The sequence below is a fragment of the Actinocrispum wychmicini genome (genome assembly GCF_004345645.1).
In the GTDB taxonomy this organism is placed as follows: Bacteria; Actinomycetota; Actinomycetes; order Mycobacteriales; family Pseudonocardiaceae; genus Kibdelosporangium; species Kibdelosporangium wychmicini.
In genome coordinates, this window is sequence record NZ_SLWS01000001.1 from 1 (window position 1) to 57671 (window position 57671).

A 57671-nucleotide genomic window follows, 5' to 3' on the forward strand; every position below is an offset into this window, starting at 1 on the left:
TCACGCAAGCACCGTCGCGGCGGCCACACCGCATAGCGACTCCCCCAGCCAGGAAATGCTGAGCCGCCAAGCGATCCACCCCTCTCGCGCGTCGACCTCCCAAAGCCGGCCCCGCCGGCAAGGAGGCTGATCGGCCCCGATGCTGGCGACGGTCGAGCGAGGGACGAACGTGGTGTGAGAAAGCGAGATTGCCTCACACCGCACGGCTCGCAACGGTCACCACACCGCGCCGCGCCCGGAGGACATCCGGACATGCCGCCAACCGGTCGTTCCCATGAACGCACTCACATGCCGATTACGGGACGGCAGATGGCCATGACGGCGACCTGGCTCGCCTTCGGTGCGTTGCCTGCCATCGCCTGCCGCCAACACGTTTATCGATGCCCTATGTGGTGCCCGGCCGATATGGTGTCGCCATGAAGTCGAGCATGGGCAAGGGTGATGGTTGCGAACTGCCCGCCACCGCTGTCTGTTGGCTTACCGACGAGCCGCAACCGGGCGTGGTCCTGGTCGAGTTGGCGGATGCCTACGGCCTACCTCACCAACTGGTCGGCAAGAGCGTCTACTTCGGCGGGGACCTGCAGCCGACCTCGACCTATCCACGCCCGACCAGCGTCCAGTGCACGATCGAAGACGTCAACGACGACATCGCCACCGTCAGCACACAGTGGTTGATCGGCGGCCCCGACAACACACCCTTCGTCTTCAACGTCCGGTTGGACATCCTCAGTCCAGTTACGACCGCCTGACCCACTGTCCACTGTGGTCACTGGTTCGACAGGGGCAGAAGCCACGTTGGGGCAAGGCAGAGGCCGTGGGCTGGTCCGCGTTCTGCTCTGGGCCGTGCCACTGATGCGCAAGGCGTGACCCCGTCGACGAATCAGAAGATGGAGTAGCCGCCGTCGATGACGATGGTTTGGCCGGTTAGGTATCGGGCGCCGGAGCTGGCCAGCAACACCGCGATCGCCTCGAAGTCCGCCGGGGTTCCCCACCGGCGCAGTGGAACACGGGGGAGGATCTTCTCGCGCGCTGGCGCACTGGCCAGGATCGCGCCGGTCATCGCGGTGTCGATCCAGCCGTAATCGGATCAGCACTTCCCGGTCTGCAACGGCGGTGTCGGACAGGTGGCGGTCGTAGCGGCTGTGCCCCGGGTGCGACGCGGTCGCGCAGTCCGGACAAGATGGAGCGTCCGTGGTCTGCACCTCGAACCACACCACACAGCCCGCTGTCCGCACCGCTTCGATCCGCACGCAGGTCAGATGCGGCCAGAGAACCCGCTCCAAATCAAGATCAACACACTCGGTTCATGATCAACCACGGCGTGGTCGTCCGATCACCCGGTCCATCACGGAAAGCGTCCTGAACCACGTTTCGACTGGAGTTGACACTGCGCTGCCTACGCCAGGTACTGACTCATATCTGGGCCTGTACTCGGACGGTTATTGACTGCGCAACTGGTATCGCGGAATAGACAGTTCGAATCTTCACTCGGCGGGTTTCTCCATCGTCTGGACGAGCTTGCGCAGTTTCAAGGCTGCGCGATGGTCACCGGACTGCTCGTAGATAGCAATTGCTTGGCGCCAGGCGGCAACGGCTTGCGTGGTTTCGCCTACGCGGTGGAGTGACGTCGCAAGGGTGTTGAGGGTATGACAGAACTCCAGGGGAAATCGAATTCGTTGATACGGTCCACAACTGTGGAGGGCCTGCTCACAGAGCACGATTGCCTGTCGATGATCGCCCATGCCTTGCCGTGCTTTAGCAAGGCAGTGTAGTGCTGCTGTTTCAGCGCTGGGATCGTTGGCCTGTCGGCGGAGTGCCAGGCTGCGTTCGGCGTGGTGCACGGCTTGCTCGTACCGGCCGAGGCTGGTGTATGTGAGGCTGAGGTGGTGTTCGATGACCCCTTCCAGACGCCCGCGTTGCGCGCCGACGCTGAGAGGTTTTGCAGCGCAAAGATAGTTGATGGCCTCGGGTAGTCGATTTTGACGGCGACGTAACGAACCGAGCCCAAGGAGTGCGATTGCCTGCCGTCCTGGGGCGCCGATCTCTCGCGCCACCTTTAGCCCATCTTGGAAAACGGCGCTGGCTTCACTCCATTGACCAGCCAACTCATGGACCTCAGCCAGCATTGTGAGGACGTACGTCTCTGAGAGTCGGTCGCCGCAGCGGCGAGCGGCGTTGACACTTAGAATGTTGATCTCGATCGCATCTGCCCACTGTCCTCGCCGACACAGCACCGAGCTAGTTGTGGCAGCCAAGAGGATGGTCAACTTGTCGAGCCCTCGTCGCGATGCTTGGCGTGTGGCGGCCGCTAGGTTGGCGCGTTCGGCATCCCACCAGGCTATCGCTTCGAGGAGATCTGAAAACTCCAGTTCGGGTCGTGCGCGTGGGACACAGTTGGACACGGGGTTCCAGTCCGCACGTACTGGATTGGAAACTCGACTGGCCGACTCGGCGTGGTAGGCGTACCACGCCAACAGTGAATGTTCGGCTTGATCGCGGTCAGCGGCGGTGATGTCGCGGTCAGCCCGTTCGGCGGCATAGGCGCGTAGCAGATCGTGGAATCGGTAGCGATCACGACCAACGAGATCGATCACGTGCGAGTCCGCGAGGTCGTCGAGCAGATGTCGTGCTGTTGCCAGGTCAAGGTCACCGGCGGCTGCGGCGGCGTGCAGGCTGATGTCCGGGCCGGTATGCACGCCGAGCGTGCGAAACACCCTGGCTTGTTCTGGGGTGAGTCGCTGGTAGGACCAGTCGAACACGGTCCGTACCGCGGTTCTCTCGTCGACCGGGTTGCTGAGCAGGTCCAGCCGTTGCTGATCGTCGGCAAGGTCGGAGACCAAGTCGGTGATGGTGGTGTGTGGGTGGCCGACCGCCCAAGTGGCAGCGATTCGTAGCGCGAGCGGAAGCCGGGCACACATCTGTGCGAGTGTGGCGACCGCGTCCGGCTCGGCCTGAGCCCGTTCAAAGCCGACGATTTGGGTAACGAGATCGGCCGCTTCGGACAAGGTGAGCAAGTCGAGGGTGACGCGGGTAGCCGCGTCGCTGATGACTAGCCCGGTCAGGCTGGCTCGGCTGGTGATCAGCACCAGACATCCGGCGGTGCCTGGCAGGAGCGGCCGTACTTGCTCGGCGCTGTTGGCATTGTCCAACACGATCAGCATCTGCCGCCCGGCCAACAGCGACCGGTACAGCCCGGCCTGTGCCTCCAAGTCCATTGGAACATTGGCTGCGGAGACACCGAGCGCGTATAGGAAGCCAGCAAGCGCCTCGCCAGGGTTGGCAGGGGCGCCAGGGCCGTAGCCGCGGAGGTTGACGTGCAGGGTTCCGTCTGGGAATCGGTGCTGTACTCGGTGGGCCCAGTGCACGGCCAGGCTGGATTTGCCGATGCCGCCGCTGCCGTCGATTGCCGTGATTACCACTGCCTGTGCTCCTGAGCCCTCCGGTTGGTCAGGACCAGGCTTGGGTGAGATGAGGGCGTCCAAGACGGCCAGATGCTCGGCGCGGCCGGTGAAGTCCCGGACCGCTAGTGGCAACTGTCGCGGTATCGGAGGGCCTTTCACAGGTGGAGATGCGTCCAGTATCAACTGGTGGACGGAGCCGGCTTGGACGACGTTGCCGATAGTCGTGCCGCTGACTTCGGCGTGGATGGTCGGTTGGTCCGCCATGACGGCGAGTGTGTCGGGATCGACTTGTTCTGGACAGCGGCATTGGCCGCTCTCACTCCTGTGGAGTACCAGGGTTGCGCCGTCTGAGTTGTCTTGGGCTGCTCAGCGCCTGTTGCAGCGGGCGTTGCGGCGAGGTAAGCGGGCCGGGGTGTTGCTGCACGGCCAGGGCCGGTTGGGGAAGTCCAGCCTGGCCGCGCGGATCGCCGACCGGTATCCGGAGTACGCGGTGGCGGTGGTGTTCGGTGACTACGGGGCGATGGACGTCCTGGACGCGGTGGCGACCGCGGTGGACACCGACCCGCTCGCCCGGGAGACAGCCTCGAATGGGCTGTCGCGGGTGCGGGACCGGCCGGAGGCGATTCGGGAAGTGCTGCTGGATCTGGTGACCGGTCCATGCGCCCAGGTCGCCGACGGGCGGCGACCACTGCTGTTGATCATCGACGACCTTGAGCAGATCCTGGTGGCCGACCCGGCCGGGCCGCACCGGGTGACCCCTGAGCTGGCGCCGGTGCTGGCAGGGGTGCTGCGGGCGTTCGACCCTAACTACACCGACAGTCGCCTGCTGATCACCAGCCAGTTCACCTTCACCTTGGACGGCCTGGAGGAGCGGCTGGAGCGAGTGCAGTTACGGCCGTTCTCCCCGGTGGCGCAACGCAAACTGCAACGCCGTCAACAGGCACTGACCTCGCCGGACCGGCGAGCCGAGCGAGCCGGTCTGGCCGATCGGGCGGTCGTGGTGAGCCGGGGCAACCCCGGGTTGCAGGACCTGATCGGGTACCGGTTGGTGTACGGCGAGCAGGTGCCGGTGGAGCGGGCCGAGGCCGCGGTCGCCGACATGGAAGCCTATCTACACCAAGGGAACCTGCCGTCCGACAGTGAGGTGCGCGCGTTCCTGGAGACGCTGGCGCTGGACACCTTGCTGGCCGAGGCCGGGCCGGCGCATGTCGCTCTGCTGCGGGCCGCGACCCTGTTCGACCTGCCAGTCCCGGAATCGGTGATCCAAATGCTGGCTGATCAGGTCGGCGGCACACTGCCACGGCTTCGCGGCCTCGGCCTGCTCGAGCCGTACCCCGATCCGTACGACCGCACCCGCCGTGCCCTGGCCGTGAACCTGTTGGCCGCCGGGCGGATCCCACCGCTGACGGCCGATGAACAGGCCGCGCTGGCCACCGCCTGCGTCGCCGCGCTGTTCACGGCGTGGGGCGGGACCACCCCCGGCCCACGACGAGCGTTGGAGGTGGAGCTGCAGCTCGCCCAACTCGGGCTCCTCGCCGATGACCCCACCACCGTCACCGCCATCGCTACTGGCGCTGTCGCCCAATTGCGTATCGGCCCGGCCGGCAATGCGTGCGCTCTCGGGCGCGAGGCGATCGAGCTTCTGGACCGCCATCACCGACCTGTACCCCCTGAGCCTGTTGCGTGCGACCACTGACGCCGCGTTGACCGACGGAGATGGGGCGCTCGGCGAGGCGATGCTGGAAAGAGCGATGCGACGGGTCACCGCCGGCGACAACGACGACGAGGCCGGCCCACTGGAGCACGCACGGGTTCTCGCCGACCGAGCCAACCGTTTGATCACCGTAGGCGAACCGGGAGAAGCCGAACGGCTGCTGCACCACGCGCACCAACTGTTCACCACCGCGGAATCGACCTTCGAAGCAGCGGTCGCGATGAGCAGGGTCGCGGACATCGCCTACCAGCGTGGGACTACGACGAAGCGACAGACTTGCAGCTGAGACGGTTAGAAGTGCACACACAGCTCGGTGACCGTGATGGCATCGCCGCCAACTGGTCCCTCGCCCTGATCGACCTGCGCCGAGAGAACTACAAGACCGCCATCCCCAGGGTGATCGAGTCGTTCCAGATCCTGCGTCACCTACAACGCGCCGACGGCCTCGCCATCGTCGGCGAAACACTGGCCACACTACTCATAGCAGCCGGCATCACCAATCAAGCCCGCCACGTCCTCCGCGACGGCATTCAGGCAGCCATCAAGATCGGCAACGCCGACCTCATCCAACGCTACCAACGCATGCTTGACCAGATCGGCGACGAAGGAGGCCAACAATGATCATCCACGTCGACAGCAGCATCGCCCAGAACCTCACAACCGCCACACGCGAACTCGCGGAACTCACTCACAGCTGGGGACACGACCTACACGAGATCACCACCGACACGGTAAACGCCGCAGACGCACCTCGCGACAACGAGAAAGGGATCGACCCGGTCGCCCTATCCGCCCTGATGCTATCGATTCCCTCCGCAGCACTAGCCGTGACCGACCTCGTCGACCGCATCCAGAAACGACGCCGGGCAACCGATCTCATCCACCGCGCCCAACAACTCGCCGACCAGCACATCAACCTCACGCTGGAAACCCAAGACGGTCCCATCGAACTCGCCTCCCTCGACCCCGACCAACTTCTTAACTTGTCCGCTACCGAGCAGGACCCACCCACCTGACAACGACGGGACCAAAAGAGCCATAACCGAGCGGACAGTACTTCTCGCCGTGCACGATGTGCACCCGGTCACGGAACCAACCACGCCTGCGGCGACGTTACATGTAATCTCTTCAGCCCACGGCCACGCACTCTCTAAGTAGCCGCTTATCGGCCGTTCGTGAACCCCGGCAATTGCCCCCTCGCCAGCGCGATAACTTGTTCCAGTTCTGCAGTGGTGTCGGTGGTTCCACGACAGGCAACGTGGTGGTCCTACAACGGGGTTCGGGCCCACTTTCCGTGAAATCGCACCCAGAATCGGCCGAAGCACGCCCACGTCACACGACCGGTGGACCCTCACCTGCAACGTCAGGTACACGACGCGTCAGCGACAATTGCCAGCTTCACGGAAAGTGGTCCGGATCCAAAGCTCGCGAGTCGTTGACAGAACCGACACACCGGCATGAATAGACAGCGCCTCGATTGATTGCGGCCTCGCCAGGCTACGATGATCAAAGCATGGGATTTCGATTCGACCCACATACGGTGCCATGCTTCGCCGATCGTCAAACATCCGCTTCTGCCGCCTATCGGTCGTTCGGGGAACGCAGACCTCGCTAATCGACAGTGCGATAACCTGTTCCACTTCTGCGCCGCTGTCGGTGATCCCACCACTGGCAACGTAGTGGTCCCGCAATTGGGCAAGCGACAGGTGGAGCGCCCAGCGCGAAGCGGAGGACAAGCGAGCTGGAGGGGTGCGTCGAGTAGCGGCAAGACTTGATCGCGAGGAACCCATGGTGCGGCCGAAGGTCAACGACATTGATCATGGCAGGTGATCAACATGTGCGTTCAAATCCGCATACAAGTGTGGTCAAACTCGCGGACATAATCATCCGGCCGTTGTTGATCGCGTCGTACAAGCCGCCATGCCCACGTCGATGCTCCGGGGGCCAGGGATAAGTCGACCCGGGACCGGACTGAGCCGTCGGCGCAGAGTACCGCGTCGGCCGGCTCGAACGACCCGTCCGCTCGGGTGGTCAAGCAAACTGTCGAACTCTTGCCGAAACCGGTCCATGTCCTCGAACGCCCGCTCCTGGTCGATATCGTGCACACTGATCACGCAGCCCTTGGTCGGTCTTCCTTCCGTCGCAAGAGGAAATGTTCAAAACCAAGGGTTGCGTTCATGATCAACTAAGATAGGCGCCGCCAACCGGATTCTTGAATAACAAAGTTTAGATCTTGCCGGCGAGGAACGCGGCTGCGTCAGACGACCGGTAGGTCATGTGCGGACAGTTGTCCTTGGCGATGACGCATGCGGCCAGCAAGTTGGTGCCCACCTGGAGGGCATACTGGGTCGGGTACCAGAAACCGCAGATCGGGTCGCCGAGGTGGCAGAACGACTTCGTCCTGCCACCGACGCCGTCGCGGTAGGGCGGTCGAGGACCGGCGATGCCGAGGGCGATGGCGAACCCGGCGCCGTTGATGAACGGCGTGAAGCGTGGGTCGCCGAAGTGCACAACTCCCTTGATCGTTCCGCGTTCGCTGGATGACATGCGTTCGATCGCGTCGCCCACGGCGAGGGAGCCCTGGCTGTAGCCGATCAGCGCGATCTTCGTGTGTGCGGCACCGCACTGAGCGATACGTGCCCTGGTCTGGCTGAGTACCAGGTCTCGTCCGCTTACCACACTGTCGTAGTAGTTTGTTCGGATTGTGCAGGAGTTCGCTGACAGGCGCGGCCTTGTAGGTGGCGAGTGCGGATTGCGGCACCTGATCGACTGCCTTGTGCCTGTTGTTGCGAAGATCGTCGAACACCGCTCCCACAAGTGTGCCCATGCCGCCGGCTTCCGATGCGGGCTGGCCGGAGCCACGCAGTCCGATCACCAAGGTCCGGTCGCAGGCGGCGGCGCCACCGATCTGCAGTTCGACGGGCCCTACGCCGTTGGACACGCGGCCGTAGCCCACGCCCACCACCGCCTGCGTCGTTCCTTGCGTGGCAGTGTCGGCCACTTTGAACGTCAGGGTGTCGGTTTGGGTCGGCCCGGCATAGCCGGTGGGACATTCGAGCACGCCAGCCGGTGTGTCGGGATAGGCCGGCGAGGTGCTCTGCTTGCACTGCCCAGGCAGCGATTGCTGGACAAACGTCAGCTGTTCCATTCGGTACGAGACATAGAACCTGTTCTGGTCGGGTGTGTAATGCGAGTCGTTGTCCGTCGGCTCGGTCTCTGTCGCACTGATGATCAGGGTGACTGTTTGGCCGGGAAGTGCCGACGGCGGTGAGAATCGCGCCATCACCGAGCCTGTCGACTCCCCGGCGACCGCGATCCCCGGATGGATTCCTGTCATTCCTGCGATGAGCAGGCCACCGGAAATCAGGATAGCCAGAAACCCGCGAGAGTACCGACTTTTGAGTTTCGTCATGCAGTCGTGGTCGACCGTCACGCACCCGGTGTTACGCTCATCCGAATGTGGTAAGTAGGTGTGTCGACGTTACGTCGCGATCGCGTGAAGCGCCGTGAAAAGTTCGCGGTCTGGTCGGTGTTTGGAATAAGCCGAACCAGCTTTGTGATGTGTCGATTCCCAGCAGAACGCTTCGCGGTCGTCCTGAGGATGACCATACCCTTCTGATCGAGTCCGCACAGGCGCGCGACGTCGTCACCACGCGAAAGTCACGTACGCGTCGTGACGTCAGCCTGTTCGCGAGGCTGTGATATCTGGCCCACTGTGCGTGACATAGCCACCTGCCAAGCCGAGTCCTGAGAAGCTAACGAGCCAACAGGCTGCAGGCTTGATGCGGTCCAGGCGGTCCGGCTTCACGGATGGCGCAGTAGTCACTTTCGTGCTACACGGCTCCGCCGGGAGAAGGTGGAGGTCGTGGCATGGCTGGGCGTTGAGCTGCTCAGCGTGGTGTCAGTGTGACGTGGTTACGGTTGTGGTGTCGTGATGGGGAGGCAGGGTGGTGGCGCGTTCGAGGTCTACGTATCGCAGGTATTCGTCTCCGGACAGCTGACCAGCCTCGAACCGCCACGCTAGGGCGGCAATGGCGTCCACATGCATCGTGGTCCTCCTCTGTCTCGAAGAGAGTTCACGCAGCGTACAACGCCGCTCACGCTCACGGCGGAACGCTATGGTCTGAACCACCAATGTTAGTGGCTGGTGTAGTCAATGGTCAGGATGGCGACGACAGGATGCTCATCACTCTGCGCGCCGATAGTGAACCTGTCGTGGAACTGGTAATTGACTCGCGCTTTCGAGCTCAGCTCGTAGTGGACGGTCCGGGACCATCCCTCGCCGTGGGGTCGGCCGGCGCGACCTTTGAGGATGCAGGACGAGTTGATCTCGGGAACCTGTCCGGGGTGGGCCGACAGGTGATCCCACAGTTGCTGTGCTGAGTCGAGCCCGACCCGGTCGACGATCTGCGTCCAATGCGCGTGGTACTTGCGATGGATCAACACCCGGTATCGCGGCGCGTGTGTTGGTTTGCCGCCGGGTCGTCGTGCTGGTTGCAGGGGTTGATAGGCGCTGTCAGCTGGCATCCGCACTGCCTGCGGTAACGGTGTCGGCGGGCCGAGACGCGCCGACCAGGTCACCGGCCTCGAGCTTGCCGCGCAGCAGCACCTCGCGCCGTAGTGGGTCTTCCAACTGGCGAGCGGTCACTCGCCAGGCGTGAATACATGTGTGCAGGGCCGCCGCGGACTTGTCGGCGTGGGCCGCGATCAACACGTCCTGCAGCTCAGCCATGAACTCGGCCAGGTCGTCATCATCGAAGACGCGCAGCCAGGCCAGGTCGCCCAGTTCCGCGACGGTCGGTCTGGTCTCGCGTCGGAGCAGGGCCTCAAGGCGCAGATGTGCCGCGCTCCAGTCGGCGAGTTCCTGTAGGGCGTCCAACTCGCCCTCGGGCAGCATCACCAAGCTAGTGCCGTCCTTGTCACGCACCCGGGCAACGCCTGCGCGTGCGGCTTTGACCACGTCTGTTCGTCTGGTGGCCAGGTCGCTTGTCTGAAAGATCTCGTCACTCATCTCGCATCACCTACTTAGCATCGTACTCAGCATCGTACGCCACAGACAACCACGATCGTATGTATAATCGTGGTGCAGTTGGCTAGGAGGCAACCGGTGGATCACCCGTTCGATGCTCGGAAGATCATGCTGAACGATGACCTTCACCCGATCTCACAGCGGCGCACGGTCAGCCTGGTCACCGCGTTGCGCGCTGCGGTGCAGGAGCGGACCCCGGGAGCTGTCGACGATCGCAAAACCCGGGATCTGCGGGCGATGGTCGACGAGCTGATCAGTCGGGGAATCGACGGTGACAGCCTGCTTCGGTATGGACTCGGGCCGGAGCTCGTGGCGGCGGTGGTGGCCCATGTCGTGCTGTGCTGGATCTTTCCAGACGGTATCGGCGCCGCGGTGGTGCTGATCGAGTCATCGGACCCGGTGATCGCAGCCGATACGGCCAGCGGAAACGCGTGGGCGGAACTGCTGGAGCCGGTGATCAGCAGTGTGACACCCGTTCCCCGTCGGGACCGCCGCGATGCGGAGACTGTGGTGCGGGCAGTGAGCGAGATCGTGATGCGGGTCGTTCCGTGGATCGCGACGGCGTCGACCGATGACTTGCTCATGCTGCGCGCTCCGTCTGTCGATCAGCTCGAGGTGGTCGCGGCTGGCCCCATGCTGGATGCGGACACAATGGCCGAATACCGATGGGTCGTGGACCGGTTCGCCACGACCCACGTGCGAGACTGGAGCACCTCCTCACTGCACCGCGAATACCGTTGGCGACAGGAAACCTATCCTGCGCCCTGTGTAGAAGCGCTGATGAGCGACCGTGCGGTCGATGGTCGTGCTTTGGCTGATGAGATCGCTCGCCGGGCGGTGGACGCCGAACCTTCCGCGCGTATCGCGGGCCCGGCCGGGTTGGACCTCGCGCTGCGGGCCAGACTGAACTCCAGTGCCATCCAGTTCCTGCAGGCCGGACGCCGTCACGCGGCAGCCGCGCTGTTCGAGTTCGCGCTCGGAGAGTCGCCACGTGACGCCGAACTGATCAACAACCTAGGGTTCTGTCTCATCCCCGTGGAACCACGGCAAGCGCTGACGAAACTCGAAGAGGCCGAGCGGCTCGGATACACCGTATCGGAAATCAACCTGCACAATCGCGCCCTGTGTTACTTCCTGCTCGGTGAGCACAGGAGGGCTCTGGACATGATCTGCGACTTCTGGAGTCACGCGCGTGGCGAGCGCGGATTTCTGTGGCGACCGGACAACCACGAAGTCCACCTGCGGAATGTCCTCGACTCTCGTGAGGAACTGGCCTACCTCGCACACTGCGCCGCCACGGCGCTCCACGACGCCGAAGCGATCGAGCACTGGTCTCACACCATGGGCACCATCAGCGGTGGCGAACACAGTGGCTGACGTCAGTGTTGGCACGGGGCATCGTTCCTCCCTTCACCGCCGAACCAGCCAGGGGCGGGGGAAGCGTGCAGCCGTGAACCGAGCCACCGTATGTCGTTGTCCAGAACAGGGCCTTAGCTGGCCTACCGCAGTGACACCTCGAGAGCCTGACTGTGTCCGCGAGTCTGACCGTCCCTGCACAGTGTTCCCGACATTGTTAAACACCAGATCATCACCTTCGCCTGAGGTGAATCGAGGCGGTGTCGGTACCCAACGGGTGTGCAGGTCACGGCGAGCTGCTCTCCGGTCGCGGCGGCACGCGTTGGACGTGATGCTCAGCGGTTGTGGCCTACCCGGTGTAGTCGGATTGCCGCGGCTGTGGTGCTGTCTGCGGTGGTGCCGGGGTACGCCGGTATCACCGGTCTGTAGCGGCTGCGTGACCGTGAGCCTGGAGTGTCGAGCACCACGCTTGCAACATCACCCGTTCAGGTGACCCGGCGATGAGACGCCACTCACATCGGGCTAGACGCTTGCACGTGTTCTCGCAGGTCAGGGTGATTCGCGCGGTGTGAATGTGACCTGCGTCACAGGCGAATGCAATTGGGCGTCATAGAGAGTTGCTGCCGTCCACGGACCAGGCCGGGACGTACTTCATGAAGCGCCGGTTGGCGGTCGGGTCAAACGGGGTGATCAGCTCGTCGTCGACGGCGTCGCTGATCAGTCGACTGATCTGCGATCCACTGCTCTGGTCCAGGCCGAACCGCTCACGGAGGGACGCGTTGGTGAGCTGTTCCCCTGCCACGTACCGCAAGCATGCGTGTAGGTACGCCGCACGCAGCCTCTCGGCCTTGTCCATGTCCTGGAACGTCTTGGGTCCAAAGAGAATAACCCGAGTGCTGCTGCTCGGCAGCTCCACTTTCGGGGCGGGCAACTGATTGAGCTCAACCTCGACAGCGATCTTGTCCCAACCGCTACCCCGCTCTTCGCATACGCCGGCCCTCCGCATCAATGATGCCAGTCTTTCGTTGCGCGATTTAGGTGGAGCGTCGACGAACCTTGCCGGATCGACAAGGGGAAGCCCTGGGTTTGTCAATTCAACTCGATTGTCGAAAACCTCGACCATAGGTGCATTGCCGCTCTGGGAAAAACCCTGATGGACAAGCGCATTAGCCAGTAGCTCGCGAACCGTAATTGGCGGATATACCTCCACGTCCACCCGCAGTGCCTCACCCATGACCTCCCGCATGGGCAGTATGCCGTTGAGGTAACGGACGGCTCCTGCGAATCCACTTGCGTACCCTTTGACACCGAGTTGCTCGCGGCCGCTGATCCGATTATTTCCAGCATATCGAATTATTCGCAACGCCTTCCGTTTTAATGACGGGAAGTCGGACAGGTTGCGAGCGAAGAGAACAGCCCCTAGGTTTGAAATGTTCCAGTCATCCGAGTCGGCGGTACGATGGATTATCGAGTCGGACGAAAGGCCTTCGAGGATCCCCGGCAGTCCGTCTGGCAGGCGCCTTTTCAGAAGAGTGAAGTAGCTGGGATAGTCGATCAGGTCAACCACTTCCTGGCCATCCAATGCCGACATTGCGACGCTGTCTTCGAATGAAACCTCATTGAATACCGCCCACAGGCGGCGCGCATGGTCGGGATGGTCACGCAATTTCTTCTTGTAGGAGCCAATGCGGATGTACTCGAAATCCTTGAACCTTACAGGGCTTGCGTGAGTGGCAGCAACCTCGAGTATGACCAGGCGCTTGCCATCGATCTCGCATTCTTTAAACTCGAAGTGTACCTGAGGGTGGATCTGCCGAGTGAGCCAAGCAATGAGATCTTCGTTTCCGACCTTGGCTGACATCGGCTGGACTGTCGTTCCGACAATCGCATGATCCGAGTCTCTGACGGCCCCATATTAGATACCCCTTTGTCTGGGAGCTCAGGGCCGCGCCATTCGAAAGTGCTGAAATATACTCGCCGATCTCTTCTGGCTTGGCGTTATTCTCCTTGAATTCGACCCACTCTGTTTCGGCTGGAAGAGCAGCCAGCTTGTTGACCAGATACCGGAGACGTTCAGCGCCCCGCCGGCCCATCTTCTGCTCCATGTGATCTCCACCGCCCCATCCGAGCGGGCGGCACGTCCCCCTCTCTCTGCATCGCAGAGTGTAGGCCCCGCATGACCCTGCGACGATCAACTAGCAGTCCGAAGGGCTGCCTGTGGGGCCTTGAGCGGCGGGAATGGCACTCTGAGCCGCCCGCACGGCCCCTGAAGGCGTGTTACGCCTGAGCGTTGACGTCGGGCGCCAAACGACCGGACGAGGGGTGTCGACGAGGCGGGGAATCCGGCCAGCGGGAAATGGTGCGAGATGAACGTTGAGTGTGGCCGCCGCAGTCACCACGACGGGAGGGATGGGCCGTGAACGACATGATGTCCACAACGAACGGCGAAGCCAGACAGGCAGGCGAGCACCAGGAAACCCCCCGCTCCGTGCGTCACCGACGGCGGACGCCGGATACTGGGCACGCAGCGGTCACCAGTCGGGCTTCATCGTGCGCTGTCATAGATCCCACAACTGGACGGTCGCATCGTCGCTGCCGTTGGCTACGAGCACGCGCCCGCTGGGCATCGACGCCGCCGCTACCGGCCACACCGGGCTGGTGTGGCCGCGACCGGGTGAGGGGGTCTTCGGACCGACGCCAAGCACCTGATCACCGCTACCCGCGAGCGCCCCGGGCCCGAGGTGGCCCGCCTCGGCCGCACCCTGACCGCCTTGTACCGAGGACTCGCCGCGCTCGATCACTCCGGAGGAGTCCAACGGTCCTACCGAGAACCTCAACCAGGCATGGGACTACGAAGACCGCATGATCTACGACGCGTGCCGGGCTTTGGCGGGCGAGGATCGCCTGGCCCGCGTCTACTGCGTCACCCTCGACCGCGGTTTCCTCGAGGCACGTCGACAGAACAAACTGACCGACCACAGCACCGTCCTAGCCCCGTCCGTGTTCTGGCTCTTGTCCGGCCAGTTCGTGCTGTTATTCGGCGCGACGCACCAAACCGAGCTAACGGCCATCTCACGTCGAGGCGGACGCTGCGGGGCGGGTATGAGTGGTGGACCAGGGTGGCGAAACAGTCACTCCTGATACAGGAGGCGCCGATGCGCCACCCGGTTCCCGTTCGGCAAGCGGCGCGTCGGTTGGCCGCGAGAGTCGGGATATTGCGGTGATGAGGGCGCGTCGCGGCTGGGGTGCCGGGCTATCTTTTCTTTCCTTTGCTGGCGTGTGCCGTTTCGAATGCGTCGATCACGGTGGTGGGGATACGGCCGCGGTCGGACAGGTCATAGCCGTTCTGGCGGGCCCAGTCGCGGATGGCTTTGGTTTGCTCGCGGCTGGCCGCGGGAGTGGATGCTGTGGGTGTGGTGCCCCGTTTGGCGCGTCCACCGGTGCGGCGAGCGGCGTCGACGTAGTCAGCGAGCTGGTTGTGGAGTTTGGCGGAGTTGGTGGGGGTGAGGTCGATCTCGTACTGTACGCCGTCGAGTCCAAAGGTGACGGTGGTGATGCCTTGTGTGGTGGTGCCATCTAGGTCATCGACAAGCTGGACAGTGACTTTCTGGGCCATGGTTGCCGCTACCTCATTCTGCCGGACGTATTCGTACGTTGATTCTCTGCGTTGGGCGGCAGCATAGGTCGCAGTACGGATGGCACCGGGCAGCGCCGACCCGTCGGCGTGGCGCCTGCGTGAGTGCCGGCTGGTAGGGGTATTCGCCGTATGCCTGGCGGGGTCGGGTGTGGCGGATCGTGGCGGTGCACCGTGTCAGGTCGAAATGGGCCGGTTGTCAGGCCGGCAACGAGACAACGAAACAAGAAGGGGCCTCGCCGGCTTCTGGGTCATCGAGGCCCCGATCGTGACGTGGCACTCAAGCTGGCCGCCGGGGGTCGATGGCCTGCAGTCGGGCGGTCGCGGTGCGTCTGTTCCTGTGGGTGCGAGCGACCTCCAGGAGGCGACCACCCGGCCCACCACGAGGAGTGGACGCGGGGTGATCGCCGCCGTGCCCTGGCGATTCGGCGACCGCGACATCGCCGAGGCGTTCGCTACCGCCGTCGAGCGACGGCCAGTCGACGGCGTACTCCAAGCCCTGATGGCGCCAATTGGTGATCAACTAGCGCCATCAAAGGCAACCTGGGAACCTGATCGTTCATGGCCTCGACCAGCTTGTCGCCATCGTGAGGAATCGGCTCAAACGGATCCAGTACCGGCCGGGGTTGATCGATGCGTTCTTCGTCCACACGGGACTGAACTTTGACCCGCGACCGCCGTAAGCCCGGCCTTCAAGATCTGCAGGAGTGCGATCCCTCCTGTTATCGCGGTGGTTCGGTGAGTTTGGTCAGGTCGAGAAACACTCGCCAGGCGGCTCCAGAGAAATGCAGCATACGACACACGTTTCTCGAGTTCCGCACGTAGCAGCTATTCTTGGCGAGGGTCAGTTCCACACAACTGGAACCCGAAGAGCTGCAACGGAGTGCGCGGCGCCACTGAGCGTCAGACGGGATCATCGTCAGTTTTCACCGACCTTCCCAGAGCGGAGATGCTCCCGCGGGGTAGTCGCAGCTGGTGGCTCGGGTTCTTCGAGTCCCGTAGCCGCTCGGCGAGCGGGGTAACGAGGACCTCGACGCAGTCCGAGCCGCCTGAGCTGGCGCAGGCCCGGCTCTTTCGCCAGCCGGGTTCTGAGTGATTGACCATGAAGCCTCCTGTCTGCCAGGTGCGTCCGCCCAGACTCGCATGGCCGAAACTGTCTGTCAGCATCTGTTTGGGGGCAATGCGGCATCGTCCAGTTCGCGCAGCCAGGCACGAACCGCGGCAGCCGGCTCCGGAAGTGTCAGGTCGACGTAGATGGCCACTGCGGCTTCCCCCAGTCGGCGGCCGTTCGCCACGTCACCGGCCTGCGCGTATGCATTCGCGGCATTGAACGAAGTGATGGCTTCGGCGTGACGGTGCCGAAGGTCCCGAAAAATTACAAGAGCATCCTCGTACATTCGTGTGGCGTCGTCGTAGCGACGCAGACCGGCCAAGGCGTAGCCCAGGCTGTCCATCGTGTGAGCGCGCGTTTCGCGGAGGGTCGAGTCCCATCGGATCGCGAGCGCACACTCGGCGTGTTCGACAGCTTGCCCGAAGTCCTCGAGGCAGGAATAGGCCCAGCTCATGTTGTTCAGCACCGCGGCCTGCTCGGCAGCGTCGTCCTGCTCGCGAAGTAACACAAGGGCTTGCTGGTACCAGTCGAGCGCGGAGGTGAAATCTTCCAACCGTTCATGTGCCTGACCGATGTGATTCATCGCATTTGTTTTGCCTCGATAGTACTTCGAGTCGGTGTAGTGTTTCAGCGCTTGGTAATAGTGCGTGAGCGCCTCGTCGTGCCGCCCGAGATAGAGGAGCGCCCGGCCCAGGTCCAGGTGCACGTGCCCGACGGCGACGGTGTCGCCGTCCATGGTCGCCGCATTCAGCGCGTGTGGAAGCATGGTGACGCTGTCCTGCCAGCGGGCACGGCGGCGCATGAAGGTCACGAGTGTCCACGCGAGCCGCCATGTACGGCCGTGGTCACTGGCCCACGTTGGATCCATGATGACCGCCATCAGATTGGCGTACTCGGCATGGAACCACGCCATCGCGTCGTGCTCAGTCGTCACTGCGGGCCAGGTCCCGGGAGACGGTTCGGACAGTGGCGCCACGGATCTGCGAGCAGGTGCGAGAACCCGATCGGCCCTGAAGGACATGCCCAGGTAGTAGTCATGTGCCCGCCGAATGGCATTGCCCGGCCCGTCTGAGTCGTCGAACCCACTTGTGGCCGCGGCGTACGTTTTGAGCAGGTCGTGCATCGTGTAGCGGCCTGGTGTGGCCTCGTCAATGAGATGCGCGCGGGTCAACTGTTCCAGAATGCGCCGTGTGTCGTTCGACGGCAGGTCGCTCAGGGCCGCCGCGGCGGGAGTGGAGATATCGGGACCTGGGTGCAGCCCGATCAGCCCGAAGAGACGGCTTGCCGCCGGCGGCAAGCGGCGGACAGACCAGGAGAACACGGCTCGCACGTCCAAGGCCGTGCCGTCGACAGCGGCCAAGCCGCTCAGGCGCTGCTCGGCGTTGCGGAGCTCTTCGGCGAGCATTCCGAGCGAGAAGCTGGGTCGCGCAGCCGCGCGGGCTCCCGCGATACTCAACGCGAGCGGGAGCCCGCCGCAGCAGTCGACAATGGTGGCCGCGTGATCTGCCTCGGCCGCCATGCGCACGGCTCCCACGTGGCGGGAGAACAGTTGGTCCGCCTCGTCGGCCGTCAGTTTGGTGAGCCGGATCGGTCGGGCCCCGTAGACGATGGACAGCTCGTCGAGCCGGTTGCGGCTGGTCACCAGCGTGCGGCAGGTTGGGCTGCCCGGCAGCAGTTCCCGAATCTGGTCGACACTCACCGCGTTGTCGAGGATGACGAGCATGCGCCGCTCTGCCGTCAAACTCCGGTACAGGGCGGCCTGCGCGTCCTCGGTCGTCGGCAGTCGATCATCCAGCACACCGAAGGACTCGAGCAGTGTTCGAAGCGCGACACCGATCCCCATGGGCTGGCCGGCGGGATCGAACCCACGCAGGTTGAGGTAAAGCTGCCCGTCGGGAAAACCCTCGTGAACGAGGTGCCCCCAATGCAGTGCCAGGGCAGTCTTGCCGATTCCAGCTGAACCCCCGATGACCACGATTCTGGCGCAGGCGTCGCCGTCGACAGCCGACATCAGCGCCTGGGAGAGGCCATCGAGCTCAGGTCCTCGCCCGACAAACCACGGGGTCGCCGCCGGCAACTGCCGCGGCGTGATCGTGCTCGATCGGCCGGGGTGGACATGTACCCCGCCAGTGACAGAACCAGCCTGCACGAGAGCCCTGACCTCGCCGGACATCTCGTTGCGCACATCTGCGACGGGCTCCCCGCCACCGGGCTCGGTCAATACTTGATCACCACCAGCCGGTAGATGACATCCGATCCTTGATTCTGGCTGAGTCTGGCCGAAGTCATCAAGGCCGCACCAAGTCGCCGAGTACCGCGTGAACATTCAGTGTGATCACGCCATCGAGAGGCGGCAGTCGGCAGACCGCACGGCCGTAATAGTCCCGCTGCCAGTTGATCGAGCCGAGTCACCGAGCAGTCACCCAAACGCCCACACCGTGTTTCGGCGCAGTGCCGCGCAAGGAGTGTCGTCCGTTTGAGTGAGCGATGTCCGTGAAGATGAAAGATCACCGAGTCGGCCATACGGGTGCAGACCAGTGCGGTGGCGACGACGTGGGTGAGGGCACGAGGGCTGGCGGTGTGCCGGAGGGCTTCCAGCAGACGGCAGTCCACGTGACGGTCGTCCGGTGTGCCCCTATTGCCCGCGACTCCGTTCTGGCGCGTCACTCGCCCACGCCGAGGCGAGTCTGGCCAAGCAGTGCAGGCGGGAGACCGGCTCCTCGCTATCATTTTTAAAGCGATCTCGGTGACTCCGGCGCCGCGCCAATCGAATCCCGGTGGCCACTTAGTGAGGTGATCTCACCAACTTTCAGGTGAGTCGGCCGTGTTCGAAATGGGTAAGTATGAGTGCGGCTTTGACGATGTCACCGATCTTGCGTGGGCTCGCGGTGATGTGTCGCAGCGTTCGCCAGCGTCCGGTGAGCAGGGCGAAGCCACGTTCGCCCAGACACCGCAGACCACGCAGCAGAGCGTTGTAGGCACGGTTGTCCACATCGAGTACCAGGCCGTCGGCGGGTTGCTTGATCGGCGTGTGTACGCCGATGCCGGCCCCGGTGTACCCGCCGTCGGCCAGCGTCGGCAGATCGAGTTGCGAGGCCGCCCCGTACAGTGCGCCCAGCACGTGCTCCCGGGCGGCGGTCAAGTCGTGGACCGAGCCGGGCTCGACAGCGCTGACCCACAGCGGAAACCCGGTGGGCGCGCAGAGCGCTTGGATATTGCCGCCGTGCTCGTGTGCCTTTCCCGAGTACCACGCGTCGATCTGCTGCCCTTTCACGCTGGTGATCTGCTCGCCACAGCGGTCGGCGGAGAACAGCTTCCCAGCCAGGATCAGGTGGGTTATGCCGTCGTCTTTGGCTCGTTGTAAGGCATCGTGCAGGTCCGGTGCCTGATCGGCGAGAACTGTGATGACCTCGTCGAGGTAGCGGTAGCCGGTTGCGCGGGAGATTCCGTGATCGCGGGCCAGCGCGGTGACATCGACGTCCTGGCGGAACCAGCGCAGGCCCAGTACCGCTTGGCTGAAGCAGGTCAACGCCCGGCTCGTCTTGCGGGTGCCGCGTCGGCGGCGTTCAGCGTGCAGCAGTCCGCCCAGGTACTGGGCCAGTTCGCGGGGCACGTCGAGTATGGCACGATAGCTGATCACGGGGAGCTTCCTGGTCCGGACTTGATCTTCGCAAATCCAGTCCTACCAGGGGCTCCCTGGCCAACTTCCTGGGCCCGGCCCCGCGTCCCGACACCTGACCGCATGGCGTATGTGCGTGCGCTCCTTCGGCATTCACCACCGCGATCTTGGTGAGATCACTTCATTGGCTCAGCACAGGCCGGGGTTCGGACATCCCGAACTGCCGTCGGATACGATTGGCGTCGGTGAGACGTCCTTGCTGCTCATAGAGTTCCAGCGCCTGGCGTAACGCTGCCCGAGCCTGCCCTTCGTCACCGAGTTCCGCGTAGGTCTGGGCGATGTTGGCCAATGTGTTGGCTTCCTGGTATGCATGCCCGAGGTCACGGAACACCCTCAGTGCTCGTTTGTGGTAGTCCACGGCCTCAGAATTCCGGCCAGTGCGGTGCGCGATATAGCCCAAGCTGTCCAGCGTGTTTGCTTCGCCGTCTTGATAACGACACTGGCGAGCCAACGCGAGAGCCGCCTTACACGACTCACGAGCCCTTGTGTAGTCACCAGCCTGTGCCTGATATAAACCAACCGAGTTTAGCGCGCGTGCCGTCCACATTGGAATATCCAACGTCTCGTACAGTCGCAGGGCGCGGGTAGCGTGGTGCAACGCATGCCGATAGTTCCCTTGTGCCGCCAACGCCCAGGCCAGACCCTGGTGCGTGCCCGCCTGGCCGTCCAGGTCATGGGCCGCTACAGCCATACGGAGGGCGCGCCTCAAATACTGTAAAGCTTCAACTGGCTGCCTGGCACGGGAATAGGCATGACCAAGCGCTCGATGTGTCCACACTTGTGCGACTGGATCAGACAGCGCGTCGGCCGCCGCCGCTCCCGTGGTCCACGCGGCGATGTCGTCCTGGAAATTCCAACGCCGCCAGTGGAAGGTGGTCAGCGTTCGCGCGATAAGCCACGCTTCCGTGTACCAGCCTTGCTCATGGCAGACGCGTTGGATCGCCAGTATGTTCGCCTGTTCAGCGGTAAACCATACGAACGCCTCAGCCTTGCCCTGCAACGGCAGGAAATGGCAGCCGACGGGCGGGTCTCCGATCGAGATCGCGTCACGGCTGGGAAAGAGCATTCGGTCACCGTGGTAGGCGGTGTGTAGGTAGAAGCCGGCCAGGCGCCGCAGCGGCTCGGCAGCACCAGACGAGATACGACCATGGGCTTGATCAACGGCGAACAGACGCACCAAGTCATGCATCAAGTAGCGTCCTGGGGCATGCTGCTGGATTAGGGACGCATTCTCCAGTTCCCGCAGGACAGTCCTGGTTCGCGTCATCGGTAGCGCGGCAAGACTTGAGGCGGCCGCCGTACTGATGTCCGGTCCTGGTGCGAGCCCAAGCAGGCAGAATACGGAGACCGTGTCAGCCTGGAGTGCGTTGAAGGACCAGGACAGCACCGCACGCACGTTGTCGGCCAACTCTCCGCCGTCCAACGCGTCCAGGCGACCCGCGCGATCGTGTAGTTCGCCGGCCAACACCGCGATCGGGAAGTCGGGGTGTGCTGCCGCACGGGCAGCGACCACACCAAGGGCCAACGGCAGGCCGGCGCAGCTGTCGAGTAGCTCCTTCGCCGGTTGGGGTTCGGCGGCCAGACGGTCGGCACCCAGATGGCTGGCCAACAGTTCGTGCGCATCAGCGGGTGAGAACATGCGCAGTTGCACGGCACGCGCGCCGTGCCGACCAACCAGACCGGTGAGGCGGCGACGGCTGGTGACCAGCACCATGCACGTCGGGGTACCAGGCAACAACGACACCACCTGGTCGGTGTCATAGGCGTTGTCCAGCACGATCAACACATGTTTGCCGGTGAGCAAGCTGCGATAGAGCCCGACCTGGGCATCGAGATCCGCCGGTATCGCCGCGGCGTCCACGCCGAACGCGTCGAGGAGCCCATGCAGCGCCACGGACACCGGCAATGGCTGGCCGGACGGGTCGAACCCACGCAGGTTGACGTACAGCTGCCCGTCCTTGAAGCGGTGGAGGTGCTGGTGTGCCCACTGCAGCGCCAACCAGGTTTTGCCGACCCCGCCGATCCCACTGATGGCCAGGATCCGAAGAGCACCGTCGGCCCCTTCGCGTTCGTCCAGTGCCGTGGTGAGGAATCTCAGCTCCTGCGTTCTGCCGACGAACAGCCCTGGCTGAGCCGGCAGTTGACGAGGTACGGGTTCGCGGCGCGTTGCCGATACGGTCAGCGCGTGGTCAGCAACGAGGATCTGCTGGTACAGCTGCTGCAGAGGCGGGCTCGGATCAGCCCCGAGTTCCTCCGCGAGCCGGTGCCGCAGGTGCTGGTAGTGCTGCAGGGCATGGGCTTGGCGCCCGCTGCGGTAGAGCGCGAGCAGGTACTGCCCGGCCAGGCGCTCATCCAGTGGATGCTGTTGGACCTGATCGGCCAGGTCGGCCAGGAGCAAGGTGTGCCGCCCCTGTCGTAGCTGGATGTCCGTGAGATCCAGCTGCGCCGCATGGCGTTGTGCTTTGAGGATGTCGCGTTGGGCGTTGAGCCACGGGGTGTCCAAGCCACTGAATGGTTCCCCGCGCCACAGGTCGAGCGCTTGCTCGAACAACACGGCAGCACCCTGGTCCCGTTCCGTGGCGGCCTGGTTCAACCGTGCACGGAAACGATGGAGGTCAACCGTCTGGGTGTCGAGCGTGAGTTGGTAGCCGGTCGGCTTACGATCGATCCTGGCCTCCATCGTCAACGCCAGCGCGCGACGCACCAAAGCGATGCTGTGCTGGACCGCGCGGCGCGGACGGTGTGGCAGGCGGCGCGTACCCCAGACGCGGTCGGCCAAGTCGTCGGCTGGCACGGCGCGATTGGCCTCGATCAACAGCACCGCGAGCATGCACCGCAGCTGTCGGTAGCCGATCACAATCTGCCGATCGCCCAGACAAGCCTCAACCGGCCCGAGTAGCCGGAACTCGATCCCCATCGCCAATCCCCTGGCAGCCGACGGCAGGAGTCTCACCTCCACTATCTGACCAGGCAACTCAACCGTTACTCAGCACCTGGGCAACATTGCCCGTGCATCCTGCAGGCAGCATCGATACCCCTCGCCGACAATCCCAAGGAAGCGGCGTGTGCCATGTCCGAATCTGACTTCACGAGGCAGCAGCTCTCGTCAGACCCCGAACAACCGCTGTTTCCAACCCCGCCGACGACTGTCGACGCCGGTTCGTTGCCAACTCAGCCGGTTCAGCCCACACCTCCAGCGCCACCCCCGGTGGTGACGCAGACCGTTCCCACGGAGCTCGCCCATACCGCTGGCGACGACACGTATCCGCTGGTTGCCTCGATACCTACCGCGTCACGCAAGCGGCGCAGCCGAGCCACAATCACTCTGCTGGTTCTGGTTCTGGTGCTGTTCGGCGGCGCGGGCGCCCTAGGCACGCTCTACTTCCGTGCCCAAAGCCGTCTGGACTTGACCACCCACGAAGTGTCGACGACGAAGAACACACTGACTGACGTCCAAGGCCAACTGACGCAGGCCAACGCGGACAACCGCACCCTGACGACACAGAAGACGAATCTGAACACCCAGATCGGCCTGATGACGCCGTGCGCGAGGTCGGCCAAGGCTTTGGCGGATATTCTCGACACCGACCTCAAAACCAACGTCAACCCTTTCCTGGACAACAAAATCGTTGGACCGATGAGCGAAGAGATCGGATACTGCCGTTGACCAAGAATGATCCAACCTGTAACTCGGCCTTATTCCGGCTCCTCAAGTTAACCGGTCGCATAGTCAACTGGCCACTTTCCGTAACCTTCGACTGTTGCCGCGTGGGGAAGTGGGCGGTTGGTCAGCCCCGATCATCGTACCGACCGGATCGGCCGCATGGCCGATTCCGGAATTGATCTCAAGCGAGAAAGGGGAACAACTACGATGTATCGCGAGTTCAACTGGATACACCGCGCAGTGATCGGCTTTGTGGCCGTTTCATCCGCGTTGGCTCTTTCGTCGGCACCGGCCACTGCCGCGCCGGTCACGCCACTCTCGGGACCGAACAGCGCGACGGCCGTAGTGCAGCGGACGATTCCCGGGTTCGCCCGGGCGGTCAGCATGAAGTCCGTCCGTATCCAGGCCGGTACCGGGCGGCATTCCCTGGTAATTCGGTCCGCCAGCCCCACGGGCGTGACAGGGACGACGTGTTTGGCTGAGGTCAGCGACCCGGCCGTGATCGGCCCCGGTGGGGATGGCCGGATCATCGGCACCAATGCCACCCTCTTCTGCAACGGGCCGATCGCCCGCGCCACGATCACGGTCGGCCTGTTCTTCTCTCTCGACAACACGAGCTACAATTTGTGTGGCATCAATCCCAACCAGTCCGCGTCAGGTACTCCGTTCATTGTCGGCGCGCAATGTGACGTCCCGCTGTTCACTCAGTTCTTCATCGGTGCGGCCATTTTCGATGTCCGGTTCCTCGACGGCGATCCGATCGAGGAAAGACTCGGGCTGCAAACATTCCCCGTTCAACGTTAACTAGTTGTCTCGCGCGGTGGCGAGTCGCGTTGGCGCGCGGCTCGTCACCCAAAGCTCTGGTTGACGAGCATCGAAATCGATTCGCGACGTGCGGGAACGGCAAATCCGGTGGGGGCGGGCAAGACTTGGATGGTGCGGGTGGTGACCAGGCCGCGTCCACGGTCGAACAGGAATCGAGGTAGAATGAGTCCCAGCTTTGTCCTCGCTCAGTGAAGTGATCTCACCAAGATCGCGGTGGTGAATGCCGAAGGAGCGCACGCACATACGCCATGCGGTCAGGTGTCGGGACGCGGGGCCGGGCCCAGGAAGTTGGCCAGGGAGCCCCTGGTAGGACTGGATTTGCGAAGATCAAGTCCGGACCAGGAAGCTCCCCGTGATCAGCTATCGTGCCATACTCGACGTGCCCCGCGAACTGGCCCAGTACCTGGGCGGACTGCTGCACGCTGAACGCCGCCGACGCGGCACCCGCAAGACGAGCCGGGCGTTGACCTGCTTCAGCCAAGCGGTACTGGGCCTGCGCTGGTTCCGCCAGGACGTCGATGTCACCGCGCTGGCGTTGGATCGAGCAGGACTGGCCACCAAGCCTGCCCGGCAACGACGTCCGCAGCCCGCGCACCCTTCGGCGACACTGCGTTCCCCAAGCCCCGCCAAGGATTCCGAGAAGCAGCGTGTTGCCCGGCGTACCGTCGGGCAACAGCCCGCAACAGGCGAGAGAGCTGAAGGGAAACTCCGCGCCAGTTCTCTATTTCCGCAGGGCGCGGACAGACTGACGTCTGCCGGGATCGACGTCGCCCACAGTGAGGGCAACCCTCACCTGAGGAAATGCACGCCAAGGACAAGGAATAGCGGCAAACCATTCCTATGGCCGTGCGTTGCCCTGACGTCGGGTCCGCCGTGCACGAGTTCGGCTGGCGAGTGTGCTGAGGCCTAGTGCGGTGGTCGCGTACGGGCCGAGCAGGACTGCCAGGCCACCGACCGCCGCGGTGGTGACGATCAACAGAATGACCAGTCGGATGAACTTCTCCCAGCCGGCGTGGAAGGCGATGGCCATGAGGTAGAGGATCATCCGCGCGGCCGCGGTGTCCGGTGTCGGACGTGTTGCTGACATGGATTCACGAAACCAGGCGGGCCGGAGTAGTCGGTCCGAGTCGGATCCGACGGTGATGTCGGACGGTCAGGTCGGACTGAAACGACGGGGTGCGGCCTGCCGACATGGTGGCGAGGAGGTTGGCGATGGACGACACACCGCGCCCGACCCCGGACACCGGGCCGGGCGACGAGTTGAAGTCGTGGATCGTTCAACTGGACCGTTTGGTCGGTATGCCGAGCGGTCGGGAAATGGCCCGGCTGGCCGGCTTGTCCGGAACCAGGTTGCCGGCCTCGACTCTGAGTGACCTGCGGCGGCGACGCGGCATACCTAGGGAGCCGGTCTGCGGATCGGTGTCGGCCGGGATCAGCAGGCCGACGTCGTCGTAGTGGCGCAGCGCGTGGATCGATAGTCTGGTGAGCCGGGCTGCTTCAGGTAATGCCACGCGTCCGAGCTCTGGCTCAGCCCGCCAGGTTTCGCTGGCGTGAACCGGCGGGGCATCGTGATCATCGTCCGGTGTGGACGTGGGCCGCCCAGTGGGCGGGGCGTCGGGGGTGGGTGTCGCGGTATCGGCGGACGGCGTGGTGGAGGGCGTGGGCAGCGCGGGTGGGGTCGGGCGGTGTGGTGCCGTCGTGGGTGAGGTGTTGGTATGTGTCGTGGGCGATTGTGGTGGCGGCGGTGTCGTCGATGGGCCAGAGGGTGCCGATGACGGCGCGGTATCCGGCGAGGTGGAAGGCGGTGGTGAGGTGGGTGGCCTCGTCGGCGTGTTGTGAGTTCGTGGCCGTGGTGCTGCACGCGGAGAGGTAGGCGAGTCGGGCGTTGGTGAGGTGCAGGGCGGTGATGTGGGCGAGGGTGAGCGGGCTGGTGTGATGGTCGTGCAGGACCAGCCTGCTGGTGGTGGGGTCGGTGTAGTCGGCGTGGCCGTGGCAGGCGAAGTGGGCGATGGCGTGGTGTGGCAGGGCGTCCAGGACGGCGTCGCGGGTGGTGGTGTGGCCTGCCGGGGGCAGGATGGTGGCGGCGGGGATGAGACCGCGGAGGTGCTCGGCCTCGGTGGCCACGCCGGTGAGGTGGGGGGTGTCGGGCACGTCGGGGGCGGCTACGACCAGGGTGCGGGAGTCGGGTTCGACCGTGTTGTTGGTGGCGTGCAGGAGAGCGCGGGCGGTGGGTGTGTAGGAGGAGACGACGCGGTCCATGACCGTGTCCCCGCGGCCGGCTATGCCGAGGTCGGTGGTGTGGTGGCCCGCCGCGTGCAGGGGCAGGGCGGTGACCGCGCCGACGGGGCACCACCAGAGGCGGGGCCAGGGCTGGCCGTCGGCTGGTGGGTCGGTGAGGCCCAGGTGGTCGAGGACAGGGCCGGTGATCGTGTCCCACATCCACGCCAGGACATCCAAGACCCGCTGCTGAGCCTGCTGTGCGGTTGCCTCGTCCACCGGAGGTTCGACCTCCCGATCCGGGCGCCTGCCGGGGACGGTGGCGCGGAGTAGGGCGACGTGCCGGTCGACGGCGTCCTGGGTGAGGTCGGGTAGGGGGATGGCGGTGACGGGGTGGCCTGGATCGTCGCGGAGGACGAGGGCGTAGCCGGTCTGGTCATAGGCGACGACGTAGACCACGGGCCCTCGGGCGGCGGCCGCGCGGAGGTGTTCGACGGGTGGTGGGAGGAGGAAGTAGCGCAGCTCGTGGATGGCGCGGATGCGCTTGAGGAGCTGGTGCCACCGGTCGATGACACGCTCCCGCGCCTGCATGTCGTGTTGGGTGGGATTTTCGACTTCGTGGTCGAGGGCGTCGAGCTGCTGCCGCAAGCGGGTGAACTCCTCGGCCAGGTCGGGCGCGTGCCTGCGGAGGGCGGACAGGTCGCTGCGGGTGTCGAGGGTGTCGGTGATCAGCAAACCCCGGCTCTGTTCGAGCAGTTCGACCGCACGCCGCGGGTTCCCGACGCCCAAGGCTGCGGTGGCGACGAGCGACGCCATTCCGCTCTGGCGGGTGACGCGGTGCTGCCGGTCGTTGCGGTGTAGCCGCCGCGGCGCGAGCAACCCCAGCATCGCGACCGCCTCTTCGGCCATGGACAAGGCATGCGCGGTGTTCCCGGTGAAGAGGTCCGCATGGGCTGCTCGCACGGCTGCCCGGATTCGGATATCCACCTGAGCTGTTCTGACAGCTTGCGCGCGCACGAAACACGTCCGGGACTCGTCGACCACGGCCCGTTGTCCGGTGTGCTGGTGTTTGAGCACCAGAGCGAGGCCGAGGTTGAACAGGTGTATGGCGCGGTGTGGGCTGTCGGCAGGGGTGGCCCGCACCGCGTGGTGGTGAGTGGCGACGGCCTCGTTCCCGGCGGACAGGTCTCCGGTCCGCTTGAACCTCGCCGTCAGGGCGTTGCCGAGGTTGGACAGGCAACAGCACAAGCCAGGATGGCCGGCGGGCAGAGTCCGCACAGCACGACGACCGGCATCAATGGCCTCCTCCAAGGAGGCCAAGTCACCGGTCGCCTCGTACAAACACAGCAGCGCGGGACTGAGCAGACTTGGTTGGCTGCCGGGGCGGAGGACGTCCACGGCCTCGTTGAGGTCCGCGATGTCGCCGGTGCGGTCGAACCTCATTCGGAGGGTGGCGGCGAGAGTGGACAGGAAAGGGTGAGAGTCGGCGGGGCCGTTGCGGATTGCTCGTTCAGCACGACGACTGGCATCAACAGCCTCCTCCAAAGAGGCCAGATCCCCGGTCTGCTCGAACCTCACCCGCAGGACGTCGCCGAGGTTGCACAGGCGCCAGCCGAGCTCAGGGTGATCGGCCGGGGTTGCCCGCAGCGCACGACGGCCTGCATCGACGGCGTCCTCCAAGGCGGTCAGGTCACCGGTCCGCTCGAACCTGTCCCGCAAGGCGGAGGCGAGGGCGGACAGGCGTCTGCTGAAGCCGGGATCGTGGGTGGGAGTGTTCTGCACCGCGAAACGGCCAGCATCAATGGCTGCCTCCAAGGCGGTCAGGTCACCGGTCCACTCGAACCTCCGCTGCAAAGCGTCAGCGAGGTTGGCCGGGCCCGCGCCACCATCGCGATAGTGGGCGGGGATGACCGTCACCGCGAGGTGGAGGACGTCAACGGCCTCGTCGAGAACGGCCAGATCTCCGGTCTGCTCGAACTTCAACCTCAGGGCGTTGCCGAGGTTGGACAGAAGTCCGCCGAGGTCGGGAGCGTTGGCGGGAGTGTCCCGCACCGCGCGGCGGAGAACGCCGATCGCCTCGTCCAAGTCGTCCTGCTCCACGTCCCGCCCCGACTCGTTGCGCACCACGATGCTCAGGGTGGACAGGGGTTCCTCGAGGTCCGGGTAGTTGGCGAGATACACCTGCACCGCGCGGCGACAGAGATCCACGGCCTCGTCCAACACGGCCGAGCCACCGGTCAACTCGACCCTCCTCTGCAAGATGACGCCGAGGTTGGCCAACCTCGCGACGAAGTCGGGGTGGTCGCTGGGGGTCGCCCGTAGCGCACGACGACTGGCATCAATGGCCTCGTCCAGGGCAGCCGGGTTCCCGGTTCGCTCGCACCTGCTCTGCACGGCGCAGCCGAGGGCGGACAACAAGGCCACGAAGTCTGGGTGACCAGTGTCGATCGTCCGCACGGCGTGGCGGAGAACACCGATGGCTTCGTCCAAGGCGGCTAAGTCCGCGGTCCGCTGGTAGATCTCAAGGAGCCCGACCGCATGGTTCTTGAGCTGGCTCTCGTCGATCAGCGTGGAATGTCGGACGGCCACCAGGGCCGTGACCTCGGGTCTCGTGGCGGCGACGGCCGTCAACAGATCCATGGCGCGGTCCCGGTCGAGGTGGCCCTGCCCGGCGGGAAGAGCTTGGTAGCGGCGCCAGTGCAATGAGCCCAACAGGAATCGGGCGTCCAGGTCGTGCTCCAGATCGGGTGTGGCCGTCCTGGCCACCTCCATCGCCAAGGCGGTGAACTCCTCGGCGAGTACGCGGCCGGGATCCCCATCCTTGCCGACGTCGACCAGGGCATGGCGGAGCGCCTCCTGTGCCCGCTCGCGGTCCCCCGCACGTCCCGCTGCCGCCACCCCGTCCCTCCGCGTGAATGCCGATCGTGTTCGCATGACACCCCCGCCACCCCGTCCTGACGGACGGCGGGGACAGGCGCGGGACGGACCACCACCACGTGACACGCGTAAACACACCTGACGCAGAAGATTCCTCCTGCCCCAACTCGTCGGTATCGAAAGGCCAGCGGCACTTACGCGGAGAGTCCCACTCCGCAACGAGAGACACCCGATAACCCAGCCATGGTTCCCGGAATCCGTCCCTCCCGAGCCGACCGCAGCGCAACCTGCTCGACCACGCCGAACGCTGTCCCACCGCGCCACGCTGAGGACATCTGCTCGGTGACAATTCTGGCGATCACACGATTTCGGTCGACAGTCCTTCCACGGACTTCGTCCCGAAGTTCCTGTACGAGGGCCACGTGTCGAAACCCTTGAACACAATTCTCCGAACGCACACTCTTCGGCAGTTGAGTGCGTTGGGCGAACTACCGATCAGCGGCATGGCTCTCGATCCGCGTGAGGTGAAGGATCCGCGTTCTGCCCGTTGGTAGCGAAGTCTAGATGTCCCGCGTTGCGGAACGGTCCTCCAGTGAGCTTCACCGGGCTGACGGCGCACGTCTCAGCGCGGGTCGAGCTCGACCCGGTGCTCCGTGAGCATGTCCAGGAGATACTCCCGGGTGATCGCCGGATGCAGGTTGTGCCGATCGTAGCCGGCGACGAGGTGCTCGCGGGCGACGGCCGAATCGTGCCACCCCAGTCGAAACGGAGCCTGCGCGCCGAACCCTCCGCGGAGGCAGTCGTGCACGGCGTCGAGGTTCCAGTCGAAGTCGACCGCGATCTTGGCCGTCCCGGACCCGGACACCACACGATCTTCGGCGCCCACCGTCCAGGTCTGACCGGGGGCGACGTCGAACTGTGGCATGTAGAACCGACGTCCGCCGGTGTCGAATGCCCAGCTGATTCCTGGCAGGTCCCCGATGGGGTCCCGCGTCACCCAGCCCCCGTCAAGCGAGCCCCAGCCACTCAAGGTGCTGGCGAGAATCGGGTTGGCACACATGTTGATCGGCGAGGAGGCATTGCCAGGGGAACTGGGAACCAGTACCCATCCGGCCACGAGCACGATGGAGGGTAATACTGTTTTTATTGACCGAAGCACGACCTTGTTCCGTTCAGTCGGGTCCTATCTGGGCATGCCGTTCCGCCTGAATCCCGCTAAGGGCAATTACTGCGTTATCTTCATCCGCAGTCAGCGGTTTGGCGCCACATCACCGCCAGTCTCCTCCACATTCGAAGTTGTCGCGCCGGAATGACACCACCGTGGGGATGCCCTGGTCGCCATTGACCGCACGGAGGAAATTTCTACAAAGTCGCCGCGCCGAGCATTCACCGCCACGAATGATTTCAAGCGGTCACTGCTTACTCGTCGTACTGGCGCTGTCCGCGCGCTTCTCGTCAGGTGTTTCGGTGTTCGCATGCTCGATTACCTTGTTGTTCGAGCCGCGGAGGCCGCGGGCAAGCTCGGCGAGCGCGCGGATGATGACGGCTCGCTCAGCAGGGGTACTTCCTCGTAAGGCCACCATGAGCGTGATCAGGAAGCCCAGGACCACAACAGCCGCGATCCAGATGAAGACAGTCATGTCCCGCGTCTTCCTTCCATGAGTCGGCGCACCTCGCGATAGCTGAGCGAGTGTCATCAGCAAAGCACGGATTCGCGCGGGCTACAAATCTCGACTTTCTGGCGACTGGTTCGATGGCACACTGAACGCCTCCCAAGCTATCTAGCCGCGAATACACTGCGCAGAAGCATGGTTCGGCTGATCTTGACTTTCCGGAAAGTCGGAACATCCTAGACTTTCTGGAAAGTGCTAGTCCGTCGACTCGATAATCGAATCGCCCGACCGCGAGCTCGACCTCCCAGCGGCCCACTTCCAACCGGCTGACGACACCTGTTCGGGTTCGCGGGCACCAGATGCTCCGCAGCGCGGCCTAGCAGGGAGATGGGCAGCCCTACGGTTCACACAACCAACTCATGGACCATCAACCGACTAGCCGCAGTGGAAGTCCATGCCGCAAGGTCGAGCAAAGACCCAGGTAGACGGCCCGTTGACGCCCTCTCCATCCAACTTGGACAGTACGCGGCGGCAAACCTATGACCAACGCATTCTCCGGACTCTACGGTCGAGTAGCAACCGCTCCCGCGCCAGCGACACCCACCGAACCCAGATTCCCCGCAGCCCACAAGGCGGACACTTCATCACCCGTGACCAGCACAAATAGGCTGAAGACGTCTAACTGGGAGCGCTCAACCTAGACGGAGTTTGCCGCTCCCGAAGCAGTCCACCGGACACCCGTGCGGAACGTCGCGGGCAACCGCCGGGCAACCATGCAGAAACACGAACAAGCACTCGCGTGTGAAAAGCCGGTAAAAACCCCAGTTCAACCGAGGTCTTCACCGTCCACTATGGAGCCGCCTAAGGGAATCGAACCCTTGACCTACGCATTACGAGTGCGTTGCTCTGGCCGACTGAGCTAAGGCGGCGTGACCTCGTCCAGTGTAGCGGGCTGGGGCGAACGGGTTTGCACCACCCGGATGGGTGAGGGGCCGGGCGTCACCCGGGACTGGGCTGATCGTTGGTACGGGTGACGCCAGTTGTAGGAGGACCTTCCCTATGCGCCGAGTCATGGCTTTGCCGTTGACGATCGCCGTGCTTGCGCTTTGCGCTGCCCCTGCCGCGGCTCAGCCTTCCACGACGCCGATTCCGCCGCCACGCGACCCGAACGCCCCGCCCGCGTCGGCGCCGAACGGGCCGCAGCCGCTGGGGCACGCCATCGGGGACGCCGGGACCGGGTTGTCGATCGTTCGGTTGTTGCCGGCGTCGGCGCCGACGAACACGATCCTGCCGGGGTACTCCGACCAGCTGCCCAAGCAGTCCGCGCTCGAGGTGGGGTTCGGGTTGGCGAGCGCGCAGGTCAACTCCGAGTCGTACCTCAGCTATGAGCACTCGGTGGCGCAGGCGTCGCCGGGTGGGGTCGCGGTTCAGGGGGCCAGCCCGCAGTCGCCCGGCACAGTGGCCCAGACGGCCCCGCCGGACAACGAGCAGCCCACGACGTTCGGTCTCAACCCGCCGTCCACCCCGCTCGACGCCTTGGTCAAGGTCGGCCTGTTGAACGGCAGCGCGCACGCACGTTGGAGCGACACGTTGGGGCCGTGCGTGACCCCGTTGTCGGACGCGAGCCAGTCCATCGCGAGTCTCAGCCTGCTCAACGCCATTCCCACGCTGCCCGGGATCACGGACCTGTCCGGCAAGCTCACCGACTCGAAGCTCAACCCCGACCAGCTGCAGGCGTTGACCGACCAGCTGAAGGCCCTGCCCGGCCCGTTGGCGCAGCTCGGCGGCCTGCTGCCGGGGCCGTCCGGCGGCGGCACCGGGTCGTTGATCAGCCTGCCGAACACGCTGTCCACGCGGTCGACCGTGCAACTGGTGGACATGCCCGGCACGAGCAACAAGGCCGTGCAGTCGACGTCGACGTTGCAGGTCGCGAGCCTGAACCTGCTCGCCGGCACGCCGTTCGCGCTGTCCCTGAACGTGGTGAGTCAGCCCACGTTGCAGGTCACGTCGACCGGTGACGCCAAGACGTCGACGGTGAAGTACACCGCACCTGTGCTGAGCGTGAAGCAGGGCGACAAGGTCCTGTTCACGTTGGACGCCGCGCACCCCACGTTCGACGTGCCGATCGGCATCCCGCTGCCGGGACTGAGCAGCCAGCTGCCGGACAACCTGAAGAACCTGCCGCTGATCGGCGACCTGATGAACGTCCTGCCGAAGGGCTCGCCGCTCGCGTCGAACGCGAACCAGTTGGGCCAGCTCAAGCTGGACATCGGCGTGCTGCGGCTGACCATCGCGGGCCTGCAGCAGAAGGCGCAGGACACGACGGAACCGTTCAAGGGCCACCAGCTCGCGGCCAGCGCCCGCATGCTCGACCTGCAGGTCCTGCCGACGCAGGCGTTGGGTCTGCCGGGCCTGCCGTCGTCACTCGCCGAGGTGTCCATGGGTGAGCAGGTCGCCCGAGCCGCGGCGCCCACCGGCGGCGTGGTGTGCGGAACGGCCGGGGCGCCCGCGCCTGGGCCTGGTCCGGCCCCGCAGGCCAGTGGGCCGAAGTTGGCGTACACCAGCGCGTACCAGGCCATTCCGATGTTCTGGACGGGCGCGGCGATGCTGCTGGTGGGTGTCGTGATCGTCGCCGGGCTGCCCGCGAACCGGCTGCGTCGGCTGGTTGCGGCAGGACCCGCCGACCAGGACGACGACGATCAGCCGTAGTACAGGGTGGTCACCATCGCTTCGATGGCGATCCGCGGTTTGACGTTCAGCTCCAGCGCCTCGCGGCAGGCAAGCACCGCCTCGAGGCGCCGGAGCGCGGACTCCGGCGACCAGTCCTCGGCGGCGGTCCGCGCGTCGGTCGCGCGGTCCGGGTGGTTCAGGACGGCGGTCGAGCCCGAGCCGGCGACGAGCACGTCCCGGTAGAAGCCGGCCAGGTCGACCAGGGCCAGGTCGAGGGTGTCCCGCTGGGTCCGGGTCGCGCGGGACTTCTGCCGGCGCTCCAACTCCTTCAACGCGCCAGCGGTGCCACGAGTCGCGGCGGCAGTGCCCTTTCCGGTGCCGCCCGCGCCCAACGCGGTCTTCAGCGCGTCACGTTCGATCTCGTCCCGGGAGTCGCTCTGGTCCGACGCTTCGGTCTCGGCGGCCTTCACCAGATCGTCCGCCAACGTGAAGATGTCCGACGGCCGGCGAAGGCCCAACGGGATGCGAAGCACAGCCTCACGGCGGGTGCGCGCCGCCTCGTCGGTCGCGAGCCGACGTGCCCGGCCGACGTGCCCGCCGCACACCGAAGCCGCCCACTGCGCGGTCTTCGGCTCAACAGAATCCCGGTGCACCAACACTTCCGCGATGGCTTCGGCCGGGGGGATCCGGAGCGACACGCCACGGCAGCGCGACCGGATGGTCACCGACACGTCGTCCGGATGGTCCGAAGGCGCGCACAGCAGGAACACCGTGCGGTTAGGCGGTTCCTCGACCGCCTTCAGCAACGCGTTCGCCGCGCCTTCGGTGAGCCGGTCCGCGTCCTCGATGATCACGACCTGCCAGCGGCCACTCGTCGGTCGCCGCGCCGCCGTCTGCACCAAGGCCCGCATCTCCGCGACGGAAATGGAAAGTCCTTCTGGCACAACGAGTCGTACGTCCGCGTGCGTCCCGGCCATCGTGGTACGACACCCTTGACACTCACCGCAACCCGTACCGGTCTCGCACTCCAGAGCCGCCGCGAACGCCCTCGCCGCGACGGACCGCCCTGAGCCGGGTGGCCCGGTGAACAGCCACGCGTGGGTCATGCCGCTGCCGCCGTCGCCCCGGACGATCGCGGCCGCCGCAGCCGCCGCTTTGGTCAGCACTTCGACGGCGTTGGCCTGCCCAACGACCTGCGACCAGACGGTCACTTCGCCTCCACCGGCGTCAACTCGACGTCGTCCTCGGCCAGCCCCAACCGCTTGGCGGCGATCGCGCCCTGGACCGCGATCCGGACCCGCAGCGATGTGGCGTCGTCGTCATCGTCGGACTCGACCACGACATACCGGGCCGGGTCCGAGGAAGCCATGTCCAGCAACAGATCCTGCACCCGCCAGTGGTGGTCGGACGACTCCGACCGGAACTTGGGCAGCGTGGCCGGATCGCGGTCGAGCAACACGGTCAGGTCGGGCCGCAGCTTCGCGGTCGCCCAGTCGGTGAGGCCTTCCATCTCCTCCGGGTCCAGCCCGGCGAGCGCCGACAGGTGCGCGAACGGACTGTCCACGAAACGTTCCATCACGACGATCGCGCCCCGGTCCAACGCCGGCCGGATCTCCCGTTCCACGATGTCCGCGCGGACCGCCGCGGCCACCAACGCATGCGCCCGAGCACCGGTCAGCTGCGCCCCGGCCAGCACCGCACGCAGCCGCCGGTCGTCCAGGGTCGGGTCGGTGGCCAGCACGATCTCCCGGCGACCGGAGTGCCGCAGCCAGTCGGTCAGCAGCCGGGACTGGGACGCGGTGTCCTGTGCCGTGTCGCCTTCCACGGCGATGAGCACCCCGGTCGACCGGCGCGGCTTGCCACGGATGGCCGCCTTCAGGTCGGCCAGGATCGTCTCGGTCCGGCGGTCGTCCATCTGCTTGTACGCGATCACGCCGACCAGCGCGGCGATCAGCCCGGCGCCGAACAGGACCGGCCGCGTGCCGTCGACCAACACGGGATGGCCGAAGACCGAGATCGTGCGTCGCTGGACGAGACCGACCAGCAGCGGCACCACCATGATCGACAACGCCAGAATGATCTTCATCAACGACTGGTAGATCGCGTTGATGCGGCCGCGGATGGCGTCCTCGACCTGGGTGCCGATGATCGTCACACCGGTGAGGAACGCGATGCCCGCGCACGTACCGACGAACGCGACCGCCACCAGCGAGATCCACAGGTGCGGAGACGCGGCGACCGGCAGCAGACCGAGCCCGGCCAACACGATCGCGATGCCGAACAGCCGGTTGTGCGGGATCCGCTGGGCCATCTTCGGCGCGGTGGCCATCCCGGTCGCCAGACCGATGAACACGGCCACGAGCAGCCAGCCGAACGCGGAGTCACCGCCGAGCAGGCTGGACGAGTACGGCTTGGAACTGCCGACCAGTGCGCCGGCCGCGGCGAACGCGCCGATCATGCCGATCAGCAAGCCGCGAACCAGCTTGGTGCTGCGCACGAACCGGAACCCGTCCCGCACCATCAGCAGCATGCCGGTCTTCTTCTCGGCCGGATCGGCTCCGTCCTTGGCCGGTGCGACGACGCGGAGGGACAGCTCAGGAATGCGGGTCGCGACGATGATCGCCGACGTCAGGTAGAACAGGCCGTTGATCAAGATGATGATCGTGGCCATGGTCATGCCCTGGTCGTCCAGCTTGACGCGCAGCTGCGTGGTGATGCCGGTGATCAGCGCGTACAGGGCGGCGCCGGAGATGACCGCGACGCCCCACGTCATCACCAGGCCGAGCTGGTTGGCGGTCTCCACCTGGTCCTTGCGGCGCAGCAGGTTCGGGATCGCGGCGTCCTTGGACGGGATCCACAGCAGCTGGCAGCAGCCGATGAAGAAGTTGCCGACGAGCAGCCACACCGGCGTGCCCACCAGGGCGATGGAGACCAGCAGGCCGCAGCGCAGCAGGTCGCACACGACCATCACCTTGCGCCGGTCGAACCTGTCCGCGAGCAGCCCGCCGATGGGCGCGAACAGCAGGCCCGGCAGCAGTTGGGTGAGCACGACACCGGAGAAGGCGTAGTTCTGGAACGCGTAGTCGTTGGTCAGTTTGGTGATCAGACCGGACAACGCCAGCAGCGACAGCCAGTCGCCCGTGCTGCAGATGAAGGTGACGATCCACAGTCGCCGGAATGGCCGGATCGCCAGAACGCTGCGGATCCGGTGTGCCAGCGACGCGTCAGACCGGGCCGGGGGTGGGTCCCCGGCTTGTCCGAATTGCCGTCCGTCCACGCTGATGTTCCCCACCTCATTCCCACCAACAGCGTAGCGACCACACCCGGAAGGCGGGTCAGCCGCCCGAGTGTCAGCCGAAAAGCTGACTGAGGGTGTCCGCAAGGCTGCGCACCACGTAGACCAGGATCACCGCCGTGACCAGCAGGATCAGCAGGACGACCCGAATGCCGGTCCGGGACGACGTCGACTGGTTCGCCACCTTGGGGGTGGGCAGGCGATCCCGGGTGGCCCGCAGTACCCGGGCCATGGCGACCGGGGACGGCCACGGGCGCAGCGGGGCGGTGATCGTCGGTGACGGCTTCACCATCGGGGACGGCCGTCGGGGACGCCGGCGCGGCGGCTCCTCGAGTACCGCACGGATCTCGGCGGGGTCGGGCAACGCGACCGGCTTCGGCGCGGCGACTCGCGGTTCCTGGCCCGACCAGCTGTCACCGGTGACGAGACCGGCGAGCGGATCGGGCAAAAAGGACAGTGGCGGCAACGCCTGGGTGCCGTCCAGATCTGTCACGGAATCGGCTCCCACTCCAGATCTCCCCTCACCACCAGTGGTCCGACCTCAGGGTAGCTCGTGGGCATCGACGCCTCGTCCCAGAGGGTGAGATAGACGTCCCTGGCGGCCAGGCTGCGCGCCACGTCCGACATGAGCGGGTCGAAAAAGGACGTGCGGTAGGTGGAGTCGGTCGCGATGGCCGCGGCGAAGTACATGCCGGAGAACCCGGCCAGGAACAGCGAGACCCGGATCAGCTCGTCGCTGATACCCGGCAGGCGCAGCGTGAACAGGGTGCCGCTGGGTTTCGGCGGGTGGCCCAGCCAGGTCTCCATCACGCTGGGGTCCACCGAGATCAGGCCGAACACCACGAAGAACCAGAACACCACCACGGAGAACACCACCGCCTGCAGTGCCTGGGCCAGGAACACCACCAGCGCCAGGTTGAGCTTCTCCGGCCTGGTCAGCGGGTAGTTGCGGACAGCGTGGTCGTCGTCGGGGACCAGCCCGTCCAGCGGTGTCTGCCACAGCAGCGCCACGTAGTCCCTGGTGCCGGACGCCCGGTGCTTCACGAGGACCGCGCGGCCCTCGTCCCGCAGGATGGACACCAGGAACATCGCGCCGAAGACGACGAAGAAGGCGATCACCAGCCACAGGCTCGTACGGTGGCCGCCGGACTCGAGCTTGTCGGAGATCTGCCACGTCTCGGTCGCGAAGAACCCGAACAGCAGGAACAGCATCAGCAGCGGCAACGCCCGGGTGGCGACCGCGCTGATCTGCCGGATCGCGACCCGCAGCGCCCAGCCGAGGATCGAACCCGCGCCCACCACCACGACGAACAGCAGGCCGACCACGATCCCGGCGTCGATGGCGATCCACTCAACGAGGTTGCTGATCTGCCCCGCGGCCTTCTGCACCACCGGCACCACGACGACACTGATCACGACCACGGCGACCGCGACGGCCATCCGGGTTCGTTCGGTCCAGGACCGCATGATCCGCGCGATCAGCCAGGACACCACGATCGGCACCACGAGCGCGGCCAGCGAAAGCGCCAGCAGGCCGAGCACGTACGGCGTGTTCTCGGTGTTCACGTTCAACTTGGCGACGCGGTCGGTCACCCACGTCAGCAGTACGTTCGACAGCAGCAGGAACACCTGCGCGGGCATCGCACGCGGCAACACGGCCGCGCCACGCACCCGGCGCTTGACCACCATCGGCAGGCCACGGCGGCGGAACCAGGTCTCCACCGCACGTCTTTGCGCATCACTAGGCACCGCTCTGTCCCCCGATCATCCCAGTCGGGCGACACACTAACCCAAGCGGCTCGCGCGGTTACGCTACTTGGCCTTGGCCCTCGACGCCGTCGCGCGCGGCTTGGCCGGCGCCTTGGTCGTCGCTGCCTTGGTCGTCGCGGTTTTGGTCGTCGCCGTTTTCGACGCGGCCGTCTTCGCGGGCGCCTTGCGGCGGACCGGGGCCTTCTTCGGCGCCGGGCCCTTCTCCCGCTTCTCCGCCAGCAACTCGGCCGCGCGCTCGTCCGTCAACGTCTCCACGCTGTCAGACTTGCGCAACGACGCGTTGTACTCACCGTCGGTGACGTACGGGCCGAACCGGCCGTCCTTGACGATCATCGGCTTGCCGGACACCGGGTCGTTGCCCATTTCCTTGAGCGGCGGGGCCGACCCCGCGGCGGCACGACCGCGCTTCTTCGGCTCCGAGTAGATCTTCAGGGCCTCGTCCAAGGTCACGTTGAAGAGCTGGTCCTCGGTGGTCAACGACCGCGAGTCCGTGCCCTTCTTCAGGTACGGGCCGTACCGGCCGTTCTGCGCGGTGATCTCGTCGCCGGACTGCGGGTCCTTGCCCACGACCCGCGGCAGGGACAGCAGCTTGAGGGCGTCCTCCAGGGTGATGTCCGCCAGGGTCATCGACTTGAACAGCGACCCGGTCCGCGGCTTGACCTTCTTGGTGCCGTTCTCCTCCGGCAGCACCTCGGTCACGTACGGGCCGAACCGGCCGTCCTTGGCCACGATCTCGTGCCCGGACACCGGGTCGGTGCCCAGCGACCGGCCCTCCTGCGGGGTGGCGAACAGCTCCTCGGCGATCTCCTGGCTCAGCTCGTCCGGCGGCAGGTCCTCAGGCAGGTTCGCCCGCTGGGACTCACCGTCGACCTCGCGCTCCAGGTACGGGCCGAACTTGCCGACCCGGACCACGACCTGGCGGCCCTCGGCGTCGTCGAACATCGGGATCGAGTTGACCAGCCGCGGGTCGATCTCGTCGACGCTCACGCTGATCAGCTTCTTCAGCCCGCCCGACCGGCCGACCGAGCCCTCCGGCCCGATCTCGCCGCCGAAGTAGAACCCGGACAGCCAGTCCGTGCGCTGCGCGCGGCCGGCCGCGATGCCGTCCAGCTCGTCCTCGAGCGTGGCGGTGAAGTCGTAGTCCACCAGCCGGCCGAAATGCTGCTCCAGCAGGCCGACCACGGCGAACGCGATCCACGAGGGCACCAGCGCGGCGCCCTTCTTCCACACGTAGCCGCGGGACTGGATGGTGCTGATCGTCGTCGCGTACGTCGACGGCCGGCCGATGCCCAACTCCTCCAGGGTCTTGACCAGGCTGGGCTCGGTGTACCGCGGCGGCGGCGAGGTCGCGTGCCCGTCCGGCGTCAGCTCGGCCGCCGTGACCTGCTGGTCCTTGACCAGACGCGGCAGGCGGCGCTCAGCGTCGTCAGCTTCGCCGCCCTGCTCGGAGTCGACGGTCTCGACGTACGCCTTGAGGAAGCCGGGGAACGTGATCGTGCGGCCGGACGACGCGAAGGTGCACTCCTCGCCGCTGGCCGAAGTGCCCAGGATCCGCACGCTCATCGTGGTGCCGCGCACGTCCGCCATCTGCGAGGCGATCGTGCGCTGCCAGATCAGCTCGTAGAGCCGGAACTCGTCCGACTGCAGCTCCTTCGCCACCTGGCCGGGGGTGCGGAACACCTCGCCGGCCGGGCGGATGGCCTCGTGCGCCTCCTGCGCGTTCTTCACCTTGCGCGTGTACTGGCGGGGCGTCGGGTGGACGAACTCCTTGCCGTACAGGCTTGCCGCCTGCGCACGAGCCGCCGCGATCGCTGTCTCGGACAGCGTCGTGGAATCGGTACGCATGTACGTGATGTAACCGTTCTCGTACAGCCGCTGAGCGACACGCATCGTCGTGTCCGAAGAGAACCGCAGCTTGCGACCGGCTTCCTGCTGCAGCGTCGAGGTCATGAACGGCGCGTACGGCTTACGGCTGTACGGCTTCTCCTCGACGCTCGCGACGCGCATGTCCACGCCGGCCAACGCCTCGGCCAGGCGGCGCGCCTCGGTCTCGTCCAGCAGCCGGACGTCCGCGGAGTTCTTGAGCTTGCCGTCCGGGCCGAAATCCCGGCCCGACGCGAGCCGCGTGCCGTCCACGGCCACCAGCCGCGAGCCGAAAGTCGGGGGCTCCGTGCCCGCGCCGGCGTCCATGATCGCCGCGATGTCCCAGTAGGACGCCGACTTGAACGCCATCCGCTCGCGTTCCCGCTGGACCACGATGCGGGTCGCCACGGACTGCACCCGGCCGGCCGACAGCCGCGGCATGACCTTCTTCCACAGCACGGGGCTGACCTCGTAGCCGTAGAGCCGGTCGAGGATGCGCCGGGTCTCCTGCGCGTCGACCAGGTCGAGATCGAGCTCACGGGTGCTGGCGGCGGCCTCCTGGATGGCCTGCTCGGTGATCTCGTAGAAGACCATCCGGCGGACCGGCACCTTGGGCTTGAGGGTCTCCAGCAGGTGCCACGCGATGGCCTCGCCCTCGCGGTCACCGTCCGTCGCGAGGTAGACCTCGTCGACCGTCTTCAGGGCTTCCCTGAGCTCGGTGACCGTGGCCTTCTTGTCCGGCGTGACGATGTAGATCGGCTCGAACCCGCCGTCGACGTTCACCCCGAGGCTGGCCCACGACTGGCCCTTGTACTTGGCCGGCACCTCGGCCGCCTTGCGCGGCAGGTCCCGGATGTGGCCCTTGGACGACTCCACGACGAAATTGCGGCCGAGGTAGGACGCGATTTTGCGCGCCTTCGCCGGTGACTCGACGATCACTAGCCGGCGCGGCTCGGCGCCGTTCGCCGATCCGTCGCTCTTCTTCGTCCTGGTCGCTGCCACTCTTCGTCCTGCCCTCTGTCCCGCCTGTCCCAGCTCCACTGGGAGCGTCAGCCCGTCAGTGTGCACTGTCGGGTGCCGTCTGCCGAAGTGGAGGTGTCCCGAGGCACAACCGCGCGCTCGGGTAACCCCCGGTGACCCTCTCTACCTCGCACGGGCCGACCGGCTCGTTACCGAGGGACCGTCCCGCCGCACGTGGAACCCATCCCAAAGGGTCCTTGGGCTACCCACTACTAGCACGATCAGATGGCCCCGTGCATCACTGGCGGCAACCCTACGCGCGCGAGAGAAAATCACCCGATCGGCTGAATGCGCGTGTCGGCCAATGCTCCCCCGCCTCGGTCGTCGGCGGATCGCCCACCAGTTCGACCAGTCGGCCGATCCGCCGCCGGCCACTCAGCCTCAACCCGGGCCCGCCACCGCGTATTCCCAGCAGGCTCACCGGCAGGCCGATCCGGGTGCAGGCCAGCAGCAACGGTTCGTGCGTGTCGGGGGCGTGTTCGTCCAGGCCGAGCAGGTAACCGGTGTCCACCCAGCGGCCGAAGGCGGTCGTCCAGACGCGCAGGGTGGCGCCGTCCAGCGCCAGCCCCCTAGGCACGGCCTTCACCGCCCCTTTCGTCCAACTGTCGGCCAACGGGATGAGGTCGTTCCGGAACGCGGTTCGGACCAGGGGACGTCCTTCTTCGGAGGTGGCCAGTTCGGGCTGCACACCGCGTTCGCCGAACGCCAGGACGAGCGCTTGTTGTCGCCAGGGCTCGTCAAGCACGACCGAGAGCCGGGCCGCCGCATGCGCGAAATGCACGACCTGCCCCTGGCCGCACAACAGCCCACCGAGATCCACGACTCCGGGCTGCATGGCCTCGGCGGAGAAGAACGACATCTGCGCCACGGCCATCAGACTAGAACATGTGTTCGGCTGCCGCGAGGGTAGAAAGTTTCACATGTGACACGTGGGGCTACGACGACGGTGGCGTCGACTCCGAAGAGCTCCCCGGCGGAGTGTTCGTGGACGAACTCGACGTCGGCGGTGTCGATGTCGGCGGTGTCGACGAGGTGACCGGCGGGAGCGCGGACCGGCTGGCTCGCGTCCGGCTCACCTCGGTGCAGTTGTCCGCACTGCGTGCGGCCGCCTGAAGGTCCGGGAAACGCTCGCCCATGCCCTCAAGGGGGTTCACCGGCGCCCGCAGCCCCTGAAGCGTCTGAGCGATCTGCTGGAGGGCCGTACTGACCGCGGTCCGGTCGTCCGGATTCACGTTCTCGATCTGGCTCTGCGCCGCCCGCACGGTCTGGCTCAGCACGTCCAGGGACTGGATGATCGCCTGGGTGGCCTCGTCACCGCCGGCCACCGGCGACGGACCGATACCGGACAGCTTGGCCTTCGCGCCGTCGAGCTGCTTGGTGGTGGCGTCCAGATACGCCCGCAACGACGACACCATGGTCGCGGGGCTGGTCGAATCCATCTGGAAGGTGACCGCGTCGCGGTCGTAATCCAGGATGGCGGCGCACAGGTTGTCCGCCCACTGGACGCCGACGGACGGCACCTGCGAGGTCTGGCCGACCGGAGCGGCCGCCGGAGCCTGCGGGGTGCAGCCGGCGGCGACCACGCCGAACAGAGCCAGCGCCACCAGGGCGCGTTTCACGGGTGGATCCTCATTTCAGCCGCCGGTGATGTCCTTGCATGCCGCCGCCTTGCCCATGGCGTCCCGCAGCGCGTCGTTGGTGTTGTCCTTGAACGGGTCGGTGATCTTGCTGGTCTCGTCCCCGAGGCTCTGCAGGATCTGCGCGGCGGCGTCCTGGTCGCCGCCGCGCACCTTGCCGGCGGCGTCCTTGAGCACCTGCTGGGACTTCTGGTACGCCTCGACGATCTTGTTCTTCACGTCGTCGGCGCCCTTGATCGGCGACGGCTCGATCGTCTTGAGCCGGTCGACCGTCCGGCCGAGGCCGGTGGCCATGTCGTCCACAAGCTGGCCGAGCTTCGCCTGGATCTGCGACTGGTCCTGGACCTGGCTCATGGTCGCGGCCTGGTCGGCGATGGACTTGGTGAACTCGCTGAGCGGCGTGCACAGGTTGTCCGCCCACTTCACCGGGTCGCCGCCGGCGGGCGGCAGCGGGGCGACCGGCCCGGTCGGAGCACCGCTCCCGGCACTGCCGGACGGCCCGCCCGACCCGGAACCGGACTGCGGTGGCGGCGCGTTCGAACCGGACACGCCGCCAGGAGCCGGCGGGGCGCCGTTGCTACTGCTGCTGCATCCGGCCAGCGTCAACGTGATCCCAAGAGCCACGGCCACGACTAACGAGGGGCGACGACTCATCAACACTCCAGACGGTCCGGGGGCGCGTCGGCACCGACGGTACCCGGGCACGGGTTTGGACACGGTGAGGGCCGCCCCTTGAAGCAAAGGGCGGCCCTTCCGTAGGCAAAACTTCAGACGTTGTTGACCTGTTCGGCCGGGCTGTCCGCGATCGCGTTGCCACGACGCTTCGACACCACGACCGCCGCCGCGATGATCAGCACCGCGACCAACGAGATGACGACCCGCAACGCGGTGTCGCCCTGGATGGTGAACGTGACCACGGCCGGGGCGACCAGCAACGACACCAGGTTCATCACCTTGATCAGCGGGTTGATGGCCGGACCGGCGGTGTCCTTGAACGGGTCGCCGACAGTGTCGCCGATGACGGTCGCGGCGTGCGCGTCCGACCCCTTGCCACCGTGGTTGCCGTCCTCCACCAGCTTCTTCGCGTTGTCCCACGCGCCACCGGAGTTGGCCAGGAAGATGGCCATCAAGGTGCCGGTGGCGATCGCGCCGCCGAGATATCCGGCGAGCGACTCGACGCCGAGACCGAAGCCGACCGCGATCGGCGCGAACACCGCCAGCAGGCCCGGTGTCACGAGCTCACGCAACGAGTCCCTGGTACAGATGTCCACGACTCGGCCGTACTCCGGCCGGACCGTGCCGTCCATGATCCCCGGATTGTCGTGGAACTGCCGCCGTACCTCGTACACGACCGCGCCCGCGGCCCGCGACACGGCGTTGACGGCCAAGCCGGAGAACATGAACACGACGGCCGCGCCGATGATCACACCGACCAGGGTGTTCGGACTGACCAGGTTCGCCGTGAACGCCACCAACGACTTTCTCGCGTCGTTGATCGCCTCGCTGTACGAGCCGAACAACGCGGTCGCGGCGAGTACCGCGGTCGCGATCGCGATGCCCTTGGTGATGGCCTTGGTGGTGTTGCCCACCGCGTCCAGTTCGGTCAGGATCTGCGCGCCCTCGGTCGTGACGTCGCCCGACATCTCGGCGATGCCCTGTGCGTTGTCGCTGACCGGGCCGAACGTGTCCATGGCCACGATGACGCCGACCGTGGTCAACAGACCCGTACCGGCGAGCGAGATGGCGAACAACGCGACCGTGGTGTCCGCGGACAGCAGGAACGCGCCGTACACCGCGGCACCGATGACGATGGCCGTGTACACAGCGGACTCGAAACCGACCGAGATACCGGACAGGATCACCGTCGCCGCACCGGTCTCGGACGTCTCGCCGACGTGCTTGACCGGCTTGTGCTCGGTGCCGGTGTAGTACCCGGTGAGCCACAGGATGATGCCCGCGAGCGCGATGCCGATGATCACCGCGACCGCGGCGATCAGGCCCGGGTTGCCCGGCAGCGACGGCGTCTTCGCGCCGTCCAGGCCGGCGAACGAGGTCGGCAGGAAGGCGAACGCGGCGACGGTGCACAGCACGAGCGAGATCAGCGCGGAGATGTAGAAGGACCGGTTGATCGCGTTCAGGCCGTTCTCACCCGGCCGCGCCTTGGTGATGAACACGCCGATCACGGCTGTGACGACACCGATCGCGGGCACGATCAACGGGAACAGCAGGCCTTGCGCGCCGAACGCCGCGCTGCCCAGGATCAGTGCGGCCACCAGGGTCACCGCGTACGACTCGAACAGGTCCGCCGCCATGCCGGCACAGTCACCGACGTTGTCGCCCACGTTGTCGGCGATCGTGGCGGCGTTACGCGGGTCGTCCTCCGGAATGCCCTGTTCCACCTTGCCGACCAGGTCCGCCCCGACGTCCGCGGCCTTGGTGAAGATACCGCCGCCGACACGCATGAACATGGCGATCAGCGCGGCGCCGAAACCGAAGCCCTCCAACACCTTCGGTGCCTGACCCGCGAACGACAGCACCACGATGGACGCGCCGAAGAGACCAAGGCCGACCGTGGCCATGCCGACCACACCGCCGGTACGGAACGCGACCCGCGTCGCCTTCTCGCGGCCGCCCTCCTCGTTCGCCGCCGCCGCGACCCGCAGGTTCGCCTGCGTGGACAACCACATGCCGAGGTAGCCGATGGAGAACGAGAACACCGCGCCGACGAGGAAGAACAACGATCGGCCGATTCGTTCACCGGCACCTTCCGCCGGCAGGGCGAACAGCAGCAGGAACACCACGATGCCGAAAATCAGCAGGGTGTTCCGCTGGCGCTTGAGATAGGCCGCCGCGCCCTCTTGTACCGCCTTGGCGATGTCCTGCATCTTCGCGGTGCCCTGGCCCGCGGCCAGCACCTCCCTGAGCAGGAAATAGCCGACGACAAGAGCGGCGAGGGCGACCACGGCGACCACAACCACAATGCTGTAGTCGCTGCCGCGGAGGGTAGCCTCCGCAAGCTGGTACTGCCCGGACATCCGTCCTCCTGTGACTTCTGCCGATTTGCTCCCGTCCATTTCGCGCCGACGGGACGTGCTTGCCACCACGTGTGGGTGGGACGTCGGCGGAGTCTATGTGTAGTGGAGATCGCGTTCGTGAGGCGTCCCCGCCCGTGCACGTTCCGTTATCCGGCAGTGATCGATTCCGGGATCGATCAAGGCCTCGTGCCGGCGGCATGCCGGAGTGTCGGTCGGGTGTGCGAAGCTCGACAAGTGGGTGACACGCGAACTGACCGTTCCGCACGCCAGCGGGGACGGCTGTTGCTCGACCGGGTGCTCGCCGGCGTCCCAGCGAACGAGAATCCGTTGACCCACGCGCACGACATGCCCGAACTGCCCGCGCGGCACGCCGACTGGCCCTCATGGGCGCCCGCTGAGGTGGTGTCCGCCTTCCAGGACCGTGGCCTGGGAAAGCCGTGGGCGCACCAGGTGGAGGCGGCGGATCACGTGTGGCACGGCCGGCACGTGGTGCTCTCGACGGGCACGGCGTCGGGAAAGTCACTCGCATACCAGTTGCCAGTACTGTCGTCGCTCCTGTCGGACAGGCGGAACACGGCGTTGTACCTGGCGCCCACCAAGGCGTTGGGCGCCGACCAGCTTCGGTCCGTCAACGACCTGGGCCTTTCCGGCGTCCGGGCGGCGAGCTACGACGGCGACACACCGATGGCCGAGCGGGACTGGGTGCGGGCGCACGCGCGATGGGTGTTCACCAACCCGGACATGCTGCACCGAGGTGTGCTTCCAGCACACGCGCGGTGGGCACAGTTCTTCCGCCGCCTGCGCTATGTAGTTGTCGACGAGGCGCACGCGTACCGCGGCGTCTTCGGTTCACATGTGGCCCTGTTACTCCGTCGGCTTCGTCGGGTGGCTCGGCACTACGGCGCCGACCCGGTGTTCGTCGCGGCGTCCGCGACCGTGTCCGATCCGGCGAACTCGGCATCTCGCTTGTCGGGCGTCGACTGCGTCGCCGTCACCGAGGACACGTCACCCCGCGGCGCGCGAACGGTCGCGCTGTGGGAACCGCCGCTGATGGACGAGGTCACCGGGGAGAACGGCGCCCCGGTCCGACGGTCGGCCGGCGCCGAGACCGCGCGGATCATGGCCGATCTGGTCGTTGAGGGCGCGCGGACGTTGGCGTTCATCCGCTCGCGTCGGGGCGCCGAAGTGACCGCGCTGTCCGCCCGGCACGCTCTGTCCCAGGTGGACAGTTCGTTGGCCGGTCGGATCGCCGCGTACCGCGCCGGGTACCTGCCGGAGGAACGCCGGGCGTTGGAGAAGTCGCTGGCGTCCGGTGAGTTGTTAGGTGTGGCCAGCACGAACGCGCTGGAGCTCGGCGTGGACATCGCCGGCTTGGACGCGGTGGTGGTGGCCGGGTTCCCCGGGACGCTGGCGTCGTTCTGGCAGCAGGCGGGCCGCGCGGGTCGAGCCGGCGACGGAGCGCTTGTCGTGTTCGTGGCCAGGGACGACCCGTTGGACACCTATCTGGTGCACAACCCGGCAGCGGTGTTCGACCGGCCGATCGAGGCGACGGTGTTGGACCCGCTCAATCCCTACGTACTGGCTCCGCAGCTCGCTTGTGCGGCGGCCGAACTCCCGTTGACCGAACCGGACCTCGAACCGTTCGGCGGCGAACCGGCCCGGACCGTGCTGACCGAACTGGTGGCGGACGGCGTGCTGCGGAAACGGCCGGCCGGTTGGTACTGGACGTCCCGCGACCGCCCGCACGCGGACGTCGACATCCGCGGGTCGGGCGGGCAGCAGGTGGTCGTCGTGGAAGCCGACACCGGCCGGATGCTCGGCACGGTCGACCAGGGTTCGGCGTGCTCAAGCGTGCACTCCGGGGCGGTGTACCTGCACCAGGGGACGTCCTATGTGGTGGACGACCTGGATCTGGAGTCCGGTCTGGCGTTGGTGCACGCGGAAGATCCGGACTGGACCACACAGCCGCGGGAGAAAGTGGACATCACGGTCCTGCGCACGTCGACCCAACAGAACCACGACGGCGTCACGGTGTGCCTCGGCGAAGTGGCGGTCAGCTCCCAGGTCGTCGCGTATCTGCGCCGGCTGCCCTCGGGCCAGGTCCTCGACCAGGTGCCGCTCGACCTGCCGGAGCGGACATTGGAGACCCGCGCGGTCTGGTACACGATCACCGAGGAGCTCCTGCGCGCCAGCGGACTCGAGCGCGCACACGTTCCAGGCGCGCTGCACGCCGCCGAGCACGCGGCGATCGGCCTGTTGCCGCTGCTGGCGACCTGTGACCGGTGGGACATCGGCGGTGTGTCGACCGCGATGCATCCGGACACGGGTGAGGCAACGGTGTTCGTCCACGACGGCCACCCAGGCGGAGCTGGGTTCGCCGACCGCGGTTTCCACCAGATGGCCGCGTGGCTGAGAGCGACCCGGACCGCGATCGCGGCGTGCGAATGCCCGGCCGGCTGTCCGTCGTGCGTGCAGTCGCCCAAGTGCGGCAACGGGAACGAGCCGTTGGACAAGGCCGGCGCGGTCAAGGTGCTGACCATCGTGCTGGACGCCATCGGAGCTGGATAACGCAGTACGCGGGGATGCCGGTTCCGTACGGTATCCCCGCGTACTGCTTTTGCCGCCGAGCCCAGCACAAGGGCCTGCTACCAGTTCGCGACTGCCGTCAGCACGACGACACCGGGAGGCGAAGGTGTCGACTGCCGGAGTTTCTTCCCGGGGGCAGGATCGCCGACCGCGGCGGGAGGGCCGCGCTCACCGGAGGCTGCCGCGTTACGGGAGGCCGCATGCGTGTTCGCTGGGTGCTCGGCAGGCCGCCCCTGTCCTGGTCGTCGCTCTGGCGCGGGAAACCGGCGAACTGACCTCGGACGAGGCAAACCTGTTGGCGCTATGGAGTTGTCGGATGTGCCGTGGTCAGTCGGCGGCCACGAGCTCGGAGGCGTGCGTCAGCTGGCTCGGCGTGGCGAGCGCGTCAGCCAGTGCGTCCTGCACAACGGCCGACTCGGGCAACCGCCATCCGCACACCTCGGGCTTCACGCGCCAGTGGACGACACCGTGCTCGAACGGGCTGGGCGGCAATGGCACAAAGCTCCCGGCGCCGTGCAGCGTGACCGACTCCTCGCGAGCCAGCTCGCGGCGCAGCGGACGACCGGTCTTGGTCAGGAACATCCACCGGCCGGCCGGGGTGGCGACGATCGGCACCGGCATCCCGAAGGTGCGCAGCACGCTCGCGGCCTGCCGGCCCAGGGAGTCGTCGACCTCGATCGCGTCGAGCACGACACCGGTGGCCACCAGGAGGCTGTACGGCCGGCCGGTCCACCACGAGGCGACCTGCTCAGGCTTGGTGCCGATGCGCTCCTGCCAGTCCCGGTGCACGGGAAGGGGTCCTTCGTCGTCCATGCCTTCGCGGCCCGCCCACTGCGAGCCCGCCGGATAGGTGCCGGGCAGCACCGGCCACCCGTGCCACGCGAGGCCGACAGCCTCCGCCCGCAGTTCGATGCGGAACGCCCCGCGCCAGCCATCCGACCAGTCCGTTTGGAACATCTTGGGTACTTGCCTCCTTGCGCGTCGGGCACCAACCGTGCCCTGCGATTGACTAAACGGCACGAACACGCCAACTGGTAACCCGCTGTCGGCAACTGGTCGGTACGGCACGGCGAGTGAAGCCACTGTGACGTACGGGCCGAACTTCATCCGGTCGGCGGTACCGCTCGCCGAGCCCCTTCGACCGGCCCTTGATGCCGCTCATCGCGCTGGGACGACCGTTGCCCGTGGCGGTTCCACAACTGAACTCACGAATCAGCGGGTCCAGCCCTGGCCTGGGCGGTCACCTCACCAAGACCGTTCACCGCAGCGACCACCCGCACCCCCACGACCCACCCGGTGATCCGACACTCGACAAGCCGAACCTCCATCCGTTCACTCACCCACCGAGCAAGCCCACACGCATACTCCTCACCCCACGGCGCATAAGCGGCAGCAGCCAACGCCGACAAATCCGCCGCCCCATCCGCCCGATGCCGAGCGACCATCACAGCCGCCACCCCCATCAACAACGCGAACAACCCAGCCAACGCGGCAACAACCCACGCAGTCCAAACCGTCGCAAACCCTCGGTCATCCATCGAACTCACCACCTAACCAATCGGATCAGAACTCCCAACGCCATGCCCGCCCCCCGCTCAGCCACACGAGCCGACGGGCCGCCACACCCACTCATCCAGCCTTGACCGCAGCAGTCACCGCGGCCGCCCAACGAAGCGCACGGCCATCGCGGTCCCTGGGCACGGCGGCGGTCGGCCACCCCTTCGCCCGCCACGATGACAACCAGCCAGCCACCTTCACCCCGGCCCGGTCGCCGACCAACCAGCCACCACCGGCCCGACCCGGTCATCGACCAACCAGCCACCACCGGCCTGGCACGGTCACAAACAACCAGCCACCGTCGTCGCCCGACCCGCTCACCAACCAACCAGCATCGGCCTGACACGGTCGCCGACCAACCAGCCATCGTTGCCCTGCCACGATGGCGGAACAGCCCGCCACCCTGCACCCCGCCGGGCACGGCGCGGCACATCCTCGGCCTGCCCGACAACCAGACCCACAGGTGCTGCGACAGACCGGCCGCCAGCCGGGTCCACCCACCAGCGGGGCTTCCCCAACTGCCGTCAGCACTGCGACAGACCAGGCTGACGGCCAAGCCCGAGCGGAACGACAGTCGAACCCACGGCCGCGGCAACCGCAGCGCCCTCGCGTCCGCCGTGGCAACCGCAGCGTCCGTGGTGGCCCGCAGCGCGCGTGGCACCCGCAGCATGCGTGGGCACCTACAGCGCGCGAGGAGCACGGAGCATGCGTGGCACCTGTGGCATCTGCGGGCGCCCGTGTTCGCTGCAGCGTCCACGGAACGCCTAACTTCTCGTCCACGGCCGGGGCAACCAACAGCCTGGCCACACCTCGGCGACAGGCACCGGCGACACGCATCAGTGAGGTCAGCCACCGAACTTCGCCGGGGTCAACCCGTCCCGGGTGCTTGACCAAGCCCCGGTGGCGAGCCCGCGCTCGCCACCAGCGCCGCACCGGACCAACCTGCCGCCGGTGCCTTGCGGGGTGCCGCCAGCGGTGCGTGTTCTGGCGCCGCGACGCGTCAGTCCCCATGCCGATCCCGGCCGGAGCCGACGTAACCCCACGGCAACCACTGCGTCCGGATCAACCCGACTCGGATCAACGCCGCCCTGCTCGGCTCGGTGTGGCCACCAGCTCGGCCAGGCGGCCCGCCTGGCCGTTGGGCACGCGCAGGTTGGTGCGGTCAGCCGGCTTTGTCACCGAGTTGGGGGTGGGTTGGTCGGTGAACCGCGCATGCGGGGCCTTGGGGGTTGGGGTGGTGGCTTGGTGGGTTGGTCGGGGGTCATCTTGGGCGCCTTGGGGGTTGTCGGAGGAAGCGGATTGGGTGGCGGTGCGGGGTTTGGTGGCGGCAGTCGGTTGGGTGACGGCAGCGGTGTTGATGGCGGCAGTCGGTTTGACGGCGACAGCGGATCAGGTGGCGAGAGTGGGTTCGCTGGCGGCAGTCGGGTTGACGACGGCAATGGGGTCGGTGGCGGCAGTCGGGTTGGCGACGACACTCGGGTTGACGGCAGTGGGTTCGCTGGCGGCGGTCGGGTCGGTGGCCGCAGTCGGGTTGATGGCGACAGCGGATCGGGTGGCGACAGCGGATCGGGTGGCGAGAGTGGGGTCGGTTGCGACAGTCGGGTCGGTGGCCGCAGCGGGGTTGATGGCTGCATCGGGGTTGATGGCGGGAGTGGGGTTGATGGCGGGAGTGGGTTGGGCGGTGGAGGCGGGTTCGTTGGCGGGAGTGGATTGGGCGGCCGGAGTGGATTGGGCGGCTGGAGTGGCGTTGGTGGCGCGAGCGGCGTTGGTGGCCGGAGTGGGGTTGGCAGCGGGAGCTGGGTTGGTGGCGGAAGTGGGGTTGGTGGGGTGGGGGGATTGGCTGGCTCTGGTGGCTCTGGTGGCTCTGGTGGCGCTGGTGGGTTTGGTGGGTTTGATGGCTCGGCTGGGTTTGTTGGTTCGGCGACTGCGAAGGCTTGGCCCGTTGTTCGCAGGCCGAGCAGTGGTGAGGTGGCCGAGACCTCCACTTCTATTCGGTCGCCTGTGGTGACTACTTTCAGATCTGCTCCTTGTGGTGCGATCTTGATGACGGCGTTTGGGGCTGCGTCTGGTTCGCCGCGGGCTATCAGGCGGGCCGCTTCTCGGGCCGCGTCGAGACAGCGCAGTTGGTCGGTGACCGCGGCGAACCCTGCCAGGGCCAGGTAGAGCACCACCGCGAAGCCGCAGAGGGCGATCGCGGCCTCGACTGTGACCGCTCCGCTGTCGTTTCTCAGAAACTCACGGTGAACGCCCTTCGGATGATCTCGGTGATGGCCGTGACGACCTGGTCGCTGCTGAGCACCGCGTAGAGGATCCCGGCGAGCGCGACCGCCGCGATCGTGCCGATGGCGTATTCCGCCGTGGACATTCCTTTGTCCGAGGTCATTGTGTGGTCCTTTCTGTGTTGTCGTGATGGTCATCCGGCCAACCCCAGTCGGCCGGCCAGTCCGGCGATCACAGGTGCGATCCCCAGGCACATGAAGGCGGGCAGGAAACAGAGACCGAGCGGTCCCGCGATCAGCACGCTCGCCCGTTGGGCCCGTACCTCGGAGACGTCGGTCGCCGACACACGGACGTCGTTCGCCAGTGCGGCGGCCACGGTTGCCAGTTCAGTCCCCGACCTGGCTGTCCGGCGGGCACTGCGGGCGAACGCCGCCGTCTGAGTCACGTCCGCCACCGGGCGCCAGGCGTCGACCGGATCGGCGCCGAGCATGAGCAGGTCGGCTGTCGCCCGCATGGCCGTACCGCCGGCACCCGGGATCCGGTCCGCGATCACGCGGATCGCGGTCGGCACGGGCATCCCGGCACGTAGGCACGCCGCAAGCAGGTCCCAGCCCGCGGCCAGGCGTAACGGGTCCACGGGTGGTGGTGGCCGTCGGAGCAGCCGCCGGGCACCGAACCACGCGATCACCGACACCGGCAGCGCGGCGAGCCACCCACTGACGATCACGACCAGCACGCCGACCGGCACCGCCGCCACGAACGGAAACACCTTCTGGCTGGGCAAGCGGATCCGAGCCGGTCGGTGCCCAAGGAGCGCGGACAGGCGACATCGGGCGATCGCCGGACTCGGCTCGACCACGATGGCCGCGGCAAGGAGGAGCGCCGCCAGGACGAAGTCGATCACGGCAGCACCGCCTGCCGGGTCAGCCTGGCGCTCCACGCCACACCGGCGCAGACCAGCCCAACGCCGAGAACCAGCATGATCTGGCCCGCGGTCGTGCTCGACAGGATGTGCAACGGACGCGCGCCCATCACCTCGCCCAACCCAACACCCACGGCGGGCAGCACTGCGAGAATCGTCGCGCTCGCTCTGGGGCCGGCCATCCTTGCCTGCACCTGTCGCGCGAACCTGGCCCGCTGGTCGAGATCTCGCACTACCGCTGCGAGCAGGTCGGCCAGTGGCAATCCGTGGCGTTGCGCGAGCGCCCAGGCGTGCACGGTGTCCACGAGGAGTGGCTCCTGAACCGCGCTCTCGACGTCTCCACCGAGCCGAGCCGCCGCGGCGATGGCTCGCAACGCCTGCGCCCCAACGGGTGGAGCATCCACGGCCACCGACTCGGCGGCCACGACCGGGTGCGCACCCGCTCGCAACTCGCCCACCAGCGACCGCAGTGTCTCCGCCAGGTCCGACAGGGCACGCACCCGATCCTGGACGGCCCGCCGCGACCGCCAACGCCGCAACGTCACACTCCCGACGAGCCCGCCCGCGACAGCCCCGCCGATTCCCAGCGCGAGCCCGCCGACAACGGCGGACGCGACGCCCACCACGACGGTGTTCGGCTTGGGCAACTCGAGCGGTCGTCTCCGGTGGCCCAACAGTGAGCGCAGTCGCCGCGACGCCCAGCGCGTCGGCCACGTCAGAGCGGCACCCGACAGCAACAACAGAACAGTGATCATTCCCTTGTGGACCCTTCGGTGCGGTCGGGTTCCGGAGTCCACGTCGGCGACAGGCCGGCGGCAGCCGATGGCCGAGGTTCGGGTGCAGCAGGCCGGTTCCTGGCATCGCTGCGGAGAGGCATCGAACAGTGGTCGCCGTTGAGCGTGCTGGCAGTGGCGTCCGGGACCGCGGCAAGAGCTTCGGTCCGGCGGCGGTTTCCCAGGACAGGCATGGCCGGGTCGACTCCGTCCGGGGCAGGGTGGATCGCGACAGGGGAACGGTCGGGCGGAGATGCCGGGACACGGCCTGGGATCCGCGGCCAGACATCGACGAGTACCGCGAGCCGCTTGGCCGCGGCTCGGGACAACGGCACGGTGTGAGCCGCCGCCGACAGGGGAACCGGTGTCTTGACAGTCAGTCCCATGGCGCCCGAACTCCTCGCTCCGCCAACAGGTTCTCCAGGTTCGTTCGGGCGTAGAGGCGTTCCCCCGGACGCCACGCCGGGCTGACTCTCACCAGGTCGCCCGCTCGTTCGAGCACGCCGACCTCGGCCAGCCGTCTGGTCTCGCCGTCCCTGCGCATGAACAACACAACCTGGACCGCCGCCGCCAGCTGGCTGTGCAGGGCGGCCCTACCCAGGCCGCCCAACGCCGCCAACGCCTCGAACCGGGCCGGTACTTCGGCCGGCGAGTTGGCGTGCAACGTTCCGGCGCCACCGTCGTGGCCGGTGTTCAACGCGGTCAACAGCTCCACGACCTCCGGGCCGCGCACCTCGCCGACGACCAGCCGGTCCGGCCGCATGCGCAACGCCTGACGGACCAGATCCCGGACCGTCACCTCACCCGCGCCCTCGATGTTGGGCGGACGGGCGACAAGCCGGACGAACTGCGGATGGCTCGGCTGCAGTTCGCCCGCATCCTCGACGCTGACGATCCGCTCGGCCGCCGGCACGCACCCCAACATCGCCGCGAGCAGCGTGGTCTTTCCGGAGCCCGTGCCGCCGACGATCACGAACGCCAACCTCGCGGCGACAACGGCCCGCAGCAGGTCGGCACCCTGCTGCTCGACTGTGCCGAGCTCCCGCAACGCGTCCAATGTGTGCACTGCCGGTCGCAGCACCCGCAACGACAGGCATGTCCCATCCGGCGCGATCGGCGGCAGGACCGCGTGCATCCGGACGTTCTCCAGCCAGGCGTCCACATAGGGCTGTGCGTCGTCGAGCCGTCGTCCGGCGGACAATGCCAGCCGTTGCGCGAGTCGACGCACGGCGGGCTCGTCCGGAAACGAGACCTCGGTCCGCCGCAGCCCCGCCGGCCCGTCGACCCACACCGAACGCGGCCCCGCGACGAGCACGTCCGTCACCCCGGGTGATCGCAGCAACGGCTCCAGTGGACCGGCGCCGACGAACTCGTTACGCAGAAGATGAAGCGCGTCAAGGACATCCTTGTCGCCGACGACGCCGCCGGCTTCGTCGCGAATCGCGTCCGCGACCGTCGCGGCGGTGATGGCCGAGCCGGCGAGCCGAGCCCGAACCCGCTCGACGAAGTCGGCTTTCACGCCGGCACCCCCATCGTCTCCAGGGTCCTTCGGGCAGCGGCGGCCAGTGGGCCGCGGCGGGCCACGAAGGTGCCCTTCTCCAGGGATGTCGCCAAACCGCGTTGGTATGGCATCCAGGACAGCAACGGGAGATCCACCGCCTTGGCCACCTCTTCCGCGCTGAGTCCGCCCGGCGCCGGGCCGCGCACCAACACCTGTGCGCTCGCGCCGAGACCGCCCAGCCATTCGGCGACACGAGCGGCCGACATACACGCCCGCACCTCGGCCGGGACGACGATCACGGTGAGATCGGCCAGGCTCAGGGCCGCCTGAACGGTCGCGGACATGTCCCTCGGTAGGTCGCAGACCACGACGTCGCCGCCGCGCCGGCTGGCCGAAACGACGGCGGTCACCGCCTCGGGTTCCGGCGCGAATCCCTTACGGGCCCCGGACAACAGCTTCACACCGGCACACGAGGGCAGCGCGGCACGCAACGCGGACGAGGCCACCCGGCCGGACCGGACGCCGATGTCCGGCCAGCGCGGTCCCTCGTCGTTCTCCATACCCAGCAGCAGGTCCAGGCCACCGGCCAGCGGGTCGCAGTCGACGAGCATGGTCGAATGACCGCCCCGGGCCGCGGTGACGGCGACCGCGCTCGCGAACACCGAAGCCCCCGCGCCGCCACGGCCGCCGATGACGGCCACGACACGGCCTGGCGGGCCGGCTCTGCCCTCGGCCGCGTCCGCGAACACCTCGCTGAGCCACGAGTCCGCGACGGGCAACTCGATCACCCGTTGCGCGTGCAACGCCAGTGCGGCCTTGAATGAAGTGACATCTGTGGTGTCCGGCGAAACAATGATGATGTTGTCTCTCGATGGCAGGCCGGCCGCGTGGCAGTCACGCGCCCCTCCTGGGTCGAGAAACACCAAAGGCGCGGTATGCCAGAGTTGTCTCGCCGCGGGCACGTCGGACACGCGTTCAACCGCGCATCCCGCGGCCGCGGCCAGCCGCAGCAACTCGTCCAACACAGTTTCGTCATTGGCCAGTACCAGTGGTTTCGCCATCTCCGCTCCCCTGTTCCCGCAAGCCGGGCGGATTGCCCGCAAGATCCACCGTCGCTGGTCTGGGCGGCGGGAACAACCGGGTGGGGCGCGTCTGTGGACAACTCAGGGGGATGTGGATAACCGCGGCCAATTCGGCCCGGAAAACCGGATGCTGTCGGTGTTCTGTGGTATACGCAATGGCCCAATACTTCTACATAGCCGTAGGATCAGACCGAACGTATGTGGGACAACAGAAAACGCGGACATGGGACGACCCCCGCCAGGGGGGAGGGACGGGGGTCGTCAATAGGTTCAGTCCCGGGGGGTCGGACTGAACCGGCCCGGCGTCAGAGACCGGACGCCTTCACTGTATCTCCTCATCCGCATCCCGTGGTCACCGATGCGGGTTTTTCTTACGGTGTCTTATCCACAGAACCCCCGGCCGGGAGACATATGCTGGGCTTATGACCGACGTCGAGCCCGTGACCAGGCGGGTTGCCGCGTTCTTCGACCTGGACAAGACGGTCATCGCCAAGTCGAGCACGCTGGCGTTCAGCCGGCCGTTCTTCCAGGGCGGCCTGATCAACCGCCGCGCGGTGCTGAAAAGCGCGTACGCCCAGTTCGTCTTCATGCAGTCGGGCGCGGACGCCGACCAGGTCGAC

45 protein-coding genes, 1 tRNA gene and 1 pseudogene (1 of these 47 running past the window's edge) are annotated in these 57671 nt (G+C 66.4%); 12 read left to right on the forward strand and 35 right to left on the reverse strand.

Features of this window, described 5'->3' with window-relative positions; genetic code table 11:
* Nucleotides 1–416: 416 nt before the first annotated feature.
* Nucleotides 417–749, forward strand: a complete 333-nt coding sequence (locus EV192_RS00005; RefSeq protein ID WP_132109876.1) for a hypothetical protein — start codon at nucleotides 417–419, stop codon at nucleotides 747–749.
* 131 nt (nucleotides 750–880) lie between these two features.
* Here EV192_RS00005 and EV192_RS00010 read toward each other — a convergent pair whose 3' ends face one another.
* Together EV192_RS00010 and EV192_RS00015 are read right to left on the reverse strand one after the other, a co-directional pair.
* A complete protein-coding gene (locus EV192_RS00010) occupies nucleotides 881–1072 on the reverse strand; it encodes an SDR family oxidoreductase (RefSeq protein WP_279492952.1) in 192 nt (63 codons plus the stop codon).
* Nucleotides 1073–1484: 412 nt separating this feature from the next.
* Nucleotides 1485–3665, reverse strand: coding sequence for an ATP-binding protein (locus tag EV192_RS00015; RefSeq protein WP_132109880.1), 2181 nt, complete (start codon nucleotides 3663–3665; stop codon nucleotides 1485–1487).
* Nucleotides 3666–3789: 124 nt separating this feature from the next.
* On the opposite strand from EV192_RS00015, the gene EV192_RS00020 reads away from it, so the two are divergent.
* The 4 genes from EV192_RS00020 to EV192_RS00035 are packed head-to-tail and all read left to right on the forward strand — an operon-like array spanning nucleotide 3790 to nucleotide 6131.
* Nucleotides 3790–5097 (forward strand): ATP-binding protein, encoded by a 1308-nt coding sequence (locus EV192_RS00020; protein ID WP_207925840.1) that lies wholly within the window; start codon nucleotides 3790–3792, stop codon nucleotides 5095–5097.
* Nucleotides 5081–5401, forward strand: a complete 321-nt coding sequence (locus EV192_RS00025) for a hypothetical protein (protein WP_132109884.1) — start codon at nucleotides 5081–5083, stop codon at nucleotides 5399–5401. The genes EV192_RS00020 and EV192_RS00025 overlap by 17 nt, the downstream gene beginning before the upstream one ends.
* A gap of 11 nt (nucleotides 5402–5412) precedes the next feature.
* On the forward strand, nucleotides 5413–5736 hold the full coding sequence (locus EV192_RS00030; protein ID WP_132109886.1) for a hypothetical protein: 324 nt from the start codon (nucleotides 5413–5415) through the stop codon (nucleotides 5734–5736).
* On the forward strand, nucleotides 5733–6131 hold the full coding sequence (locus EV192_RS00035; protein ID WP_132109888.1) for a hypothetical protein: 399 nt from the start codon (nucleotides 5733–5735) through the stop codon (nucleotides 6129–6131). Before EV192_RS00030 ends, EV192_RS00035 begins: the two co-directional genes overlap by 4 nt.
* A gap of 1210 nt (nucleotides 6132–7341) precedes the next feature.
* Here EV192_RS00035 and EV192_RS00045 read toward each other — a convergent pair.
* The 3 genes from EV192_RS00045 to EV192_RS00055 all read right to left on the reverse strand — a co-directional run bounded on the left by EV192_RS00045 (nucleotide 7342) and on the right by EV192_RS00055 (nucleotide 10126).
* On the reverse strand, nucleotides 7342–7794 hold the full coding sequence (locus tag EV192_RS00045) for a cutinase family protein (protein WP_165960149.1): 453 nt from the start codon (nucleotides 7792–7794) through the stop codon (nucleotides 7342–7344).
* 1458 nt (nucleotides 7795–9252) lie between these two features.
* Nucleotides 9253–9696 carry a hypothetical protein gene (locus EV192_RS00050; protein WP_207925841.1) on the reverse strand — a complete coding sequence of 148 codons (444 nt, stop codon included), beginning with the start codon at nucleotides 9694–9696 and terminating at the stop codon, nucleotides 9253–9255.
* Nucleotides 9632–10126, reverse strand: a complete 495-nt coding sequence (locus tag EV192_RS00055; protein ID WP_132109894.1) for a DUF6247 family protein — start codon at nucleotides 10124–10126, stop codon at nucleotides 9632–9634. The genes EV192_RS00050 and EV192_RS00055 overlap by 65 nt, the downstream gene beginning before the upstream one ends.
* Before the next feature lie 96 nt (nucleotides 10127–10222).
* On the opposite strand from EV192_RS00055, the gene EV192_RS00060 reads away from it, so the two are divergent.
* Nucleotides 10223–11521, forward strand: a complete 1299-nt coding sequence (locus tag EV192_RS00060) for a hypothetical protein (RefSeq protein WP_132109896.1) — start codon at nucleotides 10223–10225, stop codon at nucleotides 11519–11521.
* 586 nt (nucleotides 11522–12107) lie between these two features.
* Here the strand turns inward: EV192_RS00060 and EV192_RS00065 are convergent.
* The 7 genes from EV192_RS00065 to EV192_RS00100 form a co-directional block, all read right to left on the reverse strand.
* Nucleotides 12108–13361, reverse strand: a complete 1254-nt coding sequence (locus EV192_RS00065; protein ID WP_207925842.1) for an ATP-binding protein — start codon at nucleotides 13359–13361, stop codon at nucleotides 12108–12110.
* Nucleotides 13362–14753: 1392 nt separating this feature from the next.
* A complete protein-coding gene (locus EV192_RS00070; protein ID WP_132109898.1) occupies nucleotides 14754–15116 on the reverse strand; it encodes a histone-like nucleoid-structuring protein Lsr2 in 363 nt (120 codons plus the stop codon).
* 740 nt (nucleotides 15117–15856) lie between these two features.
* Nucleotides 15857–16051 (reverse strand): DUF397 domain-containing protein, encoded by a 195-nt coding sequence (locus tag EV192_RS57255; protein ID WP_132109900.1) that lies wholly within the window; start codon nucleotides 16049–16051, stop codon nucleotides 15857–15859.
* Nucleotides 16038–16301, reverse strand: coding sequence for a DUF397 domain-containing protein (locus EV192_RS00085; RefSeq protein WP_341770823.1), 264 nt, complete (start codon nucleotides 16299–16301; stop codon nucleotides 16038–16040). The genes EV192_RS57255 and EV192_RS00085 overlap by 14 nt, the downstream gene beginning before the upstream one ends.
* Nucleotides 16295–18430, reverse strand: coding sequence for an ATP-binding protein (locus EV192_RS00090; protein WP_165960150.1), 2136 nt, complete (start codon nucleotides 18428–18430; stop codon nucleotides 16295–16297). The genes EV192_RS00085 and EV192_RS00090 overlap by 7 nt, the downstream gene beginning before the upstream one ends.
* A 624-nt stretch (nucleotides 18431–19054) precedes the next feature.
* Nucleotides 19055–19885, reverse strand: coding sequence for a transposase family protein (locus EV192_RS00095; protein WP_132109906.1), 831 nt, complete (start codon nucleotides 19883–19885; stop codon nucleotides 19055–19057).
* Between the two features lie 160 nt (nucleotides 19886–20045).
* A complete protein-coding gene (locus EV192_RS00100; protein ID WP_132109908.1) occupies nucleotides 20046–22841 on the reverse strand; it encodes an AfsR/SARP family transcriptional regulator in 2796 nt (931 codons plus the stop codon).
* Nucleotides 22842–22994: 153 nt separating this feature from the next.
* Here EV192_RS00100 and EV192_RS00105 point away from each other — a divergent pair, with 153 nt between their 5' ends.
* Together EV192_RS00105 and EV192_RS00110 are read left to right on the forward strand one after the other, a co-directional pair.
* Nucleotides 22995–23591, forward strand: a complete 597-nt coding sequence (locus EV192_RS00105; RefSeq protein WP_132109910.1) for a hypothetical protein — start codon at nucleotides 22995–22997, stop codon at nucleotides 23589–23591.
* Between the two features lie 117 nt (nucleotides 23592–23708).
* Nucleotides 23709–24392 carry a hypothetical protein gene (locus EV192_RS00110; protein WP_132109912.1) on the forward strand — a complete coding sequence of 228 codons (684 nt, stop codon included), beginning with the start codon at nucleotides 23709–23711 and terminating at the stop codon, nucleotides 24390–24392.
* Nucleotides 24393–25251: 859 nt separating this feature from the next.
* Here the strand turns inward: EV192_RS00110 and EV192_RS00120 are convergent.
* From EV192_RS00120 to EV192_RS54550, 4 genes are all read right to left on the reverse strand, one after another.
* A complete protein-coding gene (locus EV192_RS00120) occupies nucleotides 25252–25500 on the reverse strand; it encodes a hypothetical protein (RefSeq protein ID WP_132109914.1) in 249 nt (82 codons plus the stop codon).
* A gap of 190 nt (nucleotides 25501–25690) precedes the next feature.
* Nucleotides 25691–25924: a MerR family DNA-binding transcriptional regulator gene (locus EV192_RS57260; RefSeq protein WP_424923324.1), complete on the reverse strand. Its 234-nt coding sequence runs from the start codon at nucleotides 25922–25924 to the stop codon at nucleotides 25691–25693.
* 61 nt (nucleotides 25925–25985) lie between these two features.
* Entirely contained in the window at nucleotides 25986–29528 is a 3543-nt protein-coding gene (locus EV192_RS00130; RefSeq protein WP_165960151.1) for a CHAT domain-containing protein, read from the reverse strand.
* Between the two features lie 601 nt (nucleotides 29529–30129).
* Entirely contained in the window at nucleotides 30130–30504 is a 375-nt protein-coding gene (locus EV192_RS54550; protein WP_207925843.1) for a barstar family protein, read from the reverse strand.
* Nucleotides 30505–30565: 61 nt separating this feature from the next.
* Between EV192_RS54550 and EV192_RS00140 the strand changes: the two genes are divergently transcribed.
* Nucleotides 30566–30820 carry a hypothetical protein gene (locus tag EV192_RS00140; RefSeq protein WP_132109920.1) on the forward strand — a complete coding sequence of 85 codons (255 nt, stop codon included), beginning with the start codon at nucleotides 30566–30568 and terminating at the stop codon, nucleotides 30818–30820.
* Between the two features lie 99 nt (nucleotides 30821–30919).
* Here the strand turns inward: EV192_RS00140 and EV192_RS00145 are convergent, their stop codons facing one another.
* Both EV192_RS00145 and EV192_RS00150 read right to left on the reverse strand, forming a co-directional pair.
* On the reverse strand, nucleotides 30920–31147 hold the full coding sequence (locus EV192_RS00145; protein WP_132109922.1) for a hypothetical protein: 228 nt from the start codon (nucleotides 31145–31147) through the stop codon (nucleotides 30920–30922).
* Nucleotides 31148–31972: 825 nt separating this feature from the next.
* Nucleotides 31973–32049 (reverse strand) — tRNA-Thr (locus tag EV192_RS00150).
* A 142-nt stretch (nucleotides 32050–32191) separates the two neighbouring features.
* Between EV192_RS00150 and EV192_RS00155 the strand changes: the two genes are divergently transcribed.
* On the forward strand, nucleotides 32192–33829 hold the full coding sequence (locus EV192_RS00155; RefSeq protein ID WP_243726541.1) for a hypothetical protein: 1638 nt from the start codon (nucleotides 32192–32194) through the stop codon (nucleotides 33827–33829).
* Here EV192_RS00155 and EV192_RS00160 read toward each other — a convergent pair.
* From EV192_RS00160 to EV192_RS00200, 9 genes are all read right to left on the reverse strand, one after another.
* Nucleotides 33820–35001 carry a DNA polymerase III subunit delta' gene (locus tag EV192_RS00160; RefSeq protein ID WP_132109924.1) on the reverse strand — a complete coding sequence of 394 codons (1182 nt, stop codon included), beginning with the start codon at nucleotides 34999–35001 and terminating at the stop codon, nucleotides 33820–33822. The two genes, EV192_RS00155 and EV192_RS00160, sit on opposite strands and share 10 nt — an antisense overlap.
* The gene (locus EV192_RS00165; RefSeq protein WP_132109926.1) at nucleotides 34998–37082 is read right to left on the reverse strand and encodes a bifunctional MFS transporter/dTMP kinase; all 2085 of its coding nucleotides are present in this window, start codon (nucleotides 37080–37082) and stop codon (nucleotides 34998–35000) included. The genes EV192_RS00160 and EV192_RS00165 overlap by 4 nt, the downstream gene beginning before the upstream one ends.
* Nucleotides 37083–37140: 58 nt before the next feature.
* Entirely contained in the window at nucleotides 37141–37578 is a 438-nt protein-coding gene (locus tag EV192_RS00170) for a hypothetical protein (protein WP_132109928.1), read from the reverse strand.
* On the reverse strand, nucleotides 37575–38807 hold the full coding sequence (locus EV192_RS00175) for a hypothetical protein (RefSeq protein WP_132109930.1): 1233 nt from the start codon (nucleotides 38805–38807) through the stop codon (nucleotides 37575–37577). The genes EV192_RS00170 and EV192_RS00175 overlap by 4 nt, the downstream gene beginning before the upstream one ends.
* 90 nt (nucleotides 38808–38897) lie before the next feature.
* Nucleotides 38898–41720 (reverse strand): type I DNA topoisomerase, encoded by a 2823-nt coding sequence (topA, locus tag EV192_RS00180; protein WP_132109932.1) that lies wholly within the window; start codon nucleotides 41718–41720, stop codon nucleotides 38898–38900.
* Between the two features lie 271 nt (nucleotides 41721–41991).
* Nucleotides 41992–42612, reverse strand: a complete 621-nt coding sequence (locus EV192_RS00185; RefSeq protein ID WP_341770824.1) for a hypothetical protein — start codon at nucleotides 42610–42612, stop codon at nucleotides 41992–41994.
* 61 nt (nucleotides 42613–42673) lie between these two features.
* A complete protein-coding gene (locus tag EV192_RS00190; protein WP_132109936.1) occupies nucleotides 42674–43357 on the reverse strand; it encodes a hypothetical protein in 684 nt (227 codons plus the stop codon).
* A gap of 15 nt (nucleotides 43358–43372) precedes the next feature.
* Nucleotides 43373–44029, reverse strand: a complete 657-nt coding sequence (locus EV192_RS00195) for a hypothetical protein (RefSeq protein ID WP_132109938.1) — start codon at nucleotides 44027–44029, stop codon at nucleotides 43373–43375.
* A gap of 113 nt (nucleotides 44030–44142) precedes the next feature.
* Nucleotides 44143–46410: a sodium-translocating pyrophosphatase gene (locus tag EV192_RS00200; RefSeq protein WP_132109940.1), complete on the reverse strand. Its 2268-nt coding sequence runs from the start codon at nucleotides 46408–46410 to the stop codon at nucleotides 44143–44145.
* 234 nt (nucleotides 46411–46644) lie between these two features.
* Here EV192_RS00200 and EV192_RS00205 point away from each other — a divergent pair, with 234 nt between their 5' ends.
* Nucleotides 46645–48978 (forward strand): DEAD/DEAH box helicase, encoded by a 2334-nt coding sequence (locus tag EV192_RS00205; protein ID WP_279492581.1) that lies wholly within the window; start codon nucleotides 46645–46647, stop codon nucleotides 48976–48978.
* 345 nt (nucleotides 48979–49323) lie between these two features.
* Here the strand turns inward: EV192_RS00205 and EV192_RS00210 are convergent, their stop codons facing one another.
* The 8 genes from EV192_RS00210 to ssd form a co-directional block, all read right to left on the reverse strand.
* The gene (locus tag EV192_RS00210) at nucleotides 49324–49953 is read right to left on the reverse strand and encodes a bifunctional DNA primase/polymerase (RefSeq protein ID WP_132109942.1); all 630 of its coding nucleotides are present in this window, start codon (nucleotides 49951–49953) and stop codon (nucleotides 49324–49326) included.
* Nucleotides 49954–50201: 248 nt separating this feature from the next.
* Nucleotides 50202–50534, reverse strand: coding sequence for an Rv3654c family TadE-like protein (locus EV192_RS00215; protein ID WP_132109944.1), 333 nt, complete (start codon nucleotides 50532–50534; stop codon nucleotides 50202–50204).
* A gap of 1194 nt (nucleotides 50535–51728) precedes the next feature.
* The gene (locus EV192_RS57105; protein ID WP_341770848.1) at nucleotides 51729–52784 is read right to left on the reverse strand and encodes a TadE family type IV pilus minor pilin; all 1056 of its coding nucleotides are present in this window, start codon (nucleotides 52782–52784) and stop codon (nucleotides 51729–51731) included.
* The gene (locus EV192_RS00220; protein ID WP_132109946.1) at nucleotides 52781–52936 is read right to left on the reverse strand and encodes a DUF4244 domain-containing protein; all 156 of its coding nucleotides are present in this window, start codon (nucleotides 52934–52936) and stop codon (nucleotides 52781–52783) included. The genes EV192_RS57105 and EV192_RS00220 overlap by 4 nt, the downstream gene beginning before the upstream one ends.
* Before the next feature lie 30 nt (nucleotides 52937–52966).
* A complete protein-coding gene (locus EV192_RS00225) occupies nucleotides 52967–53677 on the reverse strand; it encodes a type II secretion system F family protein (RefSeq protein WP_243726543.1) in 711 nt (236 codons plus the stop codon).
* Complete coding sequence (locus tag EV192_RS00230) at nucleotides 53674–54450, reverse strand: type II secretion system F family protein (protein WP_132109948.1); 777 nt, start codon at nucleotides 54448–54450, stop codon at nucleotides 53674–53676. The genes EV192_RS00225 and EV192_RS00230 overlap by 4 nt, the downstream gene beginning before the upstream one ends.
* Nucleotides 54451–54844: 394 nt before the next feature.
* Nucleotides 54845–55987, reverse strand: a complete 1143-nt coding sequence (locus EV192_RS00235) for a TadA family conjugal transfer-associated ATPase (RefSeq protein ID WP_132109950.1) — start codon at nucleotides 55985–55987, stop codon at nucleotides 54845–54847.
* The gene (ssd, locus tag EV192_RS00240) at nucleotides 55984–57030 is read right to left on the reverse strand and encodes a septum site-determining protein Ssd (RefSeq protein WP_132109952.1); all 1047 of its coding nucleotides are present in this window, start codon (nucleotides 57028–57030) and stop codon (nucleotides 55984–55986) included. The genes EV192_RS00235 and ssd overlap by 4 nt, the downstream gene beginning before the upstream one ends.
* Nucleotides 57031–57473: 443 nt before the next feature.
* Here ssd and EV192_RS00245 point away from each other — a divergent pair.
* Nucleotides 57474–57671, forward strand: a pseudogene (locus tag EV192_RS00245) (HAD-IB family hydrolase); it runs 615 nt beyond the window's last position.

Coding starts and splice junctions, on each gene's coding strand:
- EV192_RS00155 (WP_243726541.1), top strand. CDS start 32,192: ATGGCTTTGCCGTTGACGATCGCCGTGCTTGCGCTTTGCGCTGCCCCT.
- EV192_RS00105 (WP_132109910.1), top strand. CDS start 22,995: ATGTCCGAATCTGACTTCACGAGGCAGCAGCTCTCGTCAGACCCCGAA.
- EV192_RS00220 (WP_132109946.1), bottom strand. CDS start 52,936: ATGACCTCGGACAAAGGAATGTCCACGGCGGAATACGCCATCGGCACG.
- EV192_RS00145 (WP_132109922.1), bottom strand. CDS start 31,147: ATGACTGTCTTCATCTGGATCGCGGCTGTTGTGGTCCTGGGCTTCCTG.
- EV192_RS00120 (WP_132109914.1), bottom strand. CDS start 25,500: ATGTCAGCAACACGTCCGACACCGGACACCGCGGCCGCGCGGATGATC.
- EV192_RS00230 (WP_132109948.1), bottom strand. CDS start 54,450: ATGATCACTGTTCTGTTGTTGCTGTCGGGTGCCGCTCTGACGTGGCCG.
- EV192_RS00065 (WP_207925842.1), bottom strand. CDS start 13,361: ATGTCAGCCAAGGTCGGAAACGAAGATCTCATTGCTTGGCTCACTCGG.
- EV192_RS00140 (WP_132109920.1), top strand. CDS start 30,566: ATGTTGATCGGCGAGGAGGCATTGCCAGGGGAACTGGGAACCAGTACC.
- EV192_RS00085 (WP_341770823.1), bottom strand. CDS start 16,301: ATGCTGACAGACAGTTTCGGCCATGCGAGTCTGGGCGGACGCACCTGG.
- EV192_RS57255 (WP_132109900.1), bottom strand. CDS start 16,051: ATGATCCCGTCTGACGCTCAGTGGCGCCGCGCACTCCGTTGCAGCTCT.
- EV192_RS00195 (WP_132109938.1), bottom strand. CDS start 44,029: ATGAGTCGTCGCCCCTCGTTAGTCGTGGCCGTGGCTCTTGGGATCACG.
- EV192_RS00035 (WP_132109888.1), top strand. CDS start 5,733: ATGATCATCCACGTCGACAGCAGCATCGCCCAGAACCTCACAACCGCC.
- EV192_RS00015 (WP_132109880.1), bottom strand. CDS start 3,665: ATGGCGGACCAACCGACCATCCACGCCGAAGTCAGCGGCACGACTATC.
- EV192_RS00055 (WP_132109894.1), bottom strand. CDS start 10,126: ATGAGTGACGAGATCTTTCAGACAAGCGACCTGGCCACCAGACGAACA.
- EV192_RS00005 (WP_132109876.1), top strand. CDS start 417: ATGAAGTCGAGCATGGGCAAGGGTGATGGTTGCGAACTGCCCGCCACC.
- EV192_RS00210 (WP_132109942.1), bottom strand. CDS start 49,953: ATGTTCCAAACGGACTGGTCGGATGGCTGGCGCGGGGCGTTCCGCATC.
- EV192_RS00100 (WP_132109908.1), bottom strand. CDS start 22,841: ATGGGGATCGAGTTCCGGCTACTCGGGCCGGTTGAGGCTTGTCTGGGC.
- ssd (WP_132109952.1), bottom strand. CDS start 57,030: ATGGCGAAACCACTGGTACTGGCCAATGACGAAACTGTGTTGGACGAG.
- EV192_RS00185 (WP_341770824.1), bottom strand. CDS start 42,612: ATGGCCGTGGCGCAGATGTCGTTCTTCTCCGCCGAGGCCATGCAGCCC.
- EV192_RS00070 (WP_132109898.1), bottom strand. CDS start 15,116: ATGGCCCAGAAAGTCACTGTCCAGCTTGTCGATGACCTAGATGGCACC.
- EV192_RS00215 (WP_132109944.1), bottom strand. CDS start 50,534: ATGGATGACCGAGGGTTTGCGACGGTTTGGACTGCGTGGGTTGTTGCC.
- EV192_RS00200 (WP_132109940.1), bottom strand. CDS start 46,410: ATGTCCGGGCAGTACCAGCTTGCGGAGGCTACCCTCCGCGGCAGCGAC.